This is a genomic window from Acinetobacter guillouiae CIP 63.46, from assembly GCF_000368145.1.
Lineage (GTDB): Bacteria > Pseudomonadota > Gammaproteobacteria > Pseudomonadales > Moraxellaceae > Acinetobacter > Acinetobacter guillouiae.
Map to the genome: position 1 here is coordinate 56743 of NZ_KB849282.1, position 57671 is coordinate 114413.

Consider the following 57671-nt stretch of genomic DNA (forward strand, 5'->3'; position numbering starts at 1 on the left):
TCTCCTTTTTTATTTTGGTCATCTCGTGTCTAAATAGCATCGTTCATGGCGAACTGCGTCTAGTTACACATGCCCACTTTCTTGATCAAACAAAGCGAATTAAGATTTATCAATAATACATTCAAATTTAAGGAAAATAAAACAATGAATATCACCAATAAAGTTCTTTTTTCGTGTTTGATCAGTTTCAGTTTGATGTTTACCGCATGTTCAGAGCAAAAAGCAGATATCGCCCAAGACAAAACCTCAGAAACTACGTCTACTGCAACAACTCAAGACAATTGGAAAAGCAAAGCGACTGAACTGAGTACAGCCAACGCAACAGAGATTACAACAGACTTAGCTCAACTTAATCAGATCGTCAATCATGCAAATACTCAAGCACTTCAATTAAGAGCGGAGCTTCAATCAGCCACTCGCCAACCTGAAAAGCACCAACAGATTTTACTCAAAGCCAATGATATACAAGCGGCAACTCAACAACAAATCATGGCATTAAATTTAAAAAGTAGTGAAGTACAAAGTCTACGCACACAAATGATTGATAATTTAGTCACTAGTCAGAAAATGTATACGCTTTCAACAGCCCCAGATTTTAATGCAAATGCACCCAGTGATGAATTTAAGCAACTTGGTAAACGTTCAATGGCGCTTCAACAAAAAATTTCTGCTGAAATGGACGCCTTAAATCAACATTATGGAAAATAAAAACAATCTGAATCATAAGCGGGTTAAGTAGAAAGACCTAACCTTTCCATACTCGAAAACGTGCCATCGCCCAAATCACATAAGGCCAAAAAATCATATTGACTATGCTATGGATACTTTCCCAAATACGCCAATAGCCTCTACCAAAAATATCTGCGCGTGCATTAAAGATTTCAATTACAAAGGCAAACACCACTGTGGCGATAATCGCAAGATTTGATTTAAGTTGTCTTTTATGAATTGCAGCAACAATAAAATAGATGATTAAACCTGCATAGATAAATAAAGCATCACTACTTAAACCAGTAAAATGTTTAAGACTTGAAGCGAATTCTTGAACTTTTGCGAGAAACATAGCCACTCTTTTTTATTTTCAATTTTGTCTATTCTAAATTATATACCATAAATAAAGCATAACCCGAGTTCTGCATCCTGCAAAACTCGGGTTCATGAGGTTGTGCTTTCACATCTTATTCTTATTTTCTTGGTTATCCATTCCAACATCAAATCCTTGATGATTGCTCCATCGACTTCGTCTTCCTTAGTGAGATTTTCCGTTCTCATTCCCTGTGTCGATAAGTAAAGATTAAAACGAATATGCTTTGCATGCTATCCGCTTAGGGCCTAAATCCATGTAAGTAATTGCTTACAAAAATCAGCCGTTTTTTAATTTTATTGTCAGACAATCAGGTTCCAGCTTTATAACTTTGCGCAATTTCATCAGTCACCAACTTCTCCTCTTTCTCTGCTTTTTCAATCCCTTCCTGAATTGCCTCTTGCGCTTCCCTTTCATCTGCATCGGTTTGCTCTAACTCTTCTTGAGTTTGCTCAAAAATACGCCCTGTTTGTAATACCACATAAATCGGAAAATGATCTGAACCCACATGAGGCAGTCGTTGCATATGTACTAAAGCGAAATCTGTACTGTGAAATAAATGATCCAAAGACCATCTCAAAAATTTATAGTCAGCATGGAAGGTGTTGATATATCTGCGCCCCACACGTGGATCAAGCAAACCACTGATACGTTGAAATAAACGTGTTGTGCGTGACCAAGCAACATCGTTTAAATCACCCATAACAATACAGCTCTCATCCAAGTCTTTGATCTGATCCCCCACAATAAGCAATTCAGCATCACGTAAAGTCGAGTCTTTGGCTTCTGTTGGGCTTGGTGGTTTGGGATGTAAACAATACAGTTGCACCGCTTGCCCAGATGGTAAAATCACCGTGGTATGAATAGACGGAATTTCATCACTGAGAATAAATTTAACCTCTGTATCGACCAACTTGAGTTTGCTATACAAATGCATCCCATAGAGATTGTCTAAAGGTATAGCCACACGATAAGAATAATCTTTTTCAATTTGAGCCAATTCATTTTGCCAAGTTTGATCAGTTTCAAGTGTCAAAACAATATCTGGCTGGTGCTGTTCAATTTGTTCAAGCAATAAGTGATATTGATCATTCGGTGTCAGCACATTCGACACAATCACTGAAATTTGCTGATCAGGATTAAGCTGATCTTTGCTCACCTGTTTGACTTGTTTCTTCCAAATGAAGGTATAAGGCAAAACCATCTTTAATTGAAAAGCTAAGGCAGCTATCAATAAAAATAAAATCACTTCACGAGCCAAGTCCCACGGCGCTGTCCAAAACAACATCAATACCAAGACAATCAAACCAACAAATAATATCTGCAAGCGTGGAAAATCAGCACCTCTAAACCACCATTCATCACGGGGAATCAGTGACCAGAAACTTAGCCAAATCACGATCAACGCAAGTACTTCTATCCAGATCATATTTTGTCACTCTTATATTCTTAATTTTTGAATGATTCATAAATTAATATCAATTTTGCATGTATCATAAACAAGATATATTGCACAATATAGTTGTGTTTTCATTGTGTATGCTATTGCAGTTACACACTCTTTTGATACACTCAAACCCCCTTTTATTTTTTAACGCACCGAGGCAAAGTGACATGAAAGTAGGTCTGGTCGGTTGGCGCGGGATGGTTGGTTCTGTCCTTATGCAACGTATGGTTGAAGAGAATGATTTTGCTCATTTTGAGCCATTCTATTTCTCTACCAGTAACGCAGGTGGTGAATCGCCTGCTTTTGGTGGTAAAACTGCTCCAGCACTTATGGAAGCGACGGACATTACCAGTCTGAAGCAAATGGATGTCATTATTACCTGTCAAGGTGGCGACTATACATCAGAAGTCTTTCCTCAGCTAAAAGCTGAAGGTTGGAAAGGCTATTGGATCGATGCAGCTTCTACATTACGTATGGATGATGAAGCAATCATCGTACTCGACCCAGTCAACTTAAATGTTATCAAAGACGGTTTGGTCAATGGTATTAAAACATTTGTTGGCGGTAACTGTACGGTTTCTTTGATGTTGATGGGCATGGGTTCACTGTTCCAACACAATTTGGTGGAATGGATGACGGCGATGACGTATCAAGCCGCTTCAGGTGCTGGCGCGCAAAACATGCGTGAGCTGATCACAGGTATGGGCTATTTATATAACAATACTCAAGACTTGTTAGATGATCCACGTTCTGCGATTTTAGACATCGACAGCCGAATTGCCGAATTACAACGTGGCGAAGGTTTCCCGAAAGCAAACTTCGGTGTGCCTTTAGCGGGTTCGTTGATCCCTTATATTGATAAGCAACTTGAAAGCGGTCAATCAAAAGAAGAGTGGAAAGGTCAAGTTGAAACCAACAAGATCTTAGGTAATGCTCAGATTGTTCCAATTGATGGTCACTGTGTACGTATTGGTGCAATGCGTTGTCACTCTCAAGCCTTAACATTGAAATTGAAAAAAGATGTTCCGCTTGATGAGATTGAGGACATGATTCGTCAGTCTAACCAATGGGCAAAAGTGGTTCCAAATACACGTGATGCATCAATGACGGATCTTACTCCAGTCGCTGTAACAGGTACTTTATCTGTGCCAGTAGGTCGTTTACGTAAATTAAATATGGGTAAAGAGTATTTAGGCGCATTCACTGTAGGTGACCAATTACTTTGGGGTGCTGCTGAGCCTTTACGTCGTATGTTACGTATCTTAATCGACTATAAAAATGCTTAAAGTCACAAAAAACTCATAAACAATGAAAAAGCCGATCTATCTTGATCGGCTTTTTTATGTAACTATATTTATGTAACTCTAATGTTAATATTTTACATATAGACTACAGCTAAATATTGTATTATGGGGATGCCTTGAACTTTGTCAGAGCAATGGATAGAGATGACTGTATATAACAAATTAAAAATTGCCATTTTAGCCATCATGACGTCGCAAGCGGTGAGTGCGATTACAATAGACCCGATTCAAGTTCAATCAGGGTCTGGTGATCTGCTTTATGCTGAAATGAAGTTTAGTAATGCAAATCCAAATGAAAAAATAGAAGTCGGATTAGCCGATGCAGATGATATTCAAAATATTGGTATTTCCACGCAAGCACCTGGACATTTAAATTTTTATACTCGTCGTTCAGGAGATGGCACTGGGGTGATTGTGATTACCTCTTCTCGTCCGATTGTTGAATCTGAATTAAATATATTATTAAAAGTCAAAGAAGGGAGTGCGACCCATATTCAACAAGTAAAAGCCCCATTGACCCGTGGGCGTAGCAACGTCCCTGCTCCAATGAGCAATGCTTTAGTCAAAGAAAAGCCTCTGACACCTCAAATCATCGTCAGCGAAAAAGATATTGCATTAAATTTACCAACCAGCACGCAATACCACGTGACAACGCCAGAAGTCGTAACTCCACCAGCTATGGCAACCAAAGCAACGACGACAACGGATTCAGCTGGTACTTTAGCGATTAATGTAATTGCACCACCAGCACTCAAAACAGAACAAAAACCAACCACAGTTGCGACAAACACACCGCCTGCGGCTACAACCAATACTCCGAACCCTCTTCAAAGCAATCATCAAAGCAGTGCTCAGAATACGCCACAAACACCGACGGTAACTGTACAACAAGTGCCTCAGCCACCAGCCGAAAAAGCACCAGTGCAATCTGCAAAAGCTCAGACCCCACCCGCTAAATTAGACGAGCAAAAAGCAGAATCACAAAAGCCAAAAGATTCCAAAGCTGAGACCAAGCAAGCAAAATCGAATGAGCCTCGCGTAGCGAAATCGAAAGCGGAGTCACAAAAAGCGCTTAAACAGGAAAAAGCCCATAAAGCATTAGATAAACAACCTAAGCATATTGTTCAGGCCAATGAGTCACTGTGGAAAATTGCTTCTCGGATTGCAGCAGAAACCAATCAAAGCGTTCCAGAAGTGATGCGACAAATTAAAGCAAATAATGCCAATGCGTTTATTCAAGGTGATGTAAACCGTATTCGTCGTGGTGCTGCACTCAATCTTGCAGCAAGCTATCGTCAAATACCACAAAGCAAAAATAAAGTTGCAACGGCTGCACCTGAAATTGCCAAAAAGCAATCGGGTTCTGCCAAATATCGCTTAGATCAAGCAGAAATGAGTTTAGTCGCAGACAATGAACAACCCGCTGCCCAGAGTCAAGGAAAGCAAAATACACAGTTGAATCAGACCACTACTGAATTATCTACAAAAGTTATGACTTCTCGTGAAAAAACGGTTAAATTACAGAAGAATGTGAACCAACTTGCAGCAGGTTTACAACAAAAGAATCAGCGAATTCAATTATTAAATGCTCAGCTCGCTCAATTGCAACAGCAATTACAACAGCAGAATGCAAAAAAACCAAATAGTTAGGATATTCAAAATATTGATTCATTGTGCTCAATGAAGGGGAAATAAAATGTTGTTGTATGTGATTCCATTTGTTCTACTCTTGGTCGTGGCGATCGTGCTCAAAAAACGAGAGGATGCCAATAAAGAGAGCGCCAGTACCAATAACAAAAAAAGTAACAATAAAAAGACGTCAAAGAAAAATGTTGCACGCACTGCGCGTACCTCAAAAAAACAACAGACCACTGTTGTTGAAGATGAAGTTATTGTTAAACAAGCAACAAAACCATTAAGCCCCGAATTAAAAACTAATATTGAAAAGCTAATTGCTGAGAAAAACTATTTTTCTGCTGAAGCAAAAATCAATCAAGTTTTAAACCAAGACAATGCTCAACATGAACTTTATCTTTATCTTTTAGATGTGCATCTGGCACAAAAAGATGAATTTGCAGTGAATCAGTTGATTAATCATATTCGTTCATTGGGCTTAGACGAAATCGTCATTCAAGCCGAAGAACGACGAAAAGCCAATCAAGCTGATCATCCAGTTGAATCGATTGCTTTTGAGCCCTCAAGCCCTGTCGTGCCAGAAAGCAAAAATACAGCTGCCTTTGATGCCTTGATTGGAAATACAGAAACAATTTCACAACCCGCTGTATCTAAAACCGAAACGCAAAATCTGGCACAAGTCGATGCGCTAGAATTCGATCATTCAACGCTTGTTGAGCAGAAAGTTGAGACACCGCAACAACCTGTTCAGCCTTTAGAATTTAATTTAGATCCTGCACCTGAAAAAACGCCAACAACAACACCTGAGCTTTCTTTTGAAGTAGTTCCTCCTGCCCCAGAAATTAAAACTGAAACTGTTAAGCCGTTAGAATTCACGTTTACAGCAAATGAACCTACAGCAGTTCCAGTTGAAAAAGCGGCAGAAGTTGAAATCGCACCAGAATTCAAACTTGATTTTGCTGAACCGATTACGCCAGTAACTACTGAAGAAAGCACACCAGTACGTGATTTTGAATTTAAACTCACGCCTACTGAACCAGAGACACAGCCCACTTTTAGTTTTGATCTAGATCCAAAGCCTGAAACCGTTGAGCAAGTGCATAGCACAGCAACACTTAGCCTTGAAACGCCTAGTGAAGCTGAAACCAGTCTGGCCATAGATGCAAACGACCCATTACTCCATTCATTCCCTGAGCTGGCTCAAGTGAATGAAGTTCAATTAAATTTAGACCTTGCTCAACAATATCTAAATTTGGGTGCATATGCTTCCGTTCGTGAGCTACTCTCACAAAATGAAGCAGCGTATACCGCTGAACAACGCCAACAATCACAAAATTTACTCAATCAAATAGCTTCTTAAATCTATTCGTCTTAAGATAAAGCAGTCATGAATGGCTGCTTTTTTATTATGAACAAAAAAATTGCTTTAATTTACATGGGTGGAACTTTTGGCTGTATTGGCGAGCCTTTAGCGCCGATGCCTGATGCTGAGTTTATTCCACAACTCAAAAAGGTCTTAGCACCTCAGTTTAAAATTGAGTGCTTTAAGGCGCCCAGTATCAAAGACAGTAGTGCATGCACAGCCATTGACTGGCTTATGCTGATTCAACAAATACAAAGCCTACAACTCCAAAATTTCCAGCACTTTGTCATTATTCATGGTACAGATACGCTCAGTTATGCTGCTGCGACCTTATCTCGCTTTTTAGCTGAGTCCTGTCATGTCGTCCTTACTGGAAGCCAATATCCACTGCTCAATATTCAAGGGGACAATACTCGAGAATTCACCGATGCGCTGGATAATTTAAATACTGCACTGGATGCCGTCACTCGACTTCCTGTAGGCGTGTATTTGGCTTTCTACCTTCAAGTGATTCATGCCAGAACCACATTAAAAGCCCATAGCACTGCTTTAGATGCGTTTAAAGGACTCAAAGCCGAACAACAAATAGCGGTAGATCATTCCGTCATTCAGGTACAACTTTCACATATCGAAAAAGCCAAATCGCTCAATATCGTCAATTGGATGATGGTGCCGACTGAAATATTACAGTTTGAACGTAATCTGGAAATTTTCTCCAAACATGCTCCGCATTTCTTGATCATCCAAGCTTATGGGGTAGGTAATTTAGCCGTAAATGCGGGCATTATCCAAAAAATTAAAAGCTTGCAGGAAAATGGCTGCCAAATCATTTTATCGACTCAAGTGCCTCTAGGCGGCATGGATCAGCGCTATGCGATTAGCCAATGGATCAAAGATTCAAAAATTTTAGTCAGTGATGCACTGAGCCAAGCAGATCTTTATGCCAAAATTGTTAAAATTTATTTACAATACCCCTCTTCGGAACAATGGCATGACCATTGGTATGATCATCCTGAATAGAGGTATTTATGCAACGTTTTGCAATTGGTATTGAGTTTTGTGGCATGCGATATAAAGGTTGGCAAACTCAACAGCCTGGCGTACGTAGTATTCAGGAAACCATGGAAAAGGTGCTCAGTAAAATTGCCGACGAGCCCATTATTTTACATGGTGCAGGTCGTACTGACGCAGGTGTCCATGCGACAAATATGGTCGCCCACTTCGACACCAATGCGATTCGCCCTATACGTGGCTGGTTAATGGGTTCAAATAGTCAATTGCCCAAAGACATTTCAATCCAATGGATTAAAGAAATGGATAACGATTTCCATGCACGCTTTAAGGCAAAGGCACGTCGTTATCGTTATGTGGTCTATCAATCGGCAAATCGCCCAGCCCTGTTACATAAACAAGTGACACATGCCTATTATCCACTCGATGTGGATAAGATGATTGAAGCGGCGCAAAAATTTCAAGGTACGCATAATTTTGAAAGCTTTCGTGCTGCGGCATGTCAGTCCAATCAACCTGTACGTCATGTCAAACATTGTCGCTTAATTCGCCATGGCAACTATCTAGTTCTCGATATTCAGGCAGATGGCTTCTTACACCACATGGTACGTAATATCATGGGCTGCTTACTTGAGATTGGTCAAGGTCTATATGAAGTGGATCATATTGATGAAATTTTTGCGGCACAAGATCGTAAAGCGGCAGGAATCACCGCACCACCAGATGGACTTTATTTTATTCATGCAGATTACCCAGAACAATTTGAATTGCCTCAACCACCGTTAGGGCCACACTGGTTAAATATGCCTGAATAATTTTTGCGGCTACATATAAAAAATCCTACTCAATAGAAGGATTTTTTATATTAAAACTGTTCAGTTCGTTTCCCACAAACATACGATTTAACGCTGTTTACGCTTTCTATATTCCACAGGCGTTTCATTGGTCCAGCGTTTAAATGCGCGGTAAAAAGTACTTGGCTCAGAGAATCCAGTCAAATAAACAATACGTTCAACACTTTCAGTGGTATTGGCCAACAGTTTCTTGGCTAAGCGACAACGATAATCTGAAAGAATTTGCTGAAAACTGGTATTGGCTTCCGAAAGCTGTGTACGTAAACGACGTGGGGTAATGCTGAGTTGTGCAGCAACAGTTTCAAGGGTTGTTTCACCACTTTCCAAAGTGGAGCCTATGGCACGGCGTACTTCACCCACCAAATCATAACGTGCAAGCTCTTGCAGTTTTTCAATTGCAAGTTGTTCATGCAATTGCAATAACTCAGGCTCTGCTTGCCACAATGGATATTCTAAAATTGAAGGATCAAAATAAAGACGTGTCTCTTTTTGCCCTAAACTGACAGGACAACCATAAACACGATAATACTCACCATCAGAAGCGCCATTGGCAAAATTAAAATCGATGTAAATCGGTTCAAATCGTCCTTCAGTGATAAATTTAAAGAAGCGTAAAATCCCTGAAATAGCACATTCTGAAAAATGACGATTGACGATGTTCTCACCCCAAGGCTGCTCACCATTGGTTAAATAACAACGCCCGTCATCATCAATGATCAATTTGGCATGAAATGCATCGCTAATTAAACGTTGATAAGCCAAAGCACGCTTTAAGCCTTCGCCAAAATTTTCACTTGAAATAAACAGGTGTTCGATCACTTGCCCACGATACAGTGGCAAGTGCTCTCCGAGGTGTAAACCAATATCTGGATCATTACTGACTTCCTCCGCAGCGACCCAAAATGCAAATTGTGCATTCAACGGTGTTCGAGCATTTTGGTCGACCTGACCCAATGCTACCCCAGCCTTTGATAATATTTCTTCTGTCGGCAATCCTGCACGACGGATCGCTTGATAGCCTAATCGTAAAACAACCGAAGCATCAGTTAGCTGACTCACGCAGTGCCCTTCCTTGTATGTTATTCATTTATACTTAAAACATTTAATTTAGATTACAGTCGATTGACCAAACTGACAATATTTATCCGCTTTTTTTTGTAGAAATTGTTTAACAATATGTTCGCTTATTTTCAAGTCATCTACCGCCTTGTAATGCCGAATATTCTTGTCTTTCTGCAAAAAATTGCCTATAATTTGCGCCTTTCCAATTTGATCATCAGGTAGGCTATGGCCAATAAAGAGGAACTTATCGAGTTCGAAGGCGTTGTCACCGAAACGCTTCCTAATACTATGTTCCGTGTGCGTTTAGAAAACGGTCACGAAGTGATTGCTCACATTTCTGGTAAAATGCGTAAACACTATATTCGTATTTTAACAGGCGATAATGTAAAAGTTGAAATGACACCATATGACTTAACAAAAGGTCGTATTACATATCGTGCACGCTAAGTTTTAGTGTAAGCAAAAGCCACTTTTAGGTGGCTTTTTCATTATCCACAAGATTTACCTTCCTGCTTACGATCTTTTATCGTCTAGCAACTATACATCTGACACATTAAAATCTGTTTCCTATACCTATTTATCATTTGTAATCCATTTACTGCAAAGTTGATAGCACTAATTTGTTCTAAATTTTAATACAACTGATCTTTTCACGGCTCCACCAGTCCTGTCTGTTTGACGCTTTTTTAGTAAAATCTATACCACTTGGTTTGTCCAGCAAATGATCTAGATACATATGCGTGTATATTTATTATACTAAGTAGAGATCATTTCTAAATTAAGTTAACTATGGATCAGGTGAAGCTTATGAAAATACATGTATGTATGTTTTTATTGGCATCTATTGCACTTGTTGGATGTAAAAGCTTAAACACCCGACCTGTAAATTTAGATCAATATTTACAGCAATTCATTGGTAAAACCAGTGCTGAAATTCAAAGCAATTTAAATTTTAAGGCAATGGGGTATCAGGTAAGCGATAAAATCCAAACCAGTAATAGCACCTTAAGCTATACCATCCTTAGACCAATCAATATCCCCATGGCAGGAGGCAATGCGACTGTAGGCCCTAATGCAATGGGTATGCCAGTGATTCGTTATGATACGATGGGCACGCCAAGCTATGACATTAATTTTAATTGTAAAGTCACTTTTCAATTAAAAAATGGTGTTGCTGAATCTGTTGAGTATTTAGGTCGAGCCTGTTAGCTGTTTTAAAGTGAATCTAATACCCATCGCTATAATGGCGAGAATATGGATAGACTTTTATCAAAACTTATCAAAAGCTAAAATTTAATAATAAAAAACACAGCTTAAGCTGTGTTTTTTATTACCAAGCGTTTAAAACAGGTATTTAAGCAATCGCTGCAACGACAGCCTCACCCATTTCAGCCGTACCAACTTTACGCATGCCATCAGACATAATATCGCCAGTACGCAAACCTTGGTCTAAAACTTGCCCTACTGCATCCTCAATGGCTTTTGCAGCCACTTCTTCACGGAAGGTGTAGCGTAGCATCATTGCCACAGAAAGAATGGTTGCAAGTGGATTGGCAACGTTTTGGCCAGCAATGTCAGGTGCAGAACCATGACAAGGTTCATACATACCTTTGCCATTCTCATCTAAAGAGGCAGATGGAAGCATACCAATAGAGCCGGTTAGCATTGCTGCTTCATCGGAAAGAATGTCACCAAACAAGTTCCCTGTCACAATCACATCAAACTGTTTTGGCGCACGAACCAATTGCATTGCTGCATTATCGACGTACATATGTGAAAGTTGAATATTTGGGTATTGTTGTTCTTTAAGTGCAGTCACTGTCTGCTTCCAAAGCTCAGTCACTTCAAGCACGTTGGCTTTATCCACTGAACAAACTTTACCACCGCGTAAGTTTGCCATTTCAAAAGCAACTTTTGCGATACGTTTAATTTCAGACTCTGAATAAACGTCAGTGTTATAACCTTGCTTCTCACCATTTTCGAGTTCACGAATACCGCGTGGTTGACCAAAGTAGATGCCACCCGTCAGTTCACGAACAATAAGGATATCTAATCCAGAAACAATCTCTGGTTTAAGACTAGACGCATCCGCCAATTGCGGATAAAGGATTGCAGGGCGTAAGTTAGCAAATAGGTTTAATTCACTACGAATTTTCAATAAGCCACGTTCGGGGCGAATTGAACGTTCAATATTATCCCATTTTGGACCGCCTACAGCACCCAGTAAAATTGCATCTGCTTTTTTCGCTTGCTCCGCTGTTACAGCTGGATAAGGTTCGCCATGTGCATCAATTGCTGCGCCCCCTAACAAACCCTGTTCCCAAGTTAAACCTAAATTAAATTTATCATTGACACGTGTCAGTACTTTTTCAGCAGCAGCAACGATCTCAGGACCGATACCATCACCTGCCAAAATCAAAATTTGTTTAGACATTTGTAGTTCCATTTATTTTTCAGTATCTATACTGATGTGAGATTAAATCTTCTGTTCAACAAATTCGCTCACGCCAGTCACCGCATTATGCGGGCGACAAAAACGGCGAATTGTCCGTTTTTCTTGAATCATATCGACACATAGCGGTGTCGGTGAAGAAACATTCAGTAAACTTCCTGAACCCTGTGACCTTAAGCGATACATCTTAAATGTGTATTTTTGATTTGCTTTAAAATCATGAATAACATGGAAAACTTCAGCATGCTGTTTAGTAATTGGATAGAATCGAATCACCATCTCATATTGCTGAGGTGGAATCGTTAAATAAACACCATTTTGATCTAAAGGCTCACCCGTTAATTTGAGATAACCCTTTTGAATGGCGCTACGATTGGCACGTTGTGCACGTTCATCCATGATAATCACATCATTTAAGCGCGCAAATTCACAATGCTCTGCACCTGAACAATAGACAGAAACCGAATTTTGGCTGACATGTTTATTTTCAGCTTGCTTGATACGCATTAAATCAACCATTTGAGTGGATTGACACGCACTAAGCATAAAGCTTGTTAAACCGATTAAAACACTGCAACTCAAAAACTTAGTCATTGCTCAACCCCAACCCTCACTTCACTGAGTCAACATTCATTTTGTTATACTCGCATGTTAGCAAGAGTTAGACATTCACGCTATGTGTAAAATGTTCGCTGAAAATTAACCTTGAATTTCAGCAAATACCCAAGGGCGTGATTGTTTGGTTTTTTCTTCATAAGCACGAATTTCATCCGCAGCCTGTAAAGTCAAACCAATATCATCCAAGCCATTCAATAAACAGTGTTTACGAAATGGATCGACTTCAAATTTAAAAGCTTCACCACTTGGTGTACGGACTTCTTGAGCTTCTAAATCAATGGTTAATTGATAGCCTTCCTGAGCAGCACATTCTTTAAATAATTGATCAACAACAGATTCAGGTAAAATCACTGGCAACATGCCATTTTTAAAACTGTTATTGAAAAAGATATCAGCATAGCTTGGTGCAATCACTGTGCGAAAACCATACTCTTCCAATGCCCAAGGCGCATGTTCACGGCTTGAACCGCAACCAAAATTGGCACGAGAAATAAGTACAGATGCCGCTTGGTAACGTGGCTGATTCAAAATAAAATCAGGATTCTTCGGACGTTTAGAATTGTCCTGCCCTGGATAACCTTCATCTAAATAACGTAATTCATCAAATAAGTTATCACCAAAACCGGTGCGTTTAATTGATTTTAAAAACTGTTTTGGAATGATTAAGTCGGTATCTACATTGGCACGGTCTAAGGGTGCAACAATACCCTGTTCAACAGTATAAGCTTTCATCTCTTTGCTCCTTAAGCCTGATTAGAATGAACGTACATCAACAAAGTGACCTGCAATTGCTGCCGCAGCGGCCATTGCTGGACTGACAAGGTGAGTACGTCCACCATTGCCCTGACGGCCTTCAAAGTTACGATTTGAAGTCGACGCACAATGTTCACCCGGTTGTAACTTGTCAGCATTCATCGCCAAACACATTGAACAACCTGGCTCACGCCACTCAAAACCAGCTTCGATCAAGATTTTATCTAAACCTTCCGCTTCCGCTTGTTGTTTCACTAAACCAGAGCCTGGAACAACCATGGCCTGTTTAATACTAGACGCTACTTTTTTACCTTTTGCCACTTCTGCAGCAGCACGAATATCTTCAATACGTGAGTTGGTGCAAGAACCAATGAATACGCGGTCTAATTGAATATCAGCCAATGCCTGACCTGCATTTAAACCCATATATTGATACGCACGGGTCCAGTCATTACGCTGTACATCATCTTTGGCCTGTTCCAAAGTTGGAACTGCTTGAGAGACAGGAATTACCATCTCAGGAGAAGTACCCCAAGACACTTGTGGTTCAATTTCTTCACCATTTAAAACCACGATCGTATCAAAATGTGCATTTTCATCAGAATGTAAAGTATTCCAATACGCGACTGCCGCATCCCACTGTTGGCCTGTTGGTGCATAAGGACGATCTTTAACATATTCAATCGTTTTGTCATCGACAGCAACCATACCAACACGCGCACCGCCTTCGATTGCCATATTGCACACAGTCATACGCCCTTCAATCGACATATCACGGAATACCTGACCACCAAATTCAATCGCATGCCCTGTACCGCCAGCCGTTCCGATTTTACCAATAATTGCCAAAACCACGTCTTTTGGGGTAACGCCTTGACCTAATGTTCCGTCAACACGCACCAACATGTTTTTCATTTTCTTCTGTACTAAGCATTGTGTTGCCAATACATGTTCAACTTCGGACGTTCCGATCCCGTGTGCCAAACAGCCGAATGCGCCATGTGTCGCTGTATGCGAGTCACCACATACCACCGTCATACCCGGTAAAGTTAAACCTTGTTCTGGTCCAACGACATGTGCAATACCTTGACGCACATCGTTAATGTCAAACTGCACTACATTAAAGGTTTTACAGTTATCGTCTAAGGTCTGAACTTGGATACGAGAAGTATCATCTTCAATCCCAGCAATCCCTTCTGAACGCTCTTTGGTTGATGTAGGAACATTATGGTCAGGTGTTGCAACGTTAGCACTTAAACGCCAAGGTTTACGCCCAGCAAGTTGTAAGCCTTCGAATGCTTGTGGAGAAGTCACTTCATGCAATAAATGACGGTCGATATAAAGTAATGCTGAACCATCATCACGTTGTGTTACAAGATGGTCATCCCACAATTTGTCATACAAAGTTTTTACTGATTCTGTTTTTGCTTTTTGGTTTTCGCCTGCCATGTCGAAATGCTCCACTGGACTGGGTAATTCTTTCATTCACTCAATTATAACCACGTTTTTACATAAATCTAATTTATCATTTTTATTAATTTAAAAACTTTTTGGAATTAATTTTATCCAAATAAATGCTCCTAAAATCACCTTTATAAAGTATTTAAATCAATGATATATTTTCAATGACTTTAAAAGCACTTGGCTTAATCATCAAGAAAAAATAGAGCTTAGACCAATAAATGTACGTCCTAAACCATAAATTAAGCAAATCCATTATTTAAAAAGAACTCAATAATTCCTATATCAACAATCACGATGCAATGTATAAAGAATAAAATATCGCTTTATCCAATCAACATTAATCAAAAAAACCTTTTTACATTACAATTGATAATGATTATTATTTAACTATTGAATTAATAAGTGGTGATCCTCATGGCGAGTATCCAAAATTTCCTACAAAGCAATCAACGTGTTTTCAAAAAAACCTTAAGCTATTACATCATGCATATCACAGTGGCGATGTTAGTTGCTTATGCCGTGACTGGTAATTTTTGGATGGCTGTGACATTAAGTTTACTTGAACCGACTGTACAAGCATTTGCATTCTTTTTCCATGAAAAGGCTTGGAATAAACGAGACCAAAAGGCAGCACAAAGCACTGAAATTAAAATCTAAATCAGATGTATTTTCTGTGGCTGGAGCTGCTAATCACCACCGCCTCCTCCACAGCTGCTACAACTACTACAAGAAGAAGATGAGTCAGAACTTGTACTATGTGAATGGCTCGAATCACTGGATGAACTTGATCCTGAACATGAGCTAGAAGAACATGACGATGTTGCAGAAGCCTGTGGAAAATCTGAAGTTGAACTTGTCATTTGGCTATACATTGTCATCATAAATGGTAAGCTAAAAATTAAACCCCGCTCCCATCGAACATGGGCATCAACCTGAAAAATTCGAGGTAAGATCTGCGTGTTTTGTGGATTCAATCCATGTAAAGCACATGCCCCATGCCAAGTATTGAACAATTGCTGTCTTTGAGCAGCTCGCTGTGATTCTGTTACTTGTAAATCATGCGGTTTATGAATCAGTTCATAACCTAAAAAACGTTGGCTCATGGACTGATAAAAGTCATCAAATTCTTCAATCAATATATGCCATAACGCATCCACTGAGTGTGAAGGCATGGCATAAGCTCCCCTACGCCACAAATGAATTGCTAAATAGTCTTTAAAACCCTCTTCAATCAATGGATAAGAAGATTGTCGAATGTTTGGATGTCTTTGTTTAAAAGCAAGCCAAATACGATTTGGAAATTTAAAATTCTCCAACTCTTGCATTTTTCTTAGGCGATTTAACCGAAGCTTCAACCAAATTATGCTGAGAATAGCGATGATAATGCTGGGGAAATAGATATTGAAAAAATATACAAAGATTAAGCCTAGAGCAGAAAATATCAGTATCGTGGTAAAAAATCGAAACCAAGTTTTAGAGAAGGTATTTCTAGTATGTTGTTGAAAATAGTGAATGGTGGTGTTTGTTGATTGATTCAAATAGCTTTCCTTTTGTTGTTTTTATGCGCTGAATATAAATGAGCTTTGCTTAAATTGTACAGTAAAAAGTTGTATTAAAATTTTTCCAAAGCACGAATAGAACCAATCACTTTGCTAAAAATAAAAAAATTTGAAAATTACTTTGATTAATTCTTAAATTTTCTAAATAATGAATTACGCATAAAAATTCTTTATGGATGGAAATATTATGAATCTCGCTGCTTTTGAAGCCTTTGTCAAAGTTATGGAAACTGGTTCGATTTCTATGGCAGCAGAACATCTGTTTATTACTCAGCCAGCTGTCACCAAACGCATACATAGCTTAGAAGAATATTTCGGCGTCAAACTTTTTGAGTCTGCAGGTCGTGGTGTTCAAGCCACACATGCAGCGCATTCATTATTACCTAAAGTAAAAAACTGGTTAAATGAATTGGGAGATATTCACCATACCCTGAGTCATGAGCAAGGTGAAGTTCGAGGAAAACTCAAGATTGGCACCAGTCACCATATTGGCCTACACCATTTACCACAGCATTTAAAAAAATATGTACAGCACTTTCCTGAAGTCAAACTAGATGTACATTTTGTGGACTCTGAACAAGCACATGAACAAGTGCTTGCTGGGGATTTAGAACTGGCATTTTTAACCCTTCCGCCACAAGGTGATGAGCGTTTGCGTTATATCACGATTTGGAATGATCCTTTGGTATTCGTGGTTGCACCTTTTCATCCTTTGGCACAAAAAAAGAACCTTAAGCTTGAAGATCTGATCGAATACCCAAGCTTATTGCCAGCAGCACAGACTTATACCAGTCAAATCACCTTGGCAGAATTTGAAAAGAAAGGTTTAAAGCCAAAAATTACCATGAGCAATAATCCGCTTGAATCTATTCGGATGTTGGTTTCCATTGGTTTAGGCTGGTCTGTTCTACCTAAAACCTTGTTAAATCAAGACTTACAACAACTTGATATTCGTTTTGAAATGAACCGCCAATTGGGTATGGTTTGGCATCCTGGACGTACCCAGTCTAGAGCTGTGCAGGAATTGATTGAGATGATGAAATAATCCCTACAATAAAAATCCCTTATCTTATTACTCAAGATAAGGGATTTACATATTACACAGGAATGGTGGTACTTATCTTTCCCTTCATTCCCTTATAAAGTCTTCATTGCACAATTTTTTACTTTACTGAGTCTTCATGTAGAGACTCATTTAACTGATCAACCACTAATGCCCATTCACCATCAGATTTAATTTTTTCAGCAAGAAACTGACGTTGTCCCTCACTCCAATAAGATGCGTCTGTAATTAGAGTATCTGCATCCAACTGGTGATTTTCAATAAAACTTTGAATTGCTTCTTCGCTAGAATCCAAGCCGAGTTGTTCAAATAAATTGGTCATTCTTGGACGTGTCTGGCTCATTATATAATCTCCGTCAGTTTTAAAAGTGCTCAAATCAACATAGCATTTTTACACTATAAATGAAGTACAAAATCTTCATTTATAAAAATATTTACAAAACTTCTCATTTTTGACAAAACAATCAAGCCATAAAAAAGTAGTGATCAACACTGCTTTAAATCACAATTATCAGCCCAGCTCAAATCGACCAATCTTGGATATCCCAACCCTGTTCTTTTGCCAGATGCTCAAGACGATCATCAGGATTTACTGCAATCGCATGGTCAGCATATTCCAATAAAAAACGGTCATTAATCGAATCTGAATAAGCCCATGATTCAGTGACAGTACGACCATCGAGCCATTGATCCAAACGTGCCAATTTACCTTTTTGGTAACATGGAATATTGATCACTTTCCCCGTGTACTTGCCATCTTTTATTTCAGCATTGGTCGCAATAATTTCGCTGATACCAAATTCACGGAAAATAGGTGCTGTAATAAAATCTGAAGTTGCCGTAATACCAACCAACGCATGGCCTAAATCTTTATGTTTTTGAATCGCGGCAAAACCAGCTGGACGCATTTGTGGACGAATCACTTTTTGCATAAATAACTGATGTAATTCAGTTAAATAATCATTATCGTGTTGAGTAAGAAACTCAAAGACAAATTCATTATAAGCAATTGGGTCGAGCTTACCTGCTTTATAGTCTTCATAAAACTGATCATTCATCGCACGATGTCGGACTGGATCGACCAAGCCTTCATTGACTAAGAACTCTCCCCAAGAATGGTCAGAATCTGTATTTAATAAGGTGTGATCTAAGTCAAACAGCGCCAATTCCATGAAAATACTCGTTTAAACTGAAATTTAAGAAAAAAATTGTAAATCTATCACCGCTAGTCGATAGAAATTCGTTAAGATCATAGCAATTTTAAAACATTATTACTTTGACTTTATCGAGTTGGACAAAAGAGTGTATGTCCCCATATATAAAGTCAAATGAAATTAACAAATTTTAGGTAGCCAAATGATCGACTCAGAAGGTTTCCGACCCAACGTCGGGATCATTTTGGCAAACGATATTGGACAAGTTTTATGGGCAAAACGCATTGGACACAATGCTTGGCAATTTCCTCAAGGAGGCATCCAGTTTGGAGAGACTCCTGAGCAAGCTCTATTCAGAGAACTACGAGAAGAAGTTGGGCTCCTACCCGAACATGTCCAAATTATTGCCCAGACAGATGACTGGTTGCATTATCGTTTGCCGCTTCGATACATTCGCTCGGATTCCGATCCGATTTGTATTGGACAAAAGCAAAAATGGTTTTTACTGAAACTCACAGCTTCAACGAAACATATTCAGTTGAATCTCTCTGACCCGCCGGAGTTTGATCAATGGCAATGGGTTAGTTACTGGTACCCGCTTGGACAAGTGGTGAATTTTAAACGAGATGTTTATCGTAAAGCGATGATGGAGTTATGTATGCGAATGCCGCAATATACAGCTGAAATTTCTTCAAAATATGAATGATTTTTCAAGGTAGTACTGTTATAAATAATACTGATGAAGTCGCTTTAAAACATAGCTTAAATTAGGAGCATACATCCATGTCGAACATGCAACTGGACACATTAAGACGTATTGTACAAGAGATCAATGCGTCAGTCAGTTTGCATGATTCTTTGGAAATCATGGTTAATCAAGTTTCCGAAGCCATGCATGTTGATGTTTGCTCTATTTACCTTTTAGATGAACGTAACCAACGTTATGTACTCATGGCAACCAAAGGCTTAAACCAAGAATCTGTAGGGACAGTTTCCTTACAACTTGGCGAGGGTTTGGTTGGTTTAGTGGGGCAACGTGAAGAGATTGTCAACTTAGACAATGCGTTTAAACATGAACGGTTTGCCTACTTCCCCGAGACAGGGGAAGAGATCTATAACTCGTTCCTTGGTGTGCCAGTCATGTATCGCCGCAAAGTGATGGGCGTGATGGTGGTTCAGAACACCGAACCTCAAGATTTTAGCGAGGCAGCAGAATCATTTCTGGTGACCTTATGTGCGCAACTCTCTGGGGTAATTGCTCATGCACATGCAGTGGGTAATATTGATGTTTTCCGTAAACCCAGCAATTCATCTAACTACAAGACCTTCCAAGGTTCATCTGGTGCAGGCGGCATTGCACTTGGGCGTGCCATCATCCTTTACCCTCCGGCAGATTTAGCTTCAGTCCCAGACCGTGATGCGGATGATATCAGTGAAGAACTTAAGCTTTTAGACCAAGCTATTGCGTCTGTACGCAATGAAATTCAATCGCTTGATGACAAAATGCAAGATTCGCTCATGGCGGAGGAACGTGCTTTATTTAGCGTGTTCTTACGTATGTTGGATGAAAATGCCCTACCTGCTGAAATTAAAGAAATTATTCGAGATGGAAGCTGGGCGCAAGGTGCAGTTAAAAATGTGATTGAACGCCATGTTGCGCTTTTTGCACAAATGGAAGATGACTATTTACGTGAACGTGTATCTGATTTAAAAGACTTGGGACGCCGAATCCTCGCAGCATTACAAGAAGGCGATACTAGCCATAAAGAGATCACCTCTGAAAGTATTTTAATTGGAGATGAGATCAGCACTGCTGCTTTGGTTGAGCTTCCTGTAGATAAAATCGCCGCGATTGTAACCTCTGAAGGGGCTGCCAACTCACACATGGTGATTGTCGCCCGTGCTCTCGGTATTCCAACTGTGGTGGGTGTTACTGAGCTGCCGGTAAATACGCTTGATGATGTTGAAATGATTGTCGATGCTTATCAAGGCCGGGTTTTTGTCAATCCACCACGTCGTTTACGTACACGTTATAAAGAGATCCAAAAAGAAGAAGAACAAATTGCCAAAGATTTAAAGCAATACGAAACCAAAGATGCCATTACACCTGATGGTGTTGCTGTAAAGCTGTATGTAAATACTGGTCTGATGATTGATGTGGTACGTGGGGTTCAACGTGGTGCAAAAGGCGTAGGGCTTTATCGTTCTGAAATTCCATTTATGCTGCGTGAACGCTTCCCGGGCGAAGAAGAACAGCGTGCGATTTATCGTCAACAGCTTAGTCACTTTGCCAACAAACCTGTGGTGATGCGTACACTTGATATTGGTGCGGATAAAGACCTGCCATATTTCCAAATTGAAGAAGAAAACTCAGCTTTAGGATGGCGTGGCATTCGTTTTACCCTCGATCACCCTGAAATCTTTTCCTCACAAATCCGAGCAATGTTAAAAGCCAGTATCGGCTTAAACAATCTGCATATTTTATTGCCAATGGTCACCAGTGTCAGTGAAGTAGAAGAAGCACTTTACCTACTGGAACGTGACTGGATTGCGGTTCAAGAAGAAGAGCAAGTTAACTTCGCCAAACCGAAAATCGGGATTATGGTTGAAGTACCGAGTGTGCTTTTACAAATTGGTGAATTTGCTGAATTGGTCGATTTCTTCTCAGTCGGTTCAAATGACTTGATTCAATATTTATTGGCAGTTGATCGTAATAATCCACGTGTATCCAGTGTTTATTCACACTTCCACCCTTCTGTACTTCGCGCTTTAACGCGTTTGGTTCAAGAATGTCATAAGTATGAAAAACCGATCAGTATTTGTGGAGAAATGGCAGGCGACCCACTCTCAGCTATCTTACTTATGGCAATGGGATTCAATACCTTGTCGATGAGTTCAAGTAATATTCTGCGTGTGCGTAAAGCGATTTGTCATGTATCAATGACAGATGCACAAAAGCTATTAGAAGAAGTGATTGCGATGAATAACCCACTCATGGTCAAGAGCTGGATGGAGTATTACTTTAAACATCATGGTTTGGCTGATATGGTGAAATCGAATCGTCTAGTCAATATTTAATTATTTATTTTTATTAGATTTTTATAATTATTTAAGCAAAAATTGCAGTCCACAAAAAAGGCCGATAATCATCAGAATATCGACCTTTTTTGTGTTTATCATAACCACGTTTTGCATTCTTTTTACGATCTACAAACACTTGGCTTTTGTTGACTTCATGCATGTGTTTGGCCACAAAGTTGTGAATCACAACCTCTGGCATTGCTTTTTTCTTTGCCATTTTCTTTACCTATTTTGCTGTATACCACTTGATCAGTGGGAATCTGATATTACGCTTTTTTGTGTAGAATACAAGTATTTGTATTGATCAAGTTTGTGACTATTTCCTATTGCACTCTTTTTACCTATTACATCAAGGTAAATTTGCAGATTTATCTCAAATTGATTTTAATCATCAGAAGATCATCTTTAATTTAATTAAAATTTTACAAATCAGCTTGAAAACTTCATGTAATTCATGAGTATTGTTATCTATAGTATTTAAAGAAATTTGAATATAAATATACTCAAAAAATATAGGGTAATGAGTTAGAACTGGAGGATCATGTGTTCAATCAAAAGAAATTATCGAGTTTTCTACTATTGTTGGTTATTCCTACACTTGGTTTAATCGCATGTAGTAAACCTGAGAAAGCGGAAGTCATAACAACTGAATCAAGTGCGAGTTCTGTACCATCTGAAATTGTGAAAACTGAATCTACAGAGAACACTTTTGATCTCTCCAAGATTCCAATTTCAAATATTACACTCGGTCAGTTTCCATATATTTCTTTGCCAAATGGCTATCAGTTTCACGAAGCAACCAGCGTAAATTTTGAGAAAATACCATTTTGGACAGGTCAACATATCGAAAATGTTGAAGGTCAATTATATAGTGCAGCCATTCAACAAAATGAAAATTATAAAGAAGGAAGTTTTTTAGAATTGCAACGTAATTTGGAAAATGTAATCCAGCAATTGGGTGGCAAACAAATTACCCAGAGTAAAATTCCTCAACAAGAATTAGAAAAGATCCCACAAAAATTCCAAGTCGATTATGTTGCAGGATTGGGAGATGTTTTTAATAACCCGACACAGACCTTTGTGATACGTCAAGCGAATAAAAATATTTGGTTCCAATTGACACAGACAGGGAATGGACATGCTGGCCTATTCGTCGCAGAAACTAAACCTGTTGAAATTACAGCTAAAGCATTAAGTTCAGACCAACTCAAAACAGCTTTGGATAAGGACAATAAAGTCAATATTGAGGTTAACTTTGCCACGGATCAAGCGAATATTTTGCCTGACTCTCAACCCCAAATTGAACAAGTCATTCAACTGCTAAAAAACAACCCTGAACTCAAATTGAGTATTAATGGTTATACAGATAATTCAGGTGATACCAAACATAATCAAACGCTTTCAGAACAACGTGCAAATGCTGTTGTTAAGGCTTTAACCAATAATACTGGAATTCAACAAAGCCGTTTAACAGCCAAAGGCTTGGGAGATACACACCCTATTGCGGATAATTCAACTGAAGACGGTAAAGCTTTAAATCGTAGAGTTGAGCTGATTAAATCTAATTAATTCTGTGAAATGCTGAGTTCAATGAACAAAGAAAACCCATTATAAATAAATGGGTTTTCTTTTAAAAATAGCTCACTCACTACATACACGATGTACTCAGTAAAACTCTATCTAGCAATCGTTTTACATCCACAGCTTGCACATCTAACATTTCAGCAACTCATCCATAAAACAGACTATAAGGTGTTTTAGTAAAAGCATCCGCTTGTAATCTACTGTTGATTCTTCCGCTCACAAACAATTTTTTATTAAAAGATAAAAACTGCGATAACAATAACTTATTTACTGAAATAAAAACTTAATTACAACAACTTTCAATAAAAAACAAAAATATTAAATATTTTCAACAATATAAATTTGCCGAATTCAAAAAATGCATATATATTGTATATACATTTTTTTGATTATCACCTTTGGGGATAAATACGTCATGGCTGAATTACCCAAAAAGACAAAGGTGAATAAAAAAGATGGGCAACTCTTAATTCGCATTAACAGTGCTGAGCGTGACCAGTTTTTACAACTCTGTGAAACGATGGATACCAGTGCAGCACGTGAGTTAAGAAAATTTATCCGTAGTTTTATCAAAAAACATCAGCCAACGGATACTCAAACTAAGGAGTAACATGATGTCTAAGCAAGTTAAATCTTTAAAACAGAAAATCAAAGCACGTTTGGAAAAAATATCCAAACACGAAGGTAAATTGAAAAAGCTCAAAAAAAAGCTTAAAAAACAAAAGTAATTTCGATTACACATCCTAAGCTTGAACTTTGATAAAAGTGGCTTAAAAAAAGCGGCATTATTTACATAATGCCGCTTTTTGCATTTTCGAAGGGATTAAGCTAAAGCTCTATCTAACAAGCGTTTTACATCTACAGCTTGTGCATCTAACATTCCGACCACGCGTCCATAAAACGCACTATAACGTGTTGCAATAAAAGCATCCGCAACAAAATCTGGTGCATGTTGTTTCAGCAAAATAGCTTGTGCCAAGATGACCAAACGACTGACTAAGCTACGTGCCATAAATTGCAATTCATCTGCTTGTAAGCCACTAAATAATTTAAATAAAGCTTGTAATTCATCTTGTAAAATTGAATCTTGAGATGCAACTTGTGCAAATGATTTAAATAAGACTTCAATTGATTCACGGTCACGTTGGATTGCACGTAATACATCCAAACACATCACATTACCAGAACCTTCCCAAATAGTATTTACAGGGGCTTCTTTAAAAATACGCGCCATGATTCCTGTATCGACATAACCATTGCCACCGAAGACTTCCATCATCTCACCCGTCAACTCCACAGTACGCTTACACACCCAGAACTTTGCTGCTGGTGTCATGATTCGTCTCCATGCCAGAGATAATTCACCATCACTCTCATAGCAATGCGCAAGATGAAAACTCAATTGCATGGCTGCTTCTGTTTCCAAGGCTAAATCCGCCAATACCGCTTGCATCAACGGTTGTTCCGCCAAATGTTTACCAAAGGCCTTACGCTGACGGGTATAGGCAATACATTGCACCAAAGCCTGACGTAACATCGCACTTGAACCGACTGAACAGGTCAAACGTGTATAGTTTGCCATTTCAATAATCGTGGGAATCCCGCGCCCAGCTTCACCGATCATAATGCCCCAAGCATTTTTAAATTCAACTTCTGAGCTTGAATTACTGCGATTACCCACTTTATCTTTAAGTCGTTGTACTTGAACCGGATTTTTTGTCCCATCTTCCAGCCAACGTGGTACAAAAAAGCAGGCCAATCCATCTTGTTCAGTTTTTGCCACGACTAAATGTGCATCACACATTGGTGCAGAAAAGAACCATTTATGCCCTGTCAGTAAATATGCTTGCCCACGTCCTGACTCAGCTACAGGAACAGCCCGTGTTTCGTTGGCACGCACATCTGACCCGCCCTGCTTTTCCGTCATCCCCATACCTAACCAAATTGATTTTTTCTGAGAAATCGGAATGTCACGTTCATCGTATTCAGTCGATAAGAGCTTTTCACCAACTTTTGCCCATAATTCAGGTTCATTTTGAATTAAGGGAATACTACCTAACGTCATAGAATTAGGGCATAGATTGCCACACTCAACTTGTCCACTCAGGAAAAATCGAGCCGCCCAATCGACCCATTTTGAACTTGATTGTGGATGATTAAATGGATGTGCGTGTGTGTCAAATTGTCGATTTAGCCGCATCCATTTATGCCATGCAGGATGAAATTCTAGAAAATCTTTACGGCGACCACGGGCATCAAAACTATGTAATTCTGGGGTATGACGATTGGCTAAATCGGCATATTCATAATATTCAGTAGAACCCGCAATCTGTGAGAATTCAGTTAGGCGTTGCTGATCTTGACTGCCATAACGTTGCAAAATTTCTTGTAAGACTTGATCTGTAGTCAATAAATTATAATTTTGCAGTTCGTCAAACTGATTGCTAATTTCATGTGTTTGCCAATTCTCTGCTGTGTTCATCCTGAATTCCTGTCTTGTTGTTTTTACCAATTGCATTCAGTATAGAAGAAAATACCTTCAAGGATGTTCGGATTATTTTTATGGCTTTACCTGCAATCAATGTGCGTCGTAAACCCCGCCAATCAAGGGCACGTATCACGCAGGAAGCGTTGATGGAAAGTTTTGTTCGGCTTTTACATGACCATCCTGCCAATAAAATTACCATTCGTGAAATTACCGATCTTGCTGGTGTGGGTTTAGGGACGTTCTATGAGTATTTTTCTAAAAAGGAAGATTTGATTGCTTTAACCATTCACCAACATGTAAAAAGCAATGCAGAAGTCTTAAAAAGTTATGCACAAAGCGTGTATGACTTATCCACAAAATCAGATTTTCAAAGCTATTTACAGCAAATCATTCATTTTCAACTTGAGCAAATTCAAGCACAACAATTTTTATGGGCCCAGTCTTTCTTGTTAGAACGACAGGTTTCCAGTATTGAAACATATCAAAAAAGTTATGCCATGATGGTAGAGATGTGGCAAAACATGCTGAAACCTTTTATTCAAGATGATGAACAACTCAAACAGATGAGTCTAAATGTACAACGAATTTGCTATGGTTTTGTCTCGCAGACATTGTTGATCGAGCCTGAGTTTAAGGATTGGAACGTTTTGGAGGCGGATATGGTTCAGCTGCTCATCGAGTTACTTTAATTTTACCAAACACCTAGCATGTTGGTTTTCAAATAATATCTTGCCTATGAAAGAACGTTTTCTTTAAAAACGTAATAAAATAGCTAAGCATCGTCTAAACTTATTAAAAAATGAAAGAACCAGAAAAAATTAGCAAAAAACCATCAAAACTTAGTCGTTTATCTTACTATTGCTCAATACTTAATATTTTCATTATTGCGGCAAGCATTTTTTATTCTATTTATATAGCAAGTCAGTCTTGTAAATTTACTCATATTTGTGAAAGACCACTATATGAACTTTTGTTTGTAAGTGCTGCTTTTCTCTGTACCTGTATTAGTTTAATCGGGCTTTCTCTCGCATACCTTAGTTCAAATACTGAGGAAAATGCAGATCTACATTACCGTAATTTAGGGATGGCATGGAATCGTAATATTTTATTTTTATCAATGCTTTATATTGCATTTATTGCGATAATGTTACTTACATAGACCTTATCGGTTGGGCTATTTTTCAGTGGAAATTATTTAAATAAACCAGTTGAATAAACTGTTATTTTTCATATATAACTCCAACTTAAGCAAAATTAAGGCACGGATTTTGGAATATAAGATAATTGAGTGAAGATCTTATTTGGCTTTTAACTTTAGAATTTCTTTTTTTAACTTAAAACTATCACCATTATTCACAGGTAAGGATTTTGTTAATGTTACTTGATATAAATCACGGGAAACTTTGATTATCTCTATAGATTGCACAGAAAAATCAGTTGGACATATCGCGCGTGAACCACTGGAGGCACATAAATTTAAAGGATTTTTATCAAATACTCTTTTGCCATTGATAGAAATAGACATAAGAGGATAATCTAGTAAGCCTAACATTCCCTGAGTATTGGCATTATAGAAGCCACTTTCAACAACTAATTTTATAGCCCCACATTGGTGTATAGATTTTTTGCTTCCTAATCGTGTAATGTTTCCCTCGAAATCTTCTTTACTAATCAATAATGAATCCACATCAATATTATATTCTTTAAAATCTTTTAAAAATGATCCTTGTTGTTCAGCAGAAAAATAGAAATTTGATTTTTTATCATTGCAATAATAATGGATTCTTCCATCACTAATGTATTGTAATTCTTCTGCATAGACATGAAGTGCCGTAAGATAGCATGCTATACATAGAAAAATTAATTTAATTTTACGCATATAAATTTCCGCAAAAAGTAGGTCTGAATTATTTCTTTTTTGGTGCATCATTGAGCATGATGTAGCCATTCTGTGCATTTACAAACATTCTAGCGTCCATATTTCTACGATTTTGAACTCCTCGAGACCACATCCTGTTTGATGTATTGAAATGGTTTCTTAAATATTTAGGTACTTCACTATATTTTCCACTATTTAGTAAATCAACTAAAGCAACCTTATTTGTGCCAGCAGGCTGTTTATTACCATTTTCATCGTATAAAGTTGATGCTGTACCAGACAATGCACCTTTTCCTCCATTAAAACAGAGGTCAATAATTGCATCCATTTCATATTGATGCAGAGGAACATTGACTATCTGGTTGAGAGTGTTGCCACCATTTAGACCAACATCTTCATCTTTCAGTTTAAGCATCTGTTCCATTGATAGTGGTTGTGGGTATTCACCACCAGCTTTAAATCGACCACTTTTTATTTCTGAGTCTTTAATTTTATGCCCAATTCCAATTGTATTATTCCCACCTTCAGGAGAGGGATATTCTCTTGGTATAGCCCCTTCAGCTTTAATCATAGCTTGTCGTAATGTGTCTGATATCTTCCAAGGCTTTTTTAATCTATTTGTTTTTCCTTCAGTTATTGCATTCGATGTTAAGTTGCTCTTAGCCGTTGCAATTAATACGTTACCGTGATCATTTGCATTGTTTAAATTATTGCCAATATAGACCTTAATAACTTTTTCACCATTAGTTTGTATGGGATCTGTGCATCCCTTATCATCAGTCGTCCCTATTTTAGATATACCATCAACTTCATATGTGTAAGGCATTTTAGTTAGAGGTTTATTTTGACCATCTTTAAGAAGAAAGATCATGTTATAACTACCAGCTACTAAGTTATTAGTTAAATTTTGTTGAGAGTTAGTAGGCTGAAAATTAGAGGCAAGGGAACGTAAACTAGAACCCTGACTATCCCCCACAACATGATCCTGCTTTGGTAAAATTTTTGCCCCACAAGTGAGTTGATCACCAACATAAGCAACAGCTTTACCATCAAAAATAATATGATCGTGACTTTTAATAATTTTCGACCAACACTTACATTTAGGACAAAAATGCCCATCACCAGCAACTAAAAACAAGCTCCCCATTTGAGAAGCGCTCATTTGAGTTGCCCTAATAATTCCACCATGATCAGTCATAGAGTGATCTATCGCAAAACCTTTAGCCATGATTTTCCCCTTTAGAAATTAATCATGATTCAAAAAGTCTTTAGGAATTGCTCGATCAGCATATAAACGGAATACAAAACTTGATTGTAGACTTTCGATAATTTCATCACCATTTTCCAAACGGCTTCCAACAAGCGCTACCTCAAAACCTTCGATTTTCCCTTCCTCACCAGCGCCTGAAATGATTTTAGAGCGTGAACCATCTTGATAAATAGCTTCATCCCCTACTGCCGCAATAAGGTGGCCTTCTGCTTTCACTCGTTGATTAATGCTTGCTTTAACTAACCCACCATTTTTAGTTTTGGAGCCATGTGTTGCTGCTAAAAAATTCTTATGAGGTTGTTTATTTATAAATTCTTGTTCAGCCAATATACGCTGTTGAATTTCCTCAGTAGACAATTTCAATATTTCATCTTGAGAAAGTTGAGATAAAAAAAGCTTATGATTCATGGTTATACTCCATACTTATCTTGTTGTTTGTTTTATAAAAAAGAAAATAGTTGAACCATATTTCGAATGATAAAATTGAGAATATTTGGCACATAAATTCTTGTTTTAGTAAAAAGCCTCTAACCTTGCAACTTAGAGAGGGAGGCATTTAATTTTTAGATACATATGTTTATATTAGTAAAAATAGTTAAATAAAATTTAACATACACTGTAGAAAATAAACACAATACAGTTTATACGAAATTTAATAAAAAACTAGATCTATCTACTCAAAACTTTCTATATAGGCTTTCAGTGTCGTAAAAATGCGCTCAAGCGGTTTTATATAAAATCACTTAACTTCACACCACGCAAAGTTCTGATCCCTATTAATCGTCAAAACAAATCAATAATAATATTTTTATCAATTTCACAAATATAAAAAATCACTCTAAAGTAAAGTTATCGCTTTAAAACATTGCTTGCTCTTCCTTAAACAACAGTATTTTAAAGCAGATAGAGACCGGTAAGTTGTTTCTAAAAATAAATGACAAATCATTTATTTTTAGATCAATTAGATTTAACAATTGTTCACTATATTGGTTTTTCAATTACGGTTAATGTCATGTAATAGCGAATATTCTTTATCTATTCCATCTATTCAAAAATGAATACATGATTAATTAAAAATGGAGAAATAGAATGAGCCAAGACTCAAAAAAATGTCCTGTAACCCACCTGACAACGGCTTTTGGTGCACCTGTTGTAGACAACCAAAATAGTTTAACGGCAGGCGCACGTGGTCCTCTACTGGCACAAGATTTATGGTTAAACGAGAAACTGGCCAACTTTGTACGCGAGGTGATTCCTGAGCGCAGAATGCATGCAAAAGGTTCAGGTGCTTTTGGTACATTTACCGTAACTCACGATATTACCCAGTACACACGCGCTAAAATCTTCTCACAGATTGGCAAACAAACAGAAATGTTTGCACGCTTCACCACTGTAGCTGGTGAACGTGGTGCAGCAGATGCAGAACGCGATATTCGAGGCTTTGCACTTAAGTTCTATACCGAAGAAGGTAACTGGGATCTCGTTGGAAACAACACTCCCGTCTTTTTCATGCGTGATCCACGTAAATTCCCAGATTTAAATAAAGCCGTAAAACGCGACCCTAAAACCAATCTACGTAGTGCAACCAACAACTGGGATTTTTGGACGTTATTACCTGAAGCTTTGCATCAGGTGACAATTGTAATGTCTGATCGTGGTATTCCAAAAAGCTTCCGCCATATGCATGGTTTTGGTAGTCATACGTACAGCTTTATCAATGCAAACAATGAACGTTTTTGGGTCAAATTTCATTTCCGCACCCAACAAGGCATTGAAAATTTAACCGATGCTGAAGCGGAAGCGGTTGTTGCTAAAGACCGTGAAAGTAACCAACGTGATTTATTTGATTCGATTGAAAATGGTAACTTCCCAAAATGGAAGCTCCAAATTCAAGTCATGCCTGAAACAGATGCAGAAAAAGTCCCTTACCATCCATTTGACCTGACCAAAGTTTGGCCTCATGCAGATTATCCACTGATTGATGTGGGTGAGTTTGAGCTGAATAAAAATCCTGAAAACTTCTTCCTTGATGTAGAGCAATCGGCTTTCGCACCAAGTAACTTAGTTCCAGGTATCAGTGTTTCACCTGACCGTATGTTGCAAGCGCGATTATTTAACTATGCCGATGCTCAACGCTACCGTTTGGGTGTGAATTATCAACAAATTCCTGTCAATGCTGCACGTTGCCCTGTTCATTCTAATCACCGTGATGGTCAAGGCCGTGTCGATGCAAACTATGGCGGTTTACCACACTACGAACCGAATAGTTTTAGCCAATGGCAGGAACAAGCTCAGTTTAAAGAACCACCATTAAAAATCAGTGGTGATGCAGATTATTGGGATTTCCGCCAAGATGATTCGGATTATTTCAGCCAACCACGTGCTTTATTCAATTTAATGAATGATACGCAAAAACAAGCACTGTTTGATAATACGGCGGGTGCGATGGGTGATGCACTTGATTTTATTAAGTATCGTCATATCCGTAACTGTTATGCATGTGACCCCGCCTATGGTGAAGGCGTGGCAAAAGCCTTGGGCTTAACTGTTGCAGATGCACAAGCTGCACGCGATAGCGATCCTGGCAAAGGTCATCCTGGTTTTCAATAAGCCTAGCTCAATATAAAGTCATTCAATAGAAACCGCCTTCGGGCGGTTTTTTATTTTGTGTAAATACACTATATTGAAGAAACTCCCAATCGTGAGTAAAGCCATGCAACAGAAAATTGAAGCGATAATTCAACAACATGACATCATTTTATTTGATGAAATCTGTGTGTTATGTAATGGCTGGGCAAAGTTTTTAATCAAATATGATACACAGGCACAATTTAAATTAACTTCAGTACAATCACCTTTAGGGCAAGACATCTTAAGACATTACCAAATGCCCACTGAGCAATTTGAGAGCATGTTGGTGATTAAAAATGGGCAAGCCTATAGTGAATCCACTGCATTTTTAAAAGTGATTGAAAGCTTAGGACGACCCTTTTCATATTTAAAAATGGGTTATGGGATACCCAAATTTATCCGAGATTTTCTATACCGCCGAGTCGCTTTAAATCGCTATCGTTTATTTGGTACAACTAAACAGTGTTTACTACCTTCATCTGAAAATAAAAAACATTTCTTGGAACATAGCATTGATGCAAAATTTTAAAGCACTTCAGAATGCCCTATTGACCATTCATATTTCACTGGCTGTCTTATGGTTCTATCAGGGGCTCATCCCTAAAATCATATATAAAGTCATCGAAGAGCAACAATTTTGGCAATTTACAGGGATTCAATTGTTGCCCATTCCTAGACTTATTGAACTCTCAGGATTTGGAGAAATCATATTTGGTGGATTATTTCTTATTTTTAGACAATCAAAGCTTCTGCATTATTTCAATATCATCGCGATGCTGTTGTTTTTACTGGTTGTAGCGATTGTTTATCCACACTATTTTGCGCAGGGTTTTAATCCTTTCATCATGAATACTGCAATGGCTGCACTGTCTATTGTCGCAATTCAACTTCTCAATACTCAAAAAGCCGAATAAACTTACATTCGCACATTTGTACCAAACTGCTCTTTCCATCCTTTGGTTTCAGTGGCAATTTGCTTGGCAAGTTTGCTTTTCACTTCTTGAATTAAGCGCGCCCGTTCCTGTCCATGCACAAATCGACCTTTATAATCACTTTGCATGGTTTGAATATATTCATTCAGTGCACGTTGTTGTTGCTTGGTTTTTGGAGCGGTATGCAAAAATTGAAGGTATTCCTCATCTGGGTTTGTGCTAAGCGGATCACCCAAAATATCTTCAACATATAGTACAGCACTGACTAATTTCACTTTACCCTTTGCATCCACAGTATAGGTTTGTTTACGCACACCATAAGGATAGGTCCAGAGCCCCTGCCGATCACCTGAAGCCCAATAGCTATAAAAAATAATCTTGTTATCTTTGACCTCATAATCACCCAATTCAATCTGGAGAATACTGCAGTCACCCGTGGTTGAATAAATTGTATGCGTGAGCAGCTTTTGATTATTTCGATATAATTCAATATCTTTACGCAAAAAGTCGGCTTCATCTTCATTCATCACTGTTTTCAACTCAAAATTATTTTGATTAATTTGTATATTTTGAGTCTCAGCAAAAGCTGTACTGGATAATGCCAGTAACATCAATAAAGTTTGGATTATTTTCATTATTCGTCTCCCTTGATTTTTCAATCAGGAATCAACACTATTTTTAGTTTGGGTAAATACCCCCTAATCCTGACACAGCTTTTGCAAAACTGGAAGTATTTCACCAGCCTGACTAAAAGGTTGTGTTTGACGATAATGCTCGACCTTTTTAACCAGTTTATAATTTTTATCGTCCTGACTTTTAAACTGCTCAAGTCGTGTAAATGTCCGATCCTTACACAATACTTGATAATAATTAATCGTGTATTGTCTTTTTGGGTTCACACTTTTAACCCAAGCTTGAATAAGTTGATTACCATCAGATATTGTGGTGATACTTTCAAAAAATTGAGTATTTGAATTTTGATGAATTAATTTCCATTCATCACCCGTTTCCAAATCATATTTTTCATTGAGAGGTTTAATACTCTCTGTATCATCTGCTGCTGGACTATCTTCGGCTGTTGCCATAGTCATTTGATCTCCATCAGCACAAGGCGCATCTGAAACACAATCCGCCCTAGCCGCTTGAGTTAGGTCTATAGATTTTGCAGCGACTGAAGTCATCACCAAACAAAATAACAAAGTACTGGATAAGATTTTTATCATTTTTAGTGTTCTCAATTTTTATGGCTCAATAAGGGCCCACTACACCACCAATTTACGACCTTCACGGATACAGTAGAATGGATTAACCATTTTTGATGAATTCTTCATGGCCTTTTGTAAATCCTGCTCAGGCTGTTCCCGCGCTTCATCCGTCAATTGGAAAGTACGGTAATGAATTGCCAAAGAGCGTTTGGCTTGTAAATCTAAATGCGCCTGAAAAGCATCTTGTGGATTCATGTGCATATATTTCATTAACGCTCTTGGTTCATAGGCACCGATTGGCAATAACGCAATTCGCGGTGAGCCTAAACGTTTTTGAATTTCTTTAAAATGCGGTGAATACCCCGTATCGCCAGCAAAGAAGAAATGACCATGTTGCGATACCACAGAAAAACCACCCCACAATGCAATATTCTGATCACGTAAACCACGACCCGAACCATGCTGTGCAGGGGTATAAATAATTTTTAAGTTTTTAAATAATGCAGATTGCCACCAGTCCATCTCAATCACATGGAACTCTTTAGGCAAGTAACAGGCATTGCCCAAACCTGTATAGATTGGCATAGCAAATTTGTTGTGTAGCCATCTTAAAGAGGCTAAATCCATATGGTCATAGTGATTATGACTGAGTAAAACTGCATGAATCTCGGGCAATTGCTCTAAAGCAATTCCAGCAGGAATCACACGTTTTGGTCCACGCCCATGTTTCGGACTAACATAATCGGCCCAAACAGGATCAGTTAAAAAGTTATATGGACCAATTTGAACCAGTACAGTCGCATGACTCACAAACCAGATTTGCCAATCATGCTCATCAGCATCTGGTCGATTCTGAGGTAATACACGTTTTGCCGCATAGAATTCTGATGATTCTTTTTGAGTATCCACATTCCAAGTATATGATTTTCGGGTACCCAGCCATTTCATCAAATCCCAACGGCTACGCCCTTGTGGTTTACGTATTTCATTAAAGAACCGTTCACCATTATGCTGATTTGAACCAATCACACTAAATACAGGTTTATACCATGTATGTGACAGACAATTTTCAGTATCAATTCGATAATGCAATTGTTGAACTTGCTGAGATGGAACAGTCTTATTTTGCATTGTGTTGTCTTGTACCGTTGTATCTTCAAGACGGACCATTGGCTCTTGTTTCGACATGATTACTCTAAACGCCCTTTCATTCTTTCAAGCCATACTTGCTGTGTTTGTGGCTTCACGAATAATGCCACGATTTCGGGATGAATACTTTTAATCTTTGCTTCAATTATGTTCACACAGGCTTCGATATCATCTGAAGTTAAACTATCTTTAAACTCTAAGCTTAAAGAAGCAATCACCTGATGTGCACCCATTTGTTCAGTCAGTACGCCATTTGCTGAATACACGGCAGGATCTTCCTGAGCAATTTTCAATACATTATGACGTAGTTTTGGATCTGCTGTTTCACCCATCAACAACCCTTTGGTTTCCCTTGCCAAAAGCAGGGCTGAGATGGCTAAGACAACCCCAATCAGCACTGAAGCCACACCATCTAAAACGGGTAAATCAAACTGCTGGGCACAAAATATTCCCAGCAATGCAATGATTAAGCCAATTAAAGCTGCTGAGTCTTCAAATAAAACTGTAAAGGTTGTCGGATCTTTACTGCGACGAAAGGCTTCAAAATATCCCATTTGACCTTTGGTCTTTTTAAATGTTTTCAACGCAATAAACCATGAAGTACCTTCACAAAGCAGTGCAAACCCGAGTACTACATAGTTGACCAATGGGGATTGTATAACTTCTGGATGACGAATATGTTGAATACCCTGATAAATTGAAACCACAGCACCTAAAGCAAAAACCAACAATGCGACAATAAAGGCCCAGAAATATAACTCTCGCCCATAACCAAAGGGATGATGATAATTTGCAGGCTGCTGTGATTTTTTTAAACCATACAGCAATAAGATTTCATTTAAAGTGTCTACGACAGAATGGACCGCCTCACTGAGCATTGCCGAACTATTTGTAATATAAGCCGCAACAAACTTAACCAGAGCAATGGCTAAATTGCCCAAAAGTGCTGCATATACAACAATTTTGTTGGAATCTGACATTTATTGTCCTGTTTTTTATCATCAAATACATCAATTTGATTTTTATATCTGTCCTGCTTCATATTAGCGAAACTATCTGTGATTTTTCTTTATTTTTTGTTGCTTTTCACAATTGAGTGAATCTTTTATGGAACCCAATTTAACCAATATTCTAAATACTCCGTCGCAGTCTCATCCACAATTATTAAAAATTTGGGAAGCTTCTGTACGTGCGACTCATGACTTTTTAAACGAACAGCATATCTTACAAATTAAAACGCTCATCATTCAGCATCATTATTTTGATCATGTGCAGTTGTTTCATGTGGAACGTGAAGGTCAAATCGTTGGGTTTATGGGACTGGCTTATCAAAAGATTGAAATGTTATTTATTGACCCTAAATTTTTTGATCAAGGCATTGGTTCCATGCTCATTCAAAAAGCCCTTGAGTTAGGTGCGCATGAGGTAGATGTCAACGAACAAAATATTCGTGCTTTGGAGTTCTATAAGAAACATAACTTCCAACAAATTGCGCGTTCGGAACTTGATGCTGAAGGTAATCCATTTCCAATTTTGCATTTGAAACTAAAGAAGCCTTCCGTCTAAGTATTTTGAGATAGAGCGATATCAAAAACATCATCATAAACACCCTGATCAAGCTGACTATCCATGATGACGAAACCGACCTTGTGCCCTATCTGCAAGTCGGTTTTAGTAATCCTCAGCATGATCATGTTTATCAGACAGATTGCAACAACTTAAACCAATGCAATCAAACACTTTTCAAGTGTTCATTCATATAAATTTGGATCACTATAGATTGATGACGAGATACATCAATTAAAACATCGATATCAATTTTTCTATTCCTGAAAGTAAGCTTATGACAAGTAAGGGCTATAGATAAATTGATGCAACTTTGTACAGATGATGGCTTCCAGGTTAGGGCTTAGCGAAATATTTTTTGTTTTAATTAAGATATTTTATCAATTATTCGCCATGTTATTTTCTATATTAAAATAACAATGATTTTGAAAAGTTCATTTATTTTCTAAATACTATAATCGTCTTCACCTGACAGTTGATTATAGATTATACTCTTTGAAAATCTTAGTAAGACATTTTTTGGATTATTCTTTGGACGCGTTATATGGAATTACGACATCTGAGATACTTCATTACTGTGGCTGAAGAACTCAACTTTAGCAAAGCAGCATTGAGACTTTATACAGCACAACCCTCACTCAGCCAGCAGATCAAAGATCTTGAAGAAGATGTCGGTGTTCGGCTGTTAAATCGGACCAAGCGTAAAGTTGAACTTACTGAAGAAGGTGCTGTTTTTCTGGAGCAAGCACGCTTAACTTTAGCACAAGCCGATAAGGCTGTTGCTATGGCAAGACAGGTCTCCAAAGCCAGACAGCTATTGTTAAGGATTGGGTTTGTACCCGTGGCTGAAATAAAGATTTTCCCTTATATCTTACCGAATTTAAGGGTACAAAATCCTGAGCTAAAAATTGAGTTATTAAGCTTAAATAACCTTGAACAAATGCGCGCATTGAAAAAGGGTGAGCTAGATATCAGCTTTAGCAGGCACAATTTTCATAATGATGAAATCGAAAGTAAATTTGTGCTCCGTGAGCCGTTAATTTTTGTTTTACCCAAAGATCACGCTTTAGCCAAGTATGAACGTATCCCTGTTAAAGCGCTCAATGGGATCGATTTTATAATTCCTGCTGAAGAACAATCCACGACTTTGCACAACACCATTTTAGAGTTTGCCAAACACAATCATATTGAATTGAATATCGTCCAAAAAGCTGACAATATTTCATTGAATATTAACTCAGTTGGAGCGGGCTTAGGCTGTACAATTTTGCCAAGTTATATTGCGCCATTAATCAACAATAACACTGTCATTCGACCTTTAGAGATTGAGCTTCCCTATCTAGACTTGTATGTAAGTTATCGAAAAAGTGCTGGCTCTGTTGCAATACAAAAATTCATTGAACTATTAACCAAGGTATTTTATCTGGATATCAATCGTTTAGAGCAAGAATAAGACCGCTACGACAAGACATAGAGCGTAAGCTTATTTTTTAATATGACGACTTAAACCAATCGAACTTAATGCTCATTTTATTTGCTTAAATATCCATCAATTTTTAATTCAGGCGGTGTTCATCATGGTAGGACGTGCATTTCACCAACTTCGATCAGGTATTCTGTCTCGTCCATATTTCTTTATTAGTTTTCTCCTTACAGCAGTTGTGTATATGGGGATGTCTTTGAGTACAAATTGGCAGTGGTCAACCAATTTATTATTCAGCTGGAATATTGCCACTCTGGTCTACTTAATCCTGACCATAAAAATGCTTTGGGCAACCAATCAAGCGCATATTTTAAAGCGTGCTCAGCAGCAGGATGCCAGCAAATGGATCATTTTGCTGTTGGTTGTGCTCTCACTCATCATGTGTTTTATTGCCATTATTATTGAATTGGCACATTTGCCCGATGTGACTGGAGTTAAAGCAGGACATATCGCCTTAGCAATTTTTACCATCATTTTTGCATGGTTATTTATGCATACTATTTTTGCTATTCACTATGCACATGACTTTTATTTGGCAGTGGAAAATCATCAGGATGGTGGATTGGACTTTCCAAAAACACCTAAACCAACCTACCCTGAGTTTTTATATTTTAGTTATGTCATTGGTACTTCTGCACAAACAGCAGATGTATCGATTACATCTCGTTCGATGCGCGTTTTAAATATTCTCCATATCCTTTTGGCGTATGGATTTAACACGACGATTTTGGCGATCTGTATTAATGTTGCCGCAGGTTTTATTTAACTGAAGTAAAAATAGAGGGATTAACACCAAAAGCCAATCTCCAAAGTTTTTTATCATTTTTCTGCGCTTGAATGTGACTAAAAAACCTCAATGCAAACCCAGCATGAGATCATGCCAAGTTTGCACCGTCTTGATGATTTAGTCGCTAAAAAGTGCTTGATTATTTCTTAAGTTTTTTCTGCTTTTGATTGAATTAAGATATTTTTCAATTGTAGGATGGCTTTCAATCTCTGCCATCTTCAATTGCCAAAATAGCATGGAACCAACAAACACATCGGCTACCGTAAATTGCTCACCACATAGATAAGGTTGAGCCTGCTCCAAGCCCTGAATTAAAGCGGTATAGGTGTCCTGAAAGTTTCCATAGCCAATATGCATTTTTTGCTCGTCGGTAATCTCAACTTTTAATGCGCGATCCGTCGTGGCTGCATCCCACGGTCCAGCAGCAAAGAATAACCAACGGAAATACAAGCCACGTTTTGGATCATCCAGTGCTGGTGCAAGTCCTTGATCAAAAAACTTATCTGCCAAATAGGCGCAAATTGCAGGCATTTCGTAAATCACCACATCGCCATCGACTAAGGTGGGTACTTTGCCAAATGGGTTAATCTTTAGATAAGATTCCGACTTCATTTCAGTGTGATAAGCCAACTCAATTTTTTCAAATTCAGCACCCAGTTCAATCAGTAGCCATTCAATAACAAGACCTCTAGACTGCGCGTTGCTATATAGTTTTAAGCCCATTTTTCCATTCCTTTATAGTGGTGTATTGAATATAAAGGGCGGCTGTGTCAGTTTTTGTCAGGAGCTTTTTAGCATGGATTTTTTTGCAGCTCTTTTTGCCACCATGCCTGAAAAAGATGGCGCTTAAACTCTGGGTAAATGATTTCGGTCACAGTTAATTTTTGAATCCGATCTAAACGAAAATTTCGAAAATCCTCACGTAATTCACACCATGCAGCCAACAACATTTTGTCATTGAAATACCCTAAGACAAAAGGCCAAAGCATACGGCTAGAGATATTTTGTTTTTCATCTAAATAATGCACTTCTATCTTGACCTGATAACGAATTGCTAGACGTACTTGTTCGACAACTTTTTCATCAACCACAAGCCAATGGTTGATAGACCGAAGCATGGTTTCATCAATCAGTTCTTGTTTATTCTTGGGCAATACCGCATTGAGTTTGGCCAAAACTGAATGTGCAGCATTTTTTAATGCTGGATCTGGCACTGACCTTAACCAATGCAATGCCAAGAACACTGCTTCGACTTCCGTTTCATCCAAACTCATCGGAGGCAGTAAAAAGTTTTCTTTTAGCTGAAATCCTAAGCCCGCACTGCCCTCAATATTGACACCTTGGTCACGTAAACTTTCAATATCCCGATAAACACTTCGGACACTAATTTCCAAATGTTCTGCTAAGCATTGCGCGGTAATGGGATAACGCTGTTCACGTAAAAGTTGTAATAAAGTGAGTAATCGAATAGAACGGCTCATGGTCAATTTTCTTATTATATCTCTTTGGTTTTATCTAAGTTTACGCTGAGGGCAATCTGCAAACAGCGTAAAAACAGCATCTAAGCAACTTCACTGGCCTTAAGCTGTTGAGTTAAAAACTGATGTAAATGATCGACGTTATCCGCGATCGTCAGCGGATTAAAACGCTGTAATACATCAATCGCATGTACCCCATAACTCACCCCAACACGTGGCATGGCAATGTTCTGTGCCATTTCTAAGTCATAAGATGTATCACCCACCATAATGGCTTGCTCCGCCGAAATTCCAGTGTAATCTAAAATTTCAGCCAACATCAATGGATCTGGTTTGGATTTGGTTTCGCTCGCTGCACGGGTGATCTCAAATAAATCCTGACTCTGGGTCTGAGCCAAAACACGATCTAAACCACGACGGCTCTTCCCTGTTGCAACTGCCAATTTGATATTTTGATTTTTTAAATCATGCAACATTTCAGAGACACCAGCGAACCACAAATCATCTTTGGAATGCTCAACATAATGATCGCCATAGCATTTCAAAATTTCAGTGTGTAACTCGGGAACTTTTGGAAATAACACTTGAGCAACTTCAGGTAAACCCAAACCAATAATACTTTTCGCAGCATCAGCTGTTAACGGTTGGTCAAAGGCTTCTGCAGCAACCAATAAACTCGCCACAATTTGCCCAACTGAATCAAATAAAGTGCCATCCCAATCAAAAATGATAAGTTCTACAGGTTTTTGCATGAATTATTTCCAATATTTGCTCAGTTTACGCATGACTAATGTTTAGATCTTATGCCCTTTACATGACAAGCTAACGCATTTTTAAACACAAAGGGAACTTTTCATAAAACAAGTTCCCTTTGTGTAAAAGATAAAGTGAGCAGCGAGATCGAATCAATCTTTCTTTTGTGCTCTTAACTGCGCAACCAAGCTTTGCATATCTTCAGGTAAAGGCGCTTCAATCACAGGATAACCAGGAATTTCAAGGCGCATTGCATGTAGGCTCAATCGACGAGCTTTTGGTCCACGATACTCTGTTTCATGACCATACTTATCGTCACCCACTAAAGGATGACCAATACTTAAACCATGCACACGAATTTGATGGGTACGGCCTGACAGTGGAGAAGCATAGACCAGTGTCGCATGCATAAAGCGCTCGGCAACTTTCCATTGTGTCTTAGATTCTTTACCTTCTTCTGAGACACGTACACGACGTTCACCATTGGACAGTTCATAGCGCAATAAAGGTTGATTAATCAACTGTTGATCTAAACTCACTTGACCTTTAACAATCGCAGCATAGGTTTTTTTAATTTTATGCTCACGCAACATATCTTGTAGCGCCTTCAATGTGCTGCGTTTTTTACTCACCATCACCAGACCCGAAGTATCGCGGTCAATACGATGAATCAACTCCAAATATTTTTTACCTGTTGCCGCGCGTAAGCCTTCAATTAAGCCATATGCCACACCGCTTCCACCATGTACGGCAATTCCAGACGGCTTGTTGACCACCAATAAACCTTCATCCTCATACACCACACGGCTGAGTAAGCTTTGTGCAACCTTATCGGATACAGGTGCATCAGTTTCGTCTTTTTGCTCAAAGCGAATAGGTGCAACACGGATTTGATCGCCAATCGCTAGCTTAGTTTCTGCTTTTATACGCTTTTTATTGACGCGCACTTGACCTTCACGAATTAAACGATAAATACGGCTTTTCGGCACACCTTTCAGGCGAGTAAATAAGAAATTATCGATGCGCTGGCCTTCTTGATGCTCGTCTACTTCAAACCAAGTTACATTTTGCCATTGTTGCGTAGAATTCATACAGTTAGGTGATCCAATAAAAAACTAAAATTTGATTAAAAACTGATCATTTAGACTATGCTTTTCATACAAAATAAGCATATAGCCCATAGGCAGATGATTCAAGGTTTGCTATAGTCAGCGCACGGATACCACCGTAAGTGAAATTTAGTGCCACCCTTTTTTAAAAATGAAAGCGTGACACAAACGATAAAATTCACGACAGATGCGGAAAGGTCCCAAAAGAATATGCCGACGCCGAAGGCTTTATTATATCGGCAAAAAGACAAACTGTTGCGTTTAATTGTACTTAAAGTACAGAAATCAGTTTGTTTAAAAATATATGTCGCCAACCCAGACGTTGGTTTTTAAACATAAACTGATACACATCAGGCAAGTCGCTGTAGAGTGTTATTCAGGACATAAGTGTTTGAGGCATTGGAACTGCACAATTTGTAAAGGTACGATGATAATTCCGTATCAAGACGCTCTCACAAAAGTTGAGATGCTCTTCGAGCAATGTGATAGTGAAAGACGAATCAAATCAGTCATCCAATGCACCACTTAAGTGCCAGTGAAGAGCTCAAAACTTTAATCGTGCAAAGATTAAAGAAGTATTGCAGCATCAATACAGGCATCAAACCCAACCTTGCTCAAAACAAGTGGGTAAATTACTCAGATCATATTGGATGTATCCGTGATTTGAGCATTGATCCAATATTTTAGATGTTCGCTTCACTTAAAAAGATAGCGAGTTGTTGGTGTGAATCACTATTAGGTGTTACACCCATGAAACGTATGTTGATTAATGCAACACATGCCGAAGAAGTTCGCGTTGCACTCATCACTGGTCACCGTCTTTACGATTTCGATTTAGAAAACCGTACACGTGAACAAAAGAAAGCCAATATCTATAAAGGCCATGTCACTCGCGTAGAGCCTTCTTTAGAAGCTGTATTTGTAGAGTATGGTGCGGGTCGTCAAGGTTTCTTGTCGATGCGCGAAATTGCCAATACTTACTACAAGGCAGACCCTCGCCAAACATCAAATATTCGTGAACTCATCACTGAAGGCACTGAACTTTTGGTTCAAGTTGAAAAAGAAGAGCGTGGCAACAAAGGCGCTGCACTTTCAACTTATATTTCCCTTGCTGGTCGCTATTTAGTCTTGATGCCGAACAACCCAAAAGGTGGTGGTATTAGTCGTCAAATTTCGGGTTCAGTTCGTGAAGAACTTAAAGAAATGTTGGCGTCATTAAATACCCCACGTGGTATGAGCGTAATCGTTCGTACAGCAGGGATTGGCCGTTCACAAGAAGAGCTGCAACTTGATCTTCAACATTTGTTAGACCTATGGGCACAAATCCAAGGTACAGCAAACTCTGGTCCATCACCAATGCTTGTTCATCAAGAAGCTGGTGTGGTGACACGTGCTATCCGTGACTATTTACGTGATGATGTTGCAGAAATTTTAATTGATTCAGAGCAAGCCTATAACGAAGCCTATAACTTTGTTAAAGCGGTAATGCCAAATCAATTAGATAAGCTAAAAACCTATACGTTAAATGAGCCGTTATTCGCGCATTTTGGTATTGAAAGTCAAATTCAAACAGCTTACGAACGTGAAGTTAAACTTCCTTCAGGCGGTTCAATTGTAATCGACCAAACTGAAGCACTGGTTTCAATCGACATCAACTCGGCGAAATCAACACGCGGACATGATGTAGAAGAAACTGCGCTCAGCACCAACTTAGAAGCAGCTGAAGAAATTGCTCGCCAATTACGTTTACGTGATATTGGTGGTTTGGTGGTGATCGACTTTATCGATATGACCAAAGAACGCAACCAACGTATGGTTGAAGCTAAACTTCGTGAAGCGACGCAAAGTGACCGTGCCCGCATCCAGTTCGGTCAATTATCACGTTTTGGTTTAATGGAAATGAGCCGTCAACGCTTACGCCCATCTCTTGAAGAAGCTACAGGTTATGTATGCCCTCGCTGTCATGGCACAGGTATGGTACGTGATCTACGTTCTCTTTCTCTTTCAATTATGCGTAAAGTTGAAGAGATTGCATTACGTGAACGTCAAGGTGAAGTTCAAGTTGAAGTGCCTGTTGAAATTGCAGCATTCTTATTGAATGAAAAGCGCCACAGTTTGGTTTACTTAGAACAAACGTCAAATGTGCGTGTTACTGTACTGCCACATCCACATTTAGAAACGCCACATTACGAAATCTCATATAACCCAGAAGGTTTTGCGCCAACTAGCTATGAACGTACTGAAGCTACCCGTTCAAGCGAAAAAGAATTGGGCTATGAGTCATCTGAGTGGCATTTAGAAGAAGAGCAAACGCAACACAATGCTGCACCAGCTCAAGCACAAAACAATAAGCAAAACAGAAAGCAACAACCTGCTCAAGCTCAAAAAGCTCAGCAAGCGGTTCAAGCACAAGTTGCTCAACCAGCTTCAAGCCCATGTGCTTGGTTAGAAAATCTGTTTGTACAAAAACAAGCAGCAACTGTTGACCAATCACGTACTGCAAACAATGCAGCTGCAGCCATTGAACAAATGATTAACGGTGGTGCTGTAAGCCGTGGTCAATTTGGCCAAGTGAATAGCAATAGCGCGCCAGCTGCAATTGAAGCTCAAGTTGTTGCTGAAACCAATGCTTATCTTTCACATGCACCTGTTCAAAAACAAGAACCGCGTGAATATGAAAAACAGGGCGAGAAAGAAGAACGAGCTCCGCGTAACAACAACAATAAAAATAAAAATCGCAACAAGCACAAAGAGTCACGTGAACAAAACACTGATCAACATCAAGTGATTGAAGAAGTGGTTCAGGTGCCTCGTCAAGAGCAACGCCAAGAACAGCGTCAGGAACAACGTGATCAACGTCGTCAGCAAAAGCAGCCACGTCAACAGCATGATCAAAATGCTGAAACGAATCATGCTGAACAAGCTGTTCCACGTCGTGATCGTAACCATCAGCAACGTCCAAACCGCCCAAATCGTCATCGCGATAGCAGCGTGTTTAATGATGAGCAACAACAAGCGCCAAACAACAATGCACCTGTAGAGCATAATCAACCTCAAGAGAAACAACCTAAGGTTGAACTCATTGACACCCCGAAGCATGCAGCACTTGAAACAGCTTTAGTGGTTAATCTTGATCAAGCTCAAAGTGAAATTGTGGCATTAAACCCGCAACAAGTTGCTGCGCCAGCAAGCAACAAGCCGAAGCGTCATGATCGCAATGAAAAAGCTGAAACTGTTGCTAAAGCCCCTCGCACTGTAGATGCTCAACCAGCTACTGCACCGGCTGTAGAAAGTCAGGCTGTAACGACTGAAGCAAAAGCACCTGCAGCAGCAGAGGTTCAAGCAGAACAGCCTGTGCAACGTGCCAGCAATGACCCGCGCCAAAAACGCCGTCAACAACGTGACGCTGCTCAAGCAAAAACGGCAACGCCTAAAATCGCACCATCTCAAGTACCGACATTAAATCAGTACACAGTGGGAACGTTGATTCGTCATGTCTATGGTGATGACTGTGCGGTACTGATTGAACAGTTTGGGTTAATTCCAACATTCAATCGTGCTTTGGTTAAGTTTACTGAAGAATATTCAGCGACCTTAACTGTGGTAGAAAAGACCGATGTACAAAGCAAGCAGCCTGTAACACGTGATGTTGCTATCTCTAAAGCAGCACCAGAAGCACAACCTGCTGATGTTTTAGACTTAACACCACCGAAGCCTGAGAATGATCGCCGTGTAGCGAATGATCCTCGTGAACGTCGTCGTTTAGCAAAACAAGCGGCTGTACAAGCAAAGCAAGAGCATCAAGCTGAACTTGAGCAACAACCAGAAGAAGTGAAAACTGAGACTCCAGCAAGTCCAGTTGAAGCAGCACCTGTGGTTACTCAAGCAGAAGAAGTGCAAGCTGAAACGCCTGTAGAAACGACAGTTAAAACAGCACCTGCGGAAGTTCAAGTGGTTAAAGCAGCCCCGGCTAAGTCAGCTGAGAAAGCAGTTGTTGCAACTGAAAAGGCGAAAAAGCCACAACAATCGCTTGCTTTAGATACGACTGCTGAAGCTGCTGTAGATGAAGATGCACAAAAGGCAGACAATGTGGCAACAGATGAAAAACCTGCCCGCCCTCGTCGCCCTCGTGGCCGCCCGCCAAAAAAAGCGACACCGCCAGCGGATGAGTAATGTGTAAAAATTTGCTTAAAATGTAGCGATTAAAGAGAACCTAGTCATTTCGATGGCTAGGTTTTTTTGCTATTTTGAAGAGATTATCAGGACATTTGTCAGATTAGGTTGATTGCACTAGTCTTATACGATTAAAAAGACAAATGTAATGTGAGTCAATGACACTCTAAAAATTGTATTGGATTACGAAAAATAAATAGGATTGATATGAGTCAAACAACACAGGCCGATCTCATCGGATTTACTGATGTCGCAGAGCGCTTACCACAGCTCATCAATAAGCTTCCCAATATCCTGACTGGACTTAAACAAGCTTATATCAGAACACCCAATACGCCTGCTGGGCTAGGTCTTGCTTTTGAACGTGCTGTAAAACGCAATCCTTATGGTGATGCGTTACTATTTGAAGATCAACGCTATAGTTATAAAGAACTGAATAACTGGGCCAATCAAATTGCACACTTTTATCTTTCTATTGGCATAAAAAAAGGCGATGCGATCACCGTGATGATCGAAAATCGTCCTGAGCTGATTGCGACCGTGATTGCACTGGCAAAAATTGGCGTAACAACAGCTTTAGTCAATACCTCGCAGACAGGTAAAGTCCTGACGCATAGTATCAATTTGGTCAATCCTGTTGCGGTAATCGTCGGTGAAGAATGCCGTGCTGCGGTAGATGAGATTCGTCAAGACTTAAACATTGCTCAAGACCGCATCCATTGGTTTGCAGATCAAAATACAACGCAAGACCCGGGTACAGCACCTCAAGGCTTTATCAATCTTGCTGAAAAAATTCAACAATTTCCAAAATTCAATCCTTCGACCACACAAAGTGTCAAAGGGAAAGATGGCTTGTTTTATATCTATACCTCTGGCACAACGGGTTTACCTAAAGCTGTGGTCTTTACCAACAGTCGTTGGACCTTGGCATATGGAACATATGGCCATGTCTTAAACTTAGGTGAAGATGATGTGATGTACTGCACTTTACCGCTTTACCATGCAACAGGTATGGTGGTGTGCTGGTGTGGCGCAATTGCAGGCGGTTCAGCCTTGGCAATCCGTCGTAAATTCTCTACCTCTGCATTCTGGTCTGATGTCAAAAAGTTTAATGCGTCAGCCATTGGTTATGTCGGTGAACTCTGCCGCTACCTTATGGATGCACCTGCTTCAGAACTTGATCACACGCACCGTGTCACCAAAATGATCGGTAATGGTATGCGTCCAAATATTTGGGGCAAGTTTAAAGAACGCTTTGGTATCGAAGAAATTTTAGAACTTTATGCCTCTAGTGAAGGAAATGTAGGCTTCAGTAATGTTTTTAATTTTAACAATACTGTTGGCTTCTCCCCTACACCTTATGCCATCGTCCAGTTCGATAAAGAAAAAAATGAAGCAATCCGTGACAGTCATGGTTCATGTCAAAAGGTCAAAAAAGGTGAAGTGGGCTTATTGATTGGTAAAATCACCAAGCGTTCCCCTTTTGATGGCTATACAGACCCGGAAAAGAACAAGTCAGTGATCATGAAAGATGTCTTTAAAAAGGGCGATTCTTACTTTATTACTGGTGACTTGGTTCGTGATATTGGTTTCCGACATGCTCAATTTGTCGATCGTCTTGGCGATACTTTCCGCTGGAAAGGTGAAAATGTTTCAACCACCGAAGTTGAAAATATTTGTAGTGAATACCCTAAAATCACAGAAGCTGTGGTTTACGGCGTTGAAATTCCAAATACTAATGGCCGAGCAGGTATGGCTGCCATTACTTTACATGATGGGGAAGAACTGACTGAACAAGATCTAAGCCAACTTGCAGCCGAGTTTAAAAAGAACTTGCCAGCCTATGCTGTTCCGGTATTTTTACGTATCCAACAAATTGTAGAAACGACGGGTACATTTAAATATCAGAAAAATAAATTAAAGGAACAAGCCTTTAATCCTGAAAAAACCTCTGATCGTTTATTGGTTTTACTGCCAAGTGCCAATGCCTATTGTGATGTCACTGCGGAAGTTTTTGCCAATATTGAAGCCTATAAATACCGCTTCTAAAGCTAAAAGCCCTGATTTCAGGGCTTTTTTACTCCATTTTGTGTTATTTATAACCGAACGTTGCAAACTTTCTTAATTTTTACTTGCGCTCTATCAATATCTTGCTAAAATACGCTCCATCAAAACAAAGTGGTGTTTAAAAACTTTTTAGTTTTCTTGCACTACACATTCAAGCCTAGCTTGGATGAAGGTTCAGGGTCGTTAGCTCAGCTGGTAGAGCAGCGGACTTTTAATCCGTTGGTCCCGCGTTCGAATCGCGGACGACCCACCACTTAATTGTTTTGACCTGTAAATGGATAACGATAGAAAATTCTCAATTTTCACAAATATCGTGTAAAGCATCGCTTTATACATCCTTGCTCAGGGTCGTTAGCTCAGCTGGTAGAGCAGCGGACTTTTAATCCGTTGGTCCCGCGTTCGAATCGCGGACGACCCACCATCTTCATGTTTCAACCTGTAAATAGATACCGATAGAAAATTCTCGATTTTCACTGATATCGGGTAAAGCAACGCGCTTTACACATCTCGCTCAGGGTCGTTAGCTCAGCTGGTAGAGCAGCGGACTTTTAATCCGTTGGTCCCGCGTTCGAATCGCGGACGACCCACCATTCTTTCTTAGGGCTTCTTTCTGTACAGTTAAAGTACTACAATAGAAACGAAACCTGCAAACGTTCCGACCTAGACCAAACATCTTTTTAGATGCTTCGCCATTCTCGAAATTTTGCTTCATCTTTTGTTCTGGTTTAATCATGTTTTAAACAAGTTCAGGGTTGTTAGCTCAGTTGGTAGAGCAGTAGACTCTTAATCTATTGGTCGTGGGTTCGAACCCCACACAACCCACCAGATTTTTAAGTCATTTACCACCCCTTTAAATAAGTTCAGTTGAATTATTTTTCTGATAGCTGCACGCCCTAATCAAACGGATTGTTTTATCATTCAATGATGACGAAGCATCAATACTCAAATATCGACTGAGATCTTAGTCAACGGTTTTAGCTCAAAACAACCAAGCCAACAATCACAATCAGATGACACGACCGAACTGAATAGCTAAAAAGCTTTTATTCTTCTTGTCGAACGAGTAAATGCCAAATCATCGCTAGCAAAATAATATTCTCCTGCTTGACGAGTCATCGTATTCCCCCTCCCAAACAATATAAAACCGTACCCAATAACCAAGATTGCGCACGGTTTAATTATGCGTATGACCACTCAATTAAAACAATCAGCGGGAATTTACCCAGTGGGTTATTGCTGTTGAAGGATAAAATCTGCGGCACGTTCGCCAATCATAATACATGGTGCATTGGTATTGCCTGACACAAGATCAGGCATAATGGATGCATCAGCGATACGCAGATTATTAAAACCAACGACCTTAAGCTTTGGATCGACCACACTCATTGCATCAATCCCCATCTTACATGTTCCCACGGGATGAAATACGGTTGCAGCATATTCACGAACATAGGCTTGATAATCTGCATCGGTTTTAACATCAGGTCCGGGTAAGATTTCTCGACCATTGAACGCCTTAAATACATCTTGCTTTAAAATACGCTGTGCCAGTTTAATTCCTTCAATCAGCACTTGCATATCTTGTTCTTTTTCAAGGAAGTTATAATCAATCTCAATCTGCTTTTGGGCATTCACACGTATTTCACCAATACTCTTGGGTCTTAAAACACAGGTGTGGATTGCATAGCCATGCCCCCATTCAAACAGACGACCACGATGACTCCGATACCCCGGAACAAAGTGAAATTGCACATCTGGTAAATCTGTTGCCAGTGGTGTTTTTGCAAAGCCTCCTGCTTCTACATAGTTGGTGGTCAACCAGCCTTTTCTTTTGAGTGCATACTGGAATGGTGCGGGCAGTATAGATGCCAAAGCCCCAACGGAAAAACCCAGTGTTTTTGAACTATTTGTTCTAACCGTCACTAAACCATCAATATGCTCTTGCAAGTTTTTACCTACCCCAGGTAAATCAACCTTACATTCAATACCGGCCTGTTCCAGCTCAGATTTCGGACCAATACCAGATTTCATCAATAATAACGGCGAAACAAAAGCACCAGCAGAGAGGATTAACTCTTTATTGATTCTGATATCAAAATTTTGTCCTTGTCGTTGCACATGAATCGAGTGTACTTGCCCCTCACTATGATGAATACGTTCAACCTCGCATTCAGTCACCACTGTAAGGTTTGAACGTGTCAATATCGGCTGAACAAATGCTTTAAAGCTGGATAGACGCTGACCATCACGTTGAGTCACATCATATATCCCCACTCCTTCGCTTGATGCAGCATTAAAATCTTGATTCTCTTTTAGATTAAGTAAAGCAGCAGCTTGGATAAAAAGTTTAGATAATGGGTTCGGATCTTTCGGATGATCAACAAACAACTCACCCTCAACACCATGAAAAGCCAAGTCTTGCTGAATGACATTTTTTTCAGAACGTTTAAAGAAGGGTAAAACCTCTTTCCAGCCCCATCCAGCACAGCCTTTCGCTTCCCAATTGTCATAATCAGAGGCATTTCCGCGAATATAAATCATACTGTTCATTGAACTTGAACCGCCGACCATTTTGCCACGTGGAGCATGAATTTGACGATTATTCAAACGTTTCTGTGGCGTAGAAAAGAAATTCCAGCTGTATTTTTTACTCTTATATAACGTGATCGTTCCTGCTGGAATCTGAATGCGTGGCGAATTATCAGCAGCGCCTGCTTCAATCAAGCAGACACGAGTATTTGGGTTTTCACTTAGTCGATTGGCAATCACACTCCCCGCCGAACCCGCGCCAACGATGACATAATCATAGCTATGTTGCTGTAATAGTTGATTGTCTATTTCAGGTAATGCGCGTTTATATAACATCGCCACAACATAATACAGTGGGCTAACCACCAACAAACCAACCGCCCATGAAATATCCACTTCACCCAATAATTTAGCAAGCGGACCAACATACAGCGGTGTAGATAAAAATGGAATCTGAATCAAAATCCCAATCACATAACAGATTAATGCAGGCCAATTGAAGTAACCATAAATCCCACCATCAGGTTTAAAGAAGGATGGCACATCATATTCAGTATGATGGATAAAGTAATAATCGATGAGGTTGATGGCTGTCCATGGAATCAGTACACACATGAGCAAGAGAATAAAATTGACATAACTCTCGACAAAGCTTTCCGAACTTGAAACAGATAAGAACATCGCCACACTAAATAAGCTTAATGCCACTATGGTTCTGGCAAGCACTCGCGGTGACCACCGGTGAAAAATCGTTTGTAGAATAGTGATGCTCGATAAAGTACCACAGTACAAATTCATTGAGTTTGTGGCAGCAATCCCGAGAGAAAAGACGATAATCAAAGCGGTACTGAATAGACCGGAGCCGGTTAAGTGAATTAAGCCTTGAATAAAGTCACCACTATAGGCACGAGCAACGGTTAAGCCCAAGATCATTGAAATCAGTGAGCCGAGTGAACAGCCCCAATAGCTTGCCCAAAATGCAGTTTTTGCCCCAGTCGCTTTAGGCAAATAGCGGGAATAATCTGATACATACGGGGCATAAGCCAACTGCCATAATGCGGCAATGGATAAGGTTCCCATAAAGCCAATGCTTGAAAACGTTCCCAGCTGAAAGAAATCTTGGGGGAAGTATTGCGAACTAAATACACAAATAAAAGCAGCAAGCAGCATTAAACCTGAAAGTACCGCAAGGATTTGGGTGTATTTATGAATGAGTTTATAACCAAAAATAACTGCAATCAGACTCCCAATCGCAATAATCGTAATGCCTTGTACCTTGGAAATCGGCTGATAAATTGTATGTAGTGCTTCACCACCAACCACCAGATTGGATGCATAAAAACCCAAGTACATAATCACCACGACGCCAACAACAAGCAAAGCCCCATAGAAACCAAATTGCCCGCGTGTCTGAATCATTTGCGGCACTGCAAGTTGTGGGCCTTGCGCAGAATGCAGTGCGACAAAAATCGCACCAACAAGATTGCCTAAAACCAATGCCATTAAGGCGGAAAAGAAACTCAGATTAAAAACTGTAACTGCCAATGAGCCCGTAAACATAGTCAATAACATAATGTTTGAGCCAAACCAGATCGTAAATAGATCGCGTGCGTTACCGTGACGTTGATTTTCAGGAATTGCCTGAATCGTACTACTTTCCATAGTTGTGATAGACATAGGAATCCATTCCATAAATAAAAAGTTATAACCAATCTTAGGATCAGCTTAAATTTTTATATTCAGTATCAAGCCTTTAGTTTTTTTAAAGTAAGACTAAAAAGGGCTGAATAGCGTAGTTACTCCATCGCAAAGAGATCAAAATCATTTGCGAAATCATCTTAAAATTTCAAATTAAGACCATTTAATATGTTGAAAATATTGAGGCCAGAATAATCACGAACAAATTAAAGAAAAATTATCTCAGGCCTGTATTTGTTCGATATTCAATATCGACCTATACACCAGCTTGAGTACCACTTGAATTGAATAAAAACAATGGGTGAAAAGCAGATCATTGATCTAGGGTTAAAAAGTAATTTATCGTTCAAAAGAATTTTTTATTAAAAAATAATTACATAAATAATCATTAAAAAAATTTAACTCAATTGGATAAAAGTCATCGTTATACCCAAGCGATTCAGATTTTTTGAGGCATGTGTTCTGAATATTCTATTATCTCTTTATAACATCACTACTTAAGATAACAAAAACAAAAATGCGTCGTCGATCGACATAAAAAAGGATTTTGGAATAATCCAAATTTTTACGAAAAGGAAATCAATATGATTAAACCAGTAATTTTATCGGTAATGCTGACAACAATGGCGACTCATTCTGCTGTGGCCACAGAAACGGGACATTCATCAGGTCTTAGCTTAAGTGGTTCTGCTGCACTGACAACGGACTACCGTTTCCGTGGTCTATCCCAATCTCGTAATGATCCTGCGGTACAAGGGACCTTTGTACTGTCACATGATTCTGGTTTATACGGCGGAATCTTTGCGGCCAATACTGACTTCGGTGGTTCAACATCACCACATTTTGAGTTTACCTCATATATTGGCTATAACACGGCATTAAATTGGTCTGAAAAAGTTAAGCCAACACTAGATTTAAGCTATAACCGATTTAGCTATCCAGGTTGGTCGGATTGGGCATGGCATGAGTTTTCTGCACGTTTAACCTTTAATGATATCTTTTTGGGTAAAGATAGCCTCCTCACCAATATTAATTATAGTGATGACTATATTGGATTTGCAGGTGATGCATGGAACTTCACCCTAGGCTATTCAGTACCATTGGCTGAAACAGGTTTTGGTCTGACGTCAAGTATTGGTTATTCCATCATCCAAGATAAAGGTGCATTGATTGATGTTGATGCAGACAATTACATCGATTGGAAGCTTGGGGTGAATTATCAATTTAAAACACTTGAAGGTTTAACTGCGGAGTTATCTGCGGTTGGTACCAATTTGAATACCGATCAGCTCTCTAAAAGTGAAAAACGTACAGTCGCAAACGGTGCAATTTTTAGTTTAACCAAAGCGTTTTAACATTACATTTTTAGAGGATACACAATGTTCAATTACTCTCTGATTTTCGAAAATTTGTTCAATTTAAAAATGCTTTTCTGAGATGATCATTCATTTCAAAACTTTAAATTTTAAATGCGCCATTCTGGTGGGTGACACCCTAAAGCCCCACCAGATTGTTTAATTATCAATTTTTCTAGCTACCAATTTTTTAACTACTATTTTTTTAACTACTAATTTTTTAATTATCAAATTTCTTTAACACATAGGCTTTTGTTGGTGCGGTATGGTGTTGACTAAAATAAAGTCGATTTTCTTCAGTGCCATTGACTATTTTATCAATATCCATCACCAAGTCATTTTGTGCATCCACGTTGTAATAGAACTGAATACCTTCAATTCGATTAATCACGATTTCATGATTTACTTCATCATAGGCCCAAGTATTTTTTTGATAGCCACGGTTCGGCTTAATATCACTATTTTCATAGGTCATTTTTCCCATATACACAAAGGTACGATGTGCAGTTCCGTCTGGGAGTAAATTAATAATAAACTCCGCACTGCCTTTTTCACACTTGGCAAACGGATCTTCACAACTCATTTGTACATGATAACGTCCTACAAATGCCTCAGCTTTTATGGAAACCACGTCACTTTGCTGGCCTTGCCCTTTCATTTCTACCATTGCAGGCAAGGTGGCTTGACCGGCGAGATCGGTCAGTTTTTTCCCTTCACTTGCATTGGCACGTGGTGGCGTTTGTTGCAAAGCAAGTTCGCTGGATGAATTTTGTGTGTCAGATGCACCTTGTTGTTTATCATTTGATTTTGAGGAATCGCAAGCACTCAGTACTGTACAAATACTGATGCCTAAAATTCTAAAAAAAATTACTTTATGAAAAGTTAAATACATAAATCCAAATAACCCAATTGCACCGTGCCAGACACATCAAAAATCAATGTGTATATCTATATCTTATTGCGTTGTGCCGTTTCTCGAAATCTTAACGCTGTATTTTTTACAAAAGTATAAAAAACATATTTATCACCACCGCCACCTAGATCGGATTGGACACTTTTTACATTATTTTGAATGATTTAACTGGCGTTGTTACACAGTCTTAACAATTTTAATTGGTGATTCACTTGAAGAATCAAACAGAAACGCCACTATTTACTTATATGAATTCATTTTTAATTTTTTAATCATGAATGATGATGAATAACTTTAAGGAGATTTAAATGGCCAATTCTGGTTTATATCGTTCAAGCCGACACAATATGATCGCCGGTGTAATGGGCGGTATTGCTGAACGTTTTGGTTGGAATGTCACATTACTACGAATTATTTTCGTGATTGTTTCATGTTTGAGCGCAGCTTTTCCAGGTATTTTAGTGTATTTGGTGCTTTGGTTAATTATGCCAAAACAAAAATTGCAGCTAAATGAACCGCAAAGCTATGAACGCCCTGTACGAACCATTTATGAAGAGAAAACCCATTAATTGACTTCGATTTAAAAATATGACCCTTTTCAGCTACAACAGTTCCCCCAAACTGCTGTAGCTTTTTTTATGCCGCATCATTTTTATACAGTTTCATTTTTAAACGGTTTTATTTTTAAACGGTTCTATTTTGAAACAGTATCATTGTGAATTATTGAGTTGTTGCTGTAATGCTGCAATCATATCTGCGCGACTAATGATCCCGACCATTTTTTGATGATCAACCACAGGGATATAATTAAAAGAGCGTTCAACGAAATAAGGCACCAAGTCTTGAATCGGTTGTGTCGGCTGTACAGTCACCACTTGTCGATTCATAATTTGTTTGACCAAATGTTCCCAAGGGGCACGCGCATCGGCAGCGCGTTTAAACCACTCTACAATTTCATACAATGCCAATGTGCCAACCAATTCCCGATCAGCATTGAGCACAGGCAAACTCATCAAATTCACATGTTTAAACTTATCTAAAGCTTGGTGAATATCATCTTGCTCATCCAAACTCAGCACATCTTTGCTCATAATATCTTGGCAAAGGTATTGATATACTGCCCTTGCATTGGCCTTTTCTTGTGCTTCTAAAATGATTTTTTGTAAATCATATTCACTAATATCTAAAAGCTGTGTCTGTTGCTCTAACACATCTTGAATATCTTGCGGTTGAATGGTGACTTTCTGTGTCGGGGTTGGATCCTTAGAACGTGTATTAAGCTGTGCAACTTGTGGAAATTGCTTTCCCAACATACGATTAAAAATGATTGCAATCACCAGCAGCAAGACTGAATTGAGTAATACTGGGTAAAAGATAAATTGATAACCCAACTGGTGAATAGATGCACCACCCAATACGGCAGTAATCGCCACCGCACCACTTGGCGGATGCAATGAATCTGTACTCATCATCAAGAATATCGACAATGCAACAGCAACACTAAATGCCTCGGTTGGATTGGAAATAAAGATGGCACAAGTCACGCCGACTAAACCTGCGATGGTATTTCCCACCACCATATTCCAAGGTTGTGCTAAAGGACTTGCGGGTACAGCAAAGAGCAATACCGAGGACGCGCCCATCGGTGCGATATACCATGCATTAAATCCACCGAGTACATACCAACTGATCAATGATGACACTGCTAATCCAAGCAGTGCACCAACACCACAGACTAAGCGATCTTTTAGCGGTAAAACTTTAAAATTGGGTTTTAAGGTATTTAACCATTCAAGTTGCGTATGAAACACGACAGTCCTGCGCTTTAACACGGTTTAAAGTGTGAATTATACGATGTTGTGGTTATAAGATATATTTATTATCTATCTTAAATGGATAAATTTTTCGCTGATATTTCTCATCTACTGATTTTTCACTGGGCATATTCAGTCAATTGATCAAGTCTTTTTCCATATTCTTGCATTGGACAAAACGCATACATAGGTGAACCAATATAACTTCCAGCATTTTGGCACTCCTGATCCACATAAGCTTTCCATAAGCGTTGTGATTTCATGATGTCGTTATAACGTTCTGGCTGATGGTTTATCTGACTCTGTTTTTTGATCTGATCGAGAACTTTGACAATTTCTTTTTCATAATATGCTCTGCTCTGGTTACTACATGATTCAACCACGGCATTGTTGATGTTGCCTAAAGCCAGTTTTTCGATGGTTTGTTCAACACATTGGTTATATACATCGGGTGAAGCAGTAGTCTTTTCCGCATAAGCCGATATTGAACAAATAGTTGTAGATAAAACCATCATGATTGTGCATGCTCTTATCATATTTATTCCTTTGTTGTTTTGATCATGGCTCAATATAGCAATAAATCGATTTTAAAGGCTTTGTTTTTAGCACCCAGTCTGAGCTTAATCCTATTGGTCGCGTTTTTTCTTTTTATGAATCATCAATATGATATACAGTCTTTACTCACAATATTTGGTATCAGCCTAATCGTTTATCTGATTTATTGCATTATTGTCATTCCAATTGCTTATGTCATTTCACTTTGGCTTGCACATCAATATTGGCTTAATTTTTTCAGTATTTTCGCCGGCTCACTGTTGATGTGGCTAATTGTCAGCATCATTGGCTATCTGGTTTTTACTGGGTCATTCCCCACACCGCTATGGAAACTATTGAGCGATTGGTT

Annotated in this window: 52 protein-coding genes, 4 tRNA genes and 1 pseudogene; 29 read left to right on the top strand and 28 right to left on the bottom strand. The window is 38.9% G+C overall.

Going from position 1 to position 57671, the window contains the following annotated elements; translation table 11 throughout:
• Positions 1-144: 144 nt before the first annotated feature.
• Positions 145-708: a hypothetical protein gene (locus F981_RS02465; protein WP_004718062.1), complete on the top strand. Its 564-nt coding sequence runs from the start codon at positions 145-147 to the stop codon at positions 706-708.
• Between the two features lie 37 nt (positions 709-745).
• On the opposite strand, the gene F981_RS02470 is transcribed toward F981_RS02465, so the two are convergent.
• Together F981_RS02470 and F981_RS02475 are read right to left on the bottom strand one after the other, a co-directional pair.
• Positions 746-1063: a hypothetical protein gene (locus tag F981_RS02470; protein WP_004718064.1), complete on the bottom strand. Its 318-nt coding sequence runs from the start codon at positions 1061-1063 to the stop codon at positions 746-748.
• A 331-nt stretch (positions 1064-1394) separates the two neighbouring features.
• Positions 1395-2513, bottom strand: a complete 1119-nt coding sequence (locus tag F981_RS02475; protein ID WP_004718070.1) for an endonuclease/exonuclease/phosphatase family protein — start codon at positions 2511-2513, stop codon at positions 1395-1397.
• A 185-nt stretch (positions 2514-2698) separates the two neighbouring features.
• Between F981_RS02475 and asd the strand changes: the two genes are divergently transcribed.
• From asd to truA, 5 genes are all read left to right on the top strand, one after another.
• A complete protein-coding gene (gene asd / locus F981_RS02480; protein WP_004718072.1) occupies positions 2699-3817 on the top strand; it encodes an aspartate-semialdehyde dehydrogenase in 1119 nt (372 codons plus the stop codon).
• 162 nt (positions 3818-3979) lie between these two features.
• Positions 3980-5485: a FimV/HubP-related protein gene (locus F981_RS02485; protein ID WP_004718074.1), complete on the top strand. Its 1506-nt coding sequence runs from the start codon at positions 3980-3982 to the stop codon at positions 5483-5485.
• Between the two features lie 46 nt (positions 5486-5531).
• A complete protein-coding gene (locus F981_RS02490; protein ID WP_004718077.1) occupies positions 5532-6830 on the top strand; it encodes a hypothetical protein in 1299 nt (432 codons plus the stop codon).
• A 48-nt stretch (positions 6831-6878) separates the two neighbouring features.
• Positions 6879-7853, top strand: coding sequence for an asparaginase domain-containing protein (locus F981_RS02495; protein ID WP_004718080.1), 975 nt, complete (start codon positions 6879-6881; stop codon positions 7851-7853).
• 8 nt (positions 7854-7861) lie between these two features.
• Positions 7862-8659 carry a tRNA pseudouridine(38-40) synthase TruA gene (truA, locus tag F981_RS02500; protein WP_004718082.1) on the top strand — a complete coding sequence of 266 codons (798 nt, stop codon included), beginning with the start codon at positions 7862-7864 and terminating at the stop codon, positions 8657-8659.
• Between the two features lie 87 nt (positions 8660-8746).
• On the opposite strand, the gene F981_RS02505 is transcribed toward truA, so the two are convergent.
• Positions 8747-9757, bottom strand: coding sequence for an AraC family transcriptional regulator (locus tag F981_RS02505; RefSeq protein ID WP_004718084.1), 1011 nt, complete (start codon positions 9755-9757; stop codon positions 8747-8749).
• A 228-nt stretch (positions 9758-9985) separates the two neighbouring features.
• Between F981_RS02505 and infA the strand changes: the two genes are divergently transcribed.
• Together infA and F981_RS02515 are read left to right on the top strand one after the other, a co-directional pair.
• Positions 9986-10207 (top strand): translation initiation factor IF-1, encoded by a 222-nt coding sequence (gene infA / locus F981_RS02510; protein ID WP_004718087.1) that lies wholly within the window; start codon positions 9986-9988, stop codon positions 10205-10207.
• A gap of 360 nt (positions 10208-10567) precedes the next feature.
• The gene (locus tag F981_RS02515; RefSeq protein WP_004718090.1) at positions 10568-10969 is read left to right on the top strand and encodes a hypothetical protein; all 402 of its coding nucleotides are present in this window, start codon (positions 10568-10570) and stop codon (positions 10967-10969) included.
• 145 nt (positions 10970-11114) lie between these two features.
• Here F981_RS02515 and leuB read toward each other — a convergent pair whose 3' ends face one another.
• The 4 genes from leuB to leuC form a co-directional block, all read right to left on the bottom strand.
• Positions 11115-12194, bottom strand: a complete 1080-nt coding sequence (gene leuB, locus F981_RS02520) for a 3-isopropylmalate dehydrogenase (protein WP_004718091.1) — start codon at positions 12192-12194, stop codon at positions 11115-11117.
• 42 nt (positions 12195-12236) lie between these two features.
• Complete coding sequence (locus F981_RS02525; protein WP_004718093.1) at positions 12237-12806, bottom strand: hypothetical protein; 570 nt, start codon at positions 12804-12806, stop codon at positions 12237-12239.
• A gap of 105 nt (positions 12807-12911) precedes the next feature.
• The gene (leuD, locus tag F981_RS02530) at positions 12912-13562 is read right to left on the bottom strand and encodes a 3-isopropylmalate dehydratase small subunit (protein ID WP_004718096.1); all 651 of its coding nucleotides are present in this window, start codon (positions 13560-13562) and stop codon (positions 12912-12914) included.
• 21 nt (positions 13563-13583) lie between these two features.
• Entirely contained in the window at positions 13584-15032 is a 1449-nt protein-coding gene (gene leuC / locus F981_RS02535) for a 3-isopropylmalate dehydratase large subunit (protein WP_004718099.1), read from the bottom strand.
• Positions 15033-15455: 423 nt separating this feature from the next.
• On the opposite strand from leuC, the gene F981_RS02540 reads away from it, so the two are divergent.
• A complete protein-coding gene (locus tag F981_RS02540; protein WP_171066891.1) occupies positions 15456-15704 on the top strand; it encodes a DUF2061 domain-containing protein in 249 nt (82 codons plus the stop codon).
• A gap of 29 nt (positions 15705-15733) precedes the next feature.
• Here the strand turns inward: F981_RS02540 and F981_RS02545 are convergent, their stop codons facing one another.
• Positions 15734-16219, bottom strand: a complete 486-nt coding sequence (locus F981_RS02545) for a hypothetical protein (RefSeq protein ID WP_228129014.1) — start codon at positions 16217-16219, stop codon at positions 15734-15736.
• A 574-nt stretch (positions 16220-16793) separates the two neighbouring features.
• Between F981_RS02545 and F981_RS02550 the strand changes: the two genes are divergently transcribed.
• On the top strand, positions 16794-17651 hold the full coding sequence (locus F981_RS02550; RefSeq protein WP_004718104.1) for a LysR family transcriptional regulator: 858 nt from the start codon (positions 16794-16796) through the stop codon (positions 17649-17651).
• Between the two features lie 118 nt (positions 17652-17769).
• Here the strand turns inward: F981_RS02550 and F981_RS02555 are convergent, their stop codons facing one another.
• On the bottom strand, positions 17770-18012 hold the full coding sequence (locus F981_RS02555; RefSeq protein WP_004718105.1) for a DUF2789 domain-containing protein: 243 nt from the start codon (positions 18010-18012) through the stop codon (positions 17770-17772).
• Positions 18013-18190: 178 nt separating this feature from the next.
• Positions 18191-18841, bottom strand: coding sequence for an HAD family hydrolase (locus F981_RS02560; RefSeq protein WP_004718108.1), 651 nt, complete (start codon positions 18839-18841; stop codon positions 18191-18193).
• Between the two features lie 184 nt (positions 18842-19025).
• Here F981_RS02560 and F981_RS02565 point away from each other — a divergent pair, with 184 nt between their 5' ends.
• Positions 19026-19529: an RNA pyrophosphohydrolase gene (locus F981_RS02565; RefSeq protein WP_004718109.1), complete on the top strand. Its 504-nt coding sequence runs from the start codon at positions 19026-19028 to the stop codon at positions 19527-19529.
• A gap of 77 nt (positions 19530-19606) precedes the next feature.
• On the top strand, positions 19607-21901 hold the full coding sequence (gene ptsP, locus F981_RS02570; protein ID WP_004718112.1) for a phosphoenolpyruvate--protein phosphotransferase: 2295 nt from the start codon (positions 19607-19609) through the stop codon (positions 21899-21901).
• A 31-nt stretch (positions 21902-21932) separates the two neighbouring features.
• On the opposite strand, the gene F981_RS02575 is transcribed toward ptsP, so the two are convergent.
• The gene (locus F981_RS02575) at positions 21933-22121 is read right to left on the bottom strand and encodes a DUF7230 family protein (protein WP_004718115.1); all 189 of its coding nucleotides are present in this window, start codon (positions 22119-22121) and stop codon (positions 21933-21935) included.
• Between the two features lie 326 nt (positions 22122-22447).
• Between F981_RS02575 and F981_RS02580 the strand changes: the two genes are divergently transcribed.
• Together F981_RS02580 and F981_RS02585 are read left to right on the top strand one after the other, a co-directional pair.
• Entirely contained in the window at positions 22448-23473 is a 1026-nt protein-coding gene (locus F981_RS02580; protein WP_004718116.1) for an OmpA family protein, read from the top strand.
• A gap of 430 nt (positions 23474-23903) precedes the next feature.
• Positions 23904-24098 (top strand): hypothetical protein, encoded by a 195-nt coding sequence (locus F981_RS02585; RefSeq protein WP_004718119.1) that lies wholly within the window; start codon positions 23904-23906, stop codon positions 24096-24098.
• 213 nt (positions 24099-24311) lie between these two features.
• On the opposite strand, the gene F981_RS02590 is transcribed toward F981_RS02585, so the two are convergent.
• On the bottom strand, positions 24312-25970 hold the full coding sequence (locus F981_RS02590) for an acyl-CoA dehydrogenase family protein (RefSeq protein WP_004718123.1): 1659 nt from the start codon (positions 25968-25970) through the stop codon (positions 24312-24314).
• Positions 25971-26050: 80 nt separating this feature from the next.
• On the opposite strand from F981_RS02590, the gene F981_RS02595 reads away from it, so the two are divergent.
• Entirely contained in the window at positions 26051-26665 is a 615-nt protein-coding gene (locus F981_RS02595) for a TetR/AcrR family transcriptional regulator (protein WP_004718124.1), read from the top strand.
• 608 nt (positions 26666-27273) lie between these two features.
• Here F981_RS02595 and F981_RS02605 read toward each other — a convergent pair.
• The 4 genes and pseudogenes from F981_RS02605 to F981_RS02615 all read right to left on the bottom strand — a co-directional run bounded on the left by F981_RS02605 (position 27274) and on the right by F981_RS02615 (position 29533).
• The gene (locus tag F981_RS02605; RefSeq protein ID WP_004718129.1) at positions 27274-27855 is read right to left on the bottom strand and encodes a hypothetical protein; all 582 of its coding nucleotides are present in this window, start codon (positions 27853-27855) and stop codon (positions 27274-27276) included.
• A 28-nt stretch (positions 27856-27883) separates the two neighbouring features.
• On the bottom strand, positions 27884-28726 hold the full coding sequence (locus F981_RS24405; protein WP_409360504.1) for a lysozyme: 843 nt from the start codon (positions 28724-28726) through the stop codon (positions 27884-27886).
• Positions 28727-28759: 33 nt separating this feature from the next.
• Positions 28760-29083 (bottom strand): annotated as a pseudogene (locus tag F981_RS24135) (PAAR domain-containing protein); the annotation flags it as partial.
• An 18-nt stretch (positions 29084-29101) separates the two neighbouring features.
• Entirely contained in the window at positions 29102-29533 is a 432-nt protein-coding gene (locus F981_RS02615; protein ID WP_004718133.1) for a PAAR domain-containing protein, read from the bottom strand.
• A 681-nt stretch (positions 29534-30214) separates the two neighbouring features.
• Here F981_RS02615 and F981_RS02620 point away from each other — a divergent pair.
• From F981_RS02620 to F981_RS02630, 3 genes are all read left to right on the top strand, one after another.
• Positions 30215-31735, top strand: a complete 1521-nt coding sequence (locus F981_RS02620; protein WP_004718136.1) for a catalase — start codon at positions 30215-30217, stop codon at positions 31733-31735.
• A 103-nt stretch (positions 31736-31838) separates the two neighbouring features.
• A complete protein-coding gene (locus tag F981_RS02625; protein WP_004718138.1) occupies positions 31839-32285 on the top strand; it encodes a thiol-disulfide oxidoreductase DCC family protein in 447 nt (148 codons plus the stop codon).
• Entirely contained in the window at positions 32272-32670 is a 399-nt protein-coding gene (locus F981_RS02630) for a DoxX-like family protein (RefSeq protein WP_004718140.1), read from the top strand. Before F981_RS02625 ends, F981_RS02630 begins: the two co-directional genes overlap by 14 nt.
• A gap of 2 nt (positions 32671-32672) precedes the next feature.
• Here the strand turns inward: F981_RS02630 and F981_RS02635 are convergent, their stop codons facing one another.
• The 4 genes from F981_RS02635 to F981_RS02650 form a co-directional block, all read right to left on the bottom strand.
• Positions 32673-33323 (bottom strand): hypothetical protein, encoded by a 651-nt coding sequence (locus F981_RS02635; RefSeq protein WP_004718143.1) that lies wholly within the window; start codon positions 33321-33323, stop codon positions 32673-32675.
• Positions 33324-33386: 63 nt separating this feature from the next.
• Positions 33387-33911 carry a hypothetical protein gene (locus tag F981_RS02640; protein ID WP_004718145.1) on the bottom strand — a complete coding sequence of 175 codons (525 nt, stop codon included), beginning with the start codon at positions 33909-33911 and terminating at the stop codon, positions 33387-33389.
• Between the two features lie 39 nt (positions 33912-33950).
• Positions 33951-35081, bottom strand: a complete 1131-nt coding sequence (locus F981_RS02645) for an MBL fold metallo-hydrolase (protein WP_004718147.1) — start codon at positions 35079-35081, stop codon at positions 33951-33953.
• Positions 35082-35083: 2 nt separating this feature from the next.
• Complete coding sequence (locus F981_RS02650) at positions 35084-36022, bottom strand: cation diffusion facilitator family transporter (protein WP_004718149.1); 939 nt, start codon at positions 36020-36022, stop codon at positions 35084-35086.
• A gap of 127 nt (positions 36023-36149) precedes the next feature.
• Between F981_RS02650 and F981_RS02655 the strand changes: the two genes are divergently transcribed.
• The 3 genes from F981_RS02655 (at position 36150) to F981_RS02665 (ending at position 38857) form a co-directional block, all read left to right on the top strand.
• Positions 36150-36608, top strand: coding sequence for a GNAT family N-acetyltransferase (locus F981_RS02655; RefSeq protein WP_004718150.1), 459 nt, complete (start codon positions 36150-36152; stop codon positions 36606-36608).
• Positions 36609-37152: 544 nt separating this feature from the next.
• A complete protein-coding gene (gene hcaR / locus F981_RS02660; protein ID WP_004718151.1) occupies positions 37153-38061 on the top strand; it encodes a DNA-binding transcriptional regulator HcaR in 909 nt (302 codons plus the stop codon).
• Between the two features lie 124 nt (positions 38062-38185).
• Positions 38186-38857 (top strand): DUF1345 domain-containing protein, encoded by a 672-nt coding sequence (locus F981_RS02665; protein WP_004718152.1) that lies wholly within the window; start codon positions 38186-38188, stop codon positions 38855-38857.
• Positions 38858-38995: 138 nt separating this feature from the next.
• Here the strand turns inward: F981_RS02665 and F981_RS02670 are convergent, their stop codons facing one another.
• The 4 genes from F981_RS02670 to F981_RS02685 form a co-directional block, all read right to left on the bottom strand.
• Positions 38996-39601 (bottom strand): glutathione S-transferase family protein, encoded by a 606-nt coding sequence (locus tag F981_RS02670; protein ID WP_004718153.1) that lies wholly within the window; start codon positions 39599-39601, stop codon positions 38996-38998.
• Between the two features lie 68 nt (positions 39602-39669).
• Entirely contained in the window at positions 39670-40359 is a 690-nt protein-coding gene (locus tag F981_RS02675; protein ID WP_004718154.1) for a helix-turn-helix transcriptional regulator, read from the bottom strand.
• An 80-nt stretch (positions 40360-40439) separates the two neighbouring features.
• Positions 40440-41108 carry an HAD-IA family hydrolase gene (locus tag F981_RS02680; protein WP_004718155.1) on the bottom strand — a complete coding sequence of 223 codons (669 nt, stop codon included), beginning with the start codon at positions 41106-41108 and terminating at the stop codon, positions 40440-40442.
• A 153-nt stretch (positions 41109-41261) separates the two neighbouring features.
• Complete coding sequence (locus F981_RS02685; protein WP_004718156.1) at positions 41262-42200, bottom strand: RluA family pseudouridine synthase; 939 nt, start codon at positions 42198-42200, stop codon at positions 41262-41264.
• A gap of 768 nt (positions 42201-42968) precedes the next feature.
• Here F981_RS02685 and F981_RS02690 point away from each other — a divergent pair.
• The 6 genes from F981_RS02690 to F981_RS02715 all read left to right on the top strand — a co-directional run bounded on the left by F981_RS02690 (position 42969) and on the right by F981_RS02715 (position 49283).
• Positions 42969-46391, top strand: a complete 3423-nt coding sequence (locus tag F981_RS02690) for an Rne/Rng family ribonuclease (RefSeq protein WP_004718158.1) — start codon at positions 42969-42971, stop codon at positions 46389-46391.
• Between the two features lie 207 nt (positions 46392-46598).
• Positions 46599-48440, top strand: a complete 1842-nt coding sequence (locus tag F981_RS02695; RefSeq protein WP_004718161.1) for a long-chain-acyl-CoA synthetase — start codon at positions 46599-46601, stop codon at positions 48438-48440.
• A gap of 195 nt (positions 48441-48635) precedes the next feature.
• A tRNA-Lys gene (locus F981_RS02700) sits at positions 48636-48711 on the top strand.
• A gap of 92 nt (positions 48712-48803) precedes the next feature.
• Positions 48804-48879: transfer RNA gene (locus F981_RS02705), tRNA-Lys, on the top strand.
• A gap of 93 nt (positions 48880-48972) precedes the next feature.
• Positions 48973-49048, top strand: a tRNA-Lys gene (locus tag F981_RS02710).
• 159 nt (positions 49049-49207) lie between these two features.
• A tRNA-Lys gene (locus F981_RS02715) sits at positions 49208-49283 on the top strand.
• Between the two features lie 405 nt (positions 49284-49688).
• On the opposite strand, the gene F981_RS23170 is transcribed toward F981_RS02715, so the two are convergent.
• Positions 49689-52664, bottom strand: a complete 2976-nt coding sequence (locus F981_RS23170) for a cytosine permease (RefSeq protein WP_004718163.1) — start codon at positions 52662-52664, stop codon at positions 49689-49691.
• Positions 52665-53269: 605 nt separating this feature from the next.
• Here F981_RS23170 and F981_RS02725 point away from each other — a divergent pair.
• On the top strand, positions 53270-54040 hold the full coding sequence (locus tag F981_RS02725; protein ID WP_004718165.1) for a TorF family putative porin: 771 nt from the start codon (positions 53270-53272) through the stop codon (positions 54038-54040).
• A gap of 220 nt (positions 54041-54260) precedes the next feature.
• Here F981_RS02725 and F981_RS02730 read toward each other — a convergent pair whose 3' ends face one another.
• A complete protein-coding gene (locus F981_RS02730; protein WP_004718167.1) occupies positions 54261-54932 on the bottom strand; it encodes a hypothetical protein in 672 nt (223 codons plus the stop codon).
• 329 nt (positions 54933-55261) lie between these two features.
• On the opposite strand from F981_RS02730, the gene F981_RS02735 reads away from it, so the two are divergent.
• Entirely contained in the window at positions 55262-55522 is a 261-nt protein-coding gene (locus tag F981_RS02735; protein ID WP_004718168.1) for a PspC domain-containing protein, read from the top strand.
• Positions 55523-55663: 141 nt separating this feature from the next.
• Here F981_RS02735 and F981_RS02740 read toward each other — a convergent pair whose 3' ends face one another.
• Together F981_RS02740 and F981_RS02745 are read right to left on the bottom strand one after the other, a co-directional pair.
• Entirely contained in the window at positions 55664-56764 is a 1101-nt protein-coding gene (locus tag F981_RS02740; protein ID WP_004718170.1) for an HPP family protein, read from the bottom strand.
• Between the two features lie 122 nt (positions 56765-56886).
• Positions 56887-57303, bottom strand: coding sequence for a lysozyme inhibitor LprI family protein (locus F981_RS02745; RefSeq protein WP_004718172.1), 417 nt, complete (start codon positions 57301-57303; stop codon positions 56887-56889).
• Positions 57304-57671: the final 368 nt, after the last annotated feature.

Bases quoted from the DNA above. Each gene is read 5' to 3' on its own strand.
- F981_RS02515 (WP_004718090.1), top strand. From the start codon at position 10,568: ATGAAAATACATGTATGTATGTTTTTATTGGCATCTATTGCACTTGTT.
- F981_RS02650 (WP_004718149.1), bottom strand. From the start codon at position 36,022: ATGTCAGATTCCAACAAAATTGTTGTATATGCAGCACTTTTGGGCAAT.
- F981_RS02625 (WP_004718138.1), top strand. From the start codon at position 31,839: ATGCAACAGAAAATTGAAGCGATAATTCAACAACATGACATCATTTTA.
- F981_RS02590 (WP_004718123.1), bottom strand. From the start codon at position 25,970: ATGAACACAGCAGAGAATTGGCAAACACATGAAATTAGCAATCAGTTT.
- F981_RS02655 (WP_004718150.1), top strand. From the start codon at position 36,150: ATGGAACCCAATTTAACCAATATTCTAAATACTCCGTCGCAGTCTCAT.
- F981_RS02555 (WP_004718105.1), bottom strand. From the start codon at position 18,012: ATGAGCCAGACACGTCCAAGAATGACCAATTTATTTGAACAACTCGGC.
- F981_RS02495 (WP_004718080.1), top strand. From the start codon at position 6,879: ATGAACAAAAAAATTGCTTTAATTTACATGGGTGGAACTTTTGGCTGT.
- F981_RS02565 (WP_004718109.1), top strand. From the start codon at position 19,026: ATGATCGACTCAGAAGGTTTCCGACCCAACGTCGGGATCATTTTGGCA.
- infA (WP_004718087.1), top strand. From the start codon at position 9,986: ATGGCCAATAAAGAGGAACTTATCGAGTTCGAAGGCGTTGTCACCGAA.
- F981_RS02490 (WP_004718077.1), top strand. From the start codon at position 5,532: ATGTTGTTGTATGTGATTCCATTTGTTCTACTCTTGGTCGTGGCGATC.
- F981_RS02465 (WP_004718062.1), top strand. From the start codon at position 145: ATGAATATCACCAATAAAGTTCTTTTTTCGTGTTTGATCAGTTTCAGT.
- F981_RS02675 (WP_004718154.1), bottom strand. From the start codon at position 40,359: ATGAGCCGTTCTATTCGATTACTCACTTTATTACAACTTTTACGTGAA.
- F981_RS02550 (WP_004718104.1), top strand. From the start codon at position 16,794: ATGAATCTCGCTGCTTTTGAAGCCTTTGTCAAAGTTATGGAAACTGGT.
- asd (WP_004718072.1), top strand. From the start codon at position 2,699: ATGAAAGTAGGTCTGGTCGGTTGGCGCGGGATGGTTGGTTCTGTCCTT.
- F981_RS02640 (WP_004718145.1), bottom strand. From the start codon at position 33,911: ATGATAAAAATCTTATCCAGTACTTTGTTATTTTGTTTGGTGATGACT.
- F981_RS02485 (WP_004718074.1), top strand. From the start codon at position 3,980: ATGACTGTATATAACAAATTAAAAATTGCCATTTTAGCCATCATGACG.
- F981_RS02470 (WP_004718064.1), bottom strand. From the start codon at position 1,063: ATGTTTCTCGCAAAAGTTCAAGAATTCGCTTCAAGTCTTAAACATTTT.
- ptsP (WP_004718112.1), top strand. From the start codon at position 19,607: ATGTCGAACATGCAACTGGACACATTAAGACGTATTGTACAAGAGATC.
- F981_RS02620 (WP_004718136.1), top strand. From the start codon at position 30,215: ATGAGCCAAGACTCAAAAAAATGTCCTGTAACCCACCTGACAACGGCT.
- F981_RS02545 (WP_228129014.1), bottom strand. From the start codon at position 16,219: ATGCCTTCACACTCAGTGGATGCGTTATGGCATATATTGATTGAAGAA.
- F981_RS02725 (WP_004718165.1), top strand. From the start codon at position 53,270: ATGATTAAACCAGTAATTTTATCGGTAATGCTGACAACAATGGCGACT.
- leuC (WP_004718099.1), bottom strand. From the start codon at position 15,032: ATGGCAGGCGAAAACCAAAAAGCAAAAACAGAATCAGTAAAAACTTTG.
- F981_RS02680 (WP_004718155.1), bottom strand. From the start codon at position 41,108: ATGCAAAAACCTGTAGAACTTATCATTTTTGATTGGGATGGCACTTTA.
- F981_RS02585 (WP_004718119.1), top strand. From the start codon at position 23,904: ATGGCTGAATTACCCAAAAAGACAAAGGTGAATAAAAAAGATGGGCAA.
- F981_RS02635 (WP_004718143.1), bottom strand. From the start codon at position 33,323: ATGAAAATAATCCAAACTTTATTGATGTTACTGGCATTATCCAGTACA.
- leuB (WP_004718091.1), bottom strand. From the start codon at position 12,194: ATGTCTAAACAAATTTTGATTTTGGCAGGTGATGGTATCGGTCCTGAG.
- F981_RS02525 (WP_004718093.1), bottom strand. From the start codon at position 12,806: ATGACTAAGTTTTTGAGTTGCAGTGTTTTAATCGGTTTAACAAGCTTT.
- F981_RS02645 (WP_004718147.1), bottom strand. From the start codon at position 35,081: ATGTCGAAACAAGAGCCAATGGTCCGTCTTGAAGATACAACGGTACAA.
- F981_RS02690 (WP_004718158.1), top strand. From the start codon at position 42,969: ATGAAACGTATGTTGATTAATGCAACACATGCCGAAGAAGTTCGCGTT.
- F981_RS24405 (WP_409360504.1), bottom strand. From the start codon at position 28,726: ATGATCTTTCTTCTTAAAGATGGTCAAAATAAACCTCTAACTAAAATG.
- F981_RS02665 (WP_004718152.1), top strand. From the start codon at position 38,186: ATGGTAGGACGTGCATTTCACCAACTTCGATCAGGTATTCTGTCTCGT.
- truA (WP_004718082.1), top strand. From the start codon at position 7,862: ATGCAACGTTTTGCAATTGGTATTGAGTTTTGTGGCATGCGATATAAA.
- F981_RS02730 (WP_004718167.1), bottom strand. From the start codon at position 54,932: ATGTATTTAACTTTTCATAAAGTAATTTTTTTTAGAATTTTAGGCATC.
- F981_RS02475 (WP_004718070.1), bottom strand. From the start codon at position 2,513: ATGATCTGGATAGAAGTACTTGCGTTGATCGTGATTTGGCTAAGTTTC.
- F981_RS02615 (WP_004718133.1), bottom strand. From the start codon at position 29,533: ATGAATCATAAGCTTTTTTTATCTCAACTTTCTCAAGATGAAATATTG.
- leuD (WP_004718096.1), bottom strand. From the start codon at position 13,562: ATGAAAGCTTATACTGTTGAACAGGGTATTGTTGCACCCTTAGACCGT.
- F981_RS23170 (WP_004718163.1), bottom strand. From the start codon at position 52,664: ATGTCTATCACAACTATGGAAAGTAGTACGATTCAGGCAATTCCTGAA.
- F981_RS02685 (WP_004718156.1), bottom strand. From the start codon at position 42,200: ATGAATTCTACGCAACAATGGCAAAATGTAACTTGGTTTGAAGTAGAC.
- F981_RS02745 (WP_004718172.1), bottom strand. From the start codon at position 57,303: ATGATAAGAGCATGCACAATCATGATGGTTTTATCTACAACTATTTGT.
- F981_RS02670 (WP_004718153.1), bottom strand. From the start codon at position 39,601: ATGGGCTTAAAACTATATAGCAACGCGCAGTCTAGAGGTCTTGTTATT.
- F981_RS02575 (WP_004718115.1), bottom strand. From the start codon at position 22,121: ATGGCAAAGAAAAAAGCAATGCCAGAGGTTGTGATTCACAACTTTGTG.
- F981_RS02560 (WP_004718108.1), bottom strand. From the start codon at position 18,841: ATGGAATTGGCGCTGTTTGACTTAGATCACACCTTATTAAATACAGAT.
- F981_RS02605 (WP_004718129.1), bottom strand. From the start codon at position 27,855: ATGCGTAAAATTAAATTAATTTTTCTATGTATAGCATGCTATCTTACG.
- F981_RS02735 (WP_004718168.1), top strand. From the start codon at position 55,262: ATGGCCAATTCTGGTTTATATCGTTCAAGCCGACACAATATGATCGCC.
- F981_RS02630 (WP_004718140.1), top strand. From the start codon at position 32,272: ATGCAAAATTTTAAAGCACTTCAGAATGCCCTATTGACCATTCATATT.
- hcaR (WP_004718151.1), top strand. From the start codon at position 37,153: ATGGAATTACGACATCTGAGATACTTCATTACTGTGGCTGAAGAACTC.
- F981_RS02695 (WP_004718161.1), top strand. From the start codon at position 46,599: ATGAGTCAAACAACACAGGCCGATCTCATCGGATTTACTGATGTCGCA.
- F981_RS02595 (WP_004718124.1), top strand. From the start codon at position 26,051: ATGGCTTTACCTGCAATCAATGTGCGTCGTAAACCCCGCCAATCAAGG.